This window comes from Mycobacterium sp. 852014-50255_SCH5639931, assembly GCF_001665605.1.
Classification (GTDB): Bacteria; Actinomycetota; Actinomycetes; order Mycobacteriales; family Mycobacteriaceae; genus Mycobacterium; species Mycobacterium paraffinicum.
Window position 1 is genome coordinate 1 of the sequence record NZ_LZSV01000023.1, and the last position, 57671, is coordinate 57671.

At 69.3% G+C, this 57671-nt stretch carries 54 protein-coding genes, 1 tRNA gene and 2 pseudogenes (1 of these 57 running past the window's edge); 39 read left to right on the forward strand and 18 right to left on the reverse strand.

Annotated elements, in window-relative coordinates:
• Together A5758_RS13775 and A5758_RS13780 are read left to right on the forward strand one after the other, a co-directional pair.
• On the forward strand, window positions 1-430 hold a 430-nt coding region (locus A5758_RS13775; RefSeq protein ID WP_231987315.1), incomplete at its 5' end, for an MmpS family transport accessory protein.
• The gene (locus A5758_RS13780; RefSeq protein ID WP_067740759.1) at window positions 430-1077 is read left to right on the forward strand and encodes a DUF2561 family protein; all 648 of its coding nucleotides are present in this window, start codon (window positions 430-432) and stop codon (window positions 1075-1077) included. The genes A5758_RS13775 and A5758_RS13780, both read left to right, overlap by 1 nt.
• A 3-nt stretch (window positions 1078-1080) precedes the next feature.
• Here A5758_RS13780 and A5758_RS13785 read toward each other — a convergent pair whose 3' ends face one another.
• Entirely contained in the window at window positions 1081-1314 is a 234-nt protein-coding gene (locus tag A5758_RS13785; RefSeq protein ID WP_067200893.1) for a hypothetical protein, read from the reverse strand.
• 367 nt (window positions 1315-1681) lie between these two features.
• Here A5758_RS13785 and A5758_RS13790 point away from each other — a divergent pair, with 367 nt between their 5' ends.
• Complete coding sequence (locus A5758_RS13790) at window positions 1682-2143, forward strand: DUF5994 family protein (RefSeq protein ID WP_067740761.1); 462 nt, start codon at window positions 1682-1684, stop codon at window positions 2141-2143.
• Here the strand turns inward: A5758_RS13790 and A5758_RS13795 are convergent.
• Genes A5758_RS13795 through A5758_RS13810 form a run of 4 tightly spaced genes read right to left on the reverse strand, consistent with a single transcriptional unit; the run spans window position 2140 to window position 6548 of the window.
• Window positions 2140-3837, reverse strand: a complete 1698-nt coding sequence (locus tag A5758_RS13795) for a cytochrome bc complex cytochrome b subunit (protein WP_067740763.1) — start codon at window positions 3835-3837, stop codon at window positions 2140-2142. The genes A5758_RS13790 and A5758_RS13795 overlap by 4 nt on opposite strands.
• Window positions 3834-5045, reverse strand: a complete 1212-nt coding sequence (locus A5758_RS13800) for a ubiquinol-cytochrome c reductase iron-sulfur subunit (RefSeq protein WP_067200884.1) — start codon at window positions 5043-5045, stop codon at window positions 3834-3836. Before A5758_RS13800 ends, A5758_RS13795 begins: the two co-directional genes overlap by 4 nt.
• Window positions 5042-5896, reverse strand: a complete 855-nt coding sequence (locus tag A5758_RS13805; protein WP_067740765.1) for a c-type cytochrome — start codon at window positions 5894-5896, stop codon at window positions 5042-5044. Before A5758_RS13805 ends, A5758_RS13800 begins: the two co-directional genes overlap by 4 nt.
• Before the next feature lie 40 nt (window positions 5897-5936).
• The gene (locus tag A5758_RS13810) at window positions 5937-6548 is read right to left on the reverse strand and encodes a heme-copper oxidase subunit III (RefSeq protein ID WP_055401014.1); all 612 of its coding nucleotides are present in this window, start codon (window positions 6546-6548) and stop codon (window positions 5937-5939) included.
• 138 nt (window positions 6549-6686) lie between these two features.
• Here A5758_RS13810 and trpD point away from each other — a divergent pair, with 138 nt between their 5' ends.
• A complete protein-coding gene (gene trpD / locus A5758_RS26270; RefSeq protein ID WP_067740767.1) occupies window positions 6687-7781 on the forward strand; it encodes an anthranilate phosphoribosyltransferase in 1095 nt (364 codons plus the stop codon).
• On the opposite strand, the pseudogene A5758_RS25245 reads toward trpD, so the two are convergent.
• Window positions 7719-9560, reverse strand: a pseudogene (locus A5758_RS25245) (DEDD exonuclease domain-containing protein); the annotation flags it as partial. The gene trpD and the pseudogene A5758_RS25245 overlap by 63 nt on opposite strands.
• A 167-nt stretch (window positions 9561-9727) precedes the next feature.
• Here A5758_RS25245 and A5758_RS26275 point away from each other — a divergent pair.
• From A5758_RS26275 to pimB, 4 genes are all read left to right on the forward strand, one after another.
• Window positions 9728-9982, forward strand: coding sequence for a hypothetical protein (locus A5758_RS26275; RefSeq protein WP_082939688.1), 255 nt, complete (start codon window positions 9728-9730; stop codon window positions 9980-9982).
• Window positions 9983-10165: 183 nt separating this feature from the next.
• Entirely contained in the window at window positions 10166-11317 is a 1152-nt protein-coding gene (ripC, locus tag A5758_RS13820; protein ID WP_067740769.1) for a peptidoglycan hydrolase RipC, read from the forward strand.
• A 34-nt stretch (window positions 11318-11351) separates the two neighbouring features.
• The gene (locus A5758_RS13825; RefSeq protein WP_067740856.1) at window positions 11352-12203 is read left to right on the forward strand and encodes a hypothetical protein; all 852 of its coding nucleotides are present in this window, start codon (window positions 11352-11354) and stop codon (window positions 12201-12203) included.
• A gap of 46 nt (window positions 12204-12249) precedes the next feature.
• The gene (gene pimB, locus A5758_RS13830; RefSeq protein WP_067740771.1) at window positions 12250-13401 is read left to right on the forward strand and encodes a GDP-mannose-dependent alpha-(1-6)-phosphatidylinositol monomannoside mannosyltransferase; all 1152 of its coding nucleotides are present in this window, start codon (window positions 12250-12252) and stop codon (window positions 13399-13401) included.
• Between the two features lie 9 nt (window positions 13402-13410).
• On the opposite strand, the gene A5758_RS13835 is transcribed toward pimB, so the two are convergent.
• Window positions 13411-15213 (reverse strand): long-chain fatty acid--CoA ligase, encoded by a 1803-nt coding sequence (locus A5758_RS13835; RefSeq protein ID WP_067740773.1) that lies wholly within the window; start codon window positions 15211-15213, stop codon window positions 13411-13413.
• A gap of 131 nt (window positions 15214-15344) precedes the next feature.
• Here A5758_RS13835 and A5758_RS13840 point away from each other — a divergent pair, with 131 nt between their 5' ends.
• The 5 genes from A5758_RS13840 to A5758_RS13860 all read left to right on the forward strand — a co-directional run bounded on the left by A5758_RS13840 (window position 15345) and on the right by A5758_RS13860 (window position 18740).
• Window positions 15345-15734, forward strand: coding sequence for a polyketide cyclase / dehydrase and lipid transport (locus tag A5758_RS13840; protein WP_067201051.1), 390 nt, complete (start codon window positions 15345-15347; stop codon window positions 15732-15734).
• Between the two features lie 116 nt (window positions 15735-15850).
• Window positions 15851-16285 carry an SRPBCC family protein gene (locus tag A5758_RS13845; protein ID WP_067740776.1) on the forward strand — a complete coding sequence of 145 codons (435 nt, stop codon included), beginning with the start codon at window positions 15851-15853 and terminating at the stop codon, window positions 16283-16285.
• Window positions 16282-17550: an ArsA family ATPase gene (locus A5758_RS13850; RefSeq protein WP_197503942.1), complete on the forward strand. Its 1269-nt coding sequence runs from the start codon at window positions 16282-16284 to the stop codon at window positions 17548-17550. The genes A5758_RS13845 and A5758_RS13850 overlap by 4 nt, the downstream gene beginning before the upstream one ends.
• Window positions 17547-17927 (forward strand): hypothetical protein, encoded by a 381-nt coding sequence (locus tag A5758_RS13855; RefSeq protein ID WP_067740780.1) that lies wholly within the window; start codon window positions 17547-17549, stop codon window positions 17925-17927. The genes A5758_RS13850 and A5758_RS13855 overlap by 4 nt, the downstream gene beginning before the upstream one ends.
• A gap of 84 nt (window positions 17928-18011) precedes the next feature.
• Window positions 18012-18740, forward strand: coding sequence for a 1-acyl-sn-glycerol-3-phosphate acyltransferase (locus A5758_RS13860; protein WP_067200860.1), 729 nt, complete (start codon window positions 18012-18014; stop codon window positions 18738-18740).
• A gap of 13 nt (window positions 18741-18753) precedes the next feature.
• Here the strand turns inward: A5758_RS13860 and A5758_RS13865 are convergent, their stop codons facing one another.
• Entirely contained in the window at window positions 18754-20049 is a 1296-nt protein-coding gene (locus A5758_RS13865) for a glycosyltransferase 87 family protein (RefSeq protein ID WP_067740782.1), read from the reverse strand.
• Window positions 20050-20158: 109 nt separating this feature from the next.
• Here A5758_RS13865 and A5758_RS13870 point away from each other — a divergent pair, with 109 nt between their 5' ends.
• From A5758_RS13870 to A5758_RS13880, 3 genes are read left to right on the forward strand one after another with little or no spacing between them, the layout of a single operon-like run.
• Window positions 20159-21025 (forward strand): hypothetical protein, encoded by an 867-nt coding sequence (locus A5758_RS13870; RefSeq protein ID WP_197503673.1) that lies wholly within the window; start codon window positions 20159-20161, stop codon window positions 21023-21025.
• Between the two features lie 10 nt (window positions 21026-21035).
• The gene (locus A5758_RS13875; RefSeq protein ID WP_067740784.1) at window positions 21036-21560 is read left to right on the forward strand and encodes a polyadenylate-specific 3'-exoribonuclease AS; all 525 of its coding nucleotides are present in this window, start codon (window positions 21036-21038) and stop codon (window positions 21558-21560) included.
• A gap of 60 nt (window positions 21561-21620) precedes the next feature.
• Window positions 21621-23009: a class II 3-deoxy-7-phosphoheptulonate synthase gene (locus tag A5758_RS13880; RefSeq protein WP_067740786.1), complete on the forward strand. Its 1389-nt coding sequence runs from the start codon at window positions 21621-21623 to the stop codon at window positions 23007-23009.
• On the opposite strand, the gene A5758_RS13885 is transcribed toward A5758_RS13880, so the two are convergent.
• The gene (locus A5758_RS13885; protein WP_197503936.1) at window positions 23006-24244 is read right to left on the reverse strand and encodes a protein kinase; all 1239 of its coding nucleotides are present in this window, start codon (window positions 24242-24244) and stop codon (window positions 23006-23008) included. The two genes, A5758_RS13880 and A5758_RS13885, sit on opposite strands and share 4 nt — an antisense overlap.
• An 80-nt stretch (window positions 24245-24324) precedes the next feature.
• Between A5758_RS13885 and A5758_RS13890 the strand changes: the two genes are divergently transcribed.
• Window positions 24325-24729: an Rv2175c family DNA-binding protein gene (locus A5758_RS13890; RefSeq protein ID WP_067200840.1), complete on the forward strand. Its 405-nt coding sequence runs from the start codon at window positions 24325-24327 to the stop codon at window positions 24727-24729.
• A gap of 4 nt (window positions 24730-24733) precedes the next feature.
• On the opposite strand, the gene A5758_RS13895 is transcribed toward A5758_RS13890, so the two are convergent.
• The gene (locus A5758_RS13895; RefSeq protein WP_067200837.1) at window positions 24734-26278 is read right to left on the reverse strand and encodes an alpha-(1->6)-mannopyranosyltransferase A; all 1545 of its coding nucleotides are present in this window, start codon (window positions 26276-26278) and stop codon (window positions 24734-24736) included.
• A gap of 4 nt (window positions 26279-26282) precedes the next feature.
• Window positions 26283-27332 carry a bifunctional (2E,6E)-farnesyl/geranyl diphosphate synthase gene (idsA2, locus tag A5758_RS13900; RefSeq protein WP_067740790.1) on the reverse strand — a complete coding sequence of 350 codons (1050 nt, stop codon included), beginning with the start codon at window positions 27330-27332 and terminating at the stop codon, window positions 26283-26285.
• Window positions 27333-27611: 279 nt separating this feature from the next.
• On the opposite strand from idsA2, the gene A5758_RS13905 reads away from it, so the two are divergent.
• A complete protein-coding gene (locus tag A5758_RS13905; RefSeq protein ID WP_067740792.1) occupies window positions 27612-28508 on the forward strand; it encodes a mycobacterial-type methylenetetrahydrofolate reductase in 897 nt (298 codons plus the stop codon).
• On the opposite strand, the gene A5758_RS13910 is transcribed toward A5758_RS13905, so the two are convergent.
• Both A5758_RS13910 and A5758_RS13915 read right to left on the reverse strand, forming a co-directional pair.
• Window positions 28505-29152, reverse strand: coding sequence for a DUF3153 domain-containing protein (locus A5758_RS13910; protein WP_067201046.1), 648 nt, complete (start codon window positions 29150-29152; stop codon window positions 28505-28507). The genes A5758_RS13905 and A5758_RS13910 overlap by 4 nt on opposite strands.
• A 140-nt stretch (window positions 29153-29292) precedes the next feature.
• Window positions 29293-29901 (reverse strand): N-acetyltransferase, encoded by a 609-nt coding sequence (locus A5758_RS13915; protein ID WP_067200828.1) that lies wholly within the window; start codon window positions 29899-29901, stop codon window positions 29293-29295.
• A gap of 329 nt (window positions 29902-30230) precedes the next feature.
• On the opposite strand from A5758_RS13915, the gene A5758_RS13920 reads away from it, so the two are divergent.
• The 20 genes from A5758_RS13920 to A5758_RS14015 all read left to right on the forward strand — a co-directional run bounded on the left by A5758_RS13920 (window position 30231) and on the right by A5758_RS14015 (window position 52524).
• On the forward strand, window positions 30231-30635 hold the full coding sequence (locus A5758_RS13920; protein ID WP_067740794.1) for a DUF3040 domain-containing protein: 405 nt from the start codon (window positions 30231-30233) through the stop codon (window positions 30633-30635).
• A gap of 430 nt (window positions 30636-31065) precedes the next feature.
• Entirely contained in the window at window positions 31066-31497 is a 432-nt protein-coding gene (gene mraZ, locus A5758_RS13925; protein ID WP_007170790.1) for a division/cell wall cluster transcriptional repressor MraZ, read from the forward strand.
• Window positions 31472-32629 (forward strand): 16S rRNA (cytosine(1402)-N(4))-methyltransferase RsmH, encoded by a 1158-nt coding sequence (gene rsmH, locus A5758_RS13930; protein WP_156622630.1) that lies wholly within the window; start codon window positions 31472-31474, stop codon window positions 32627-32629. The genes mraZ and rsmH overlap by 26 nt, the downstream gene beginning before the upstream one ends.
• Window positions 32626-33795, forward strand: coding sequence for a hypothetical protein (locus A5758_RS13935; protein ID WP_067740798.1), 1170 nt, complete (start codon window positions 32626-32628; stop codon window positions 33793-33795). The genes rsmH and A5758_RS13935 overlap by 4 nt, the downstream gene beginning before the upstream one ends.
• A complete protein-coding gene (locus tag A5758_RS13940) occupies window positions 33792-35852 on the forward strand; it encodes a penicillin-binding protein 2 (protein ID WP_067740800.1) in 2061 nt (686 codons plus the stop codon). The genes A5758_RS13935 and A5758_RS13940 overlap by 4 nt, the downstream gene beginning before the upstream one ends.
• 225 nt (window positions 35853-36077) lie before the next feature.
• Entirely contained in the window at window positions 36078-37607 is a 1530-nt protein-coding gene (locus A5758_RS13945) for a UDP-N-acetylmuramoyl-L-alanyl-D-glutamate--2,6-diaminopimelate ligase (RefSeq protein WP_067740861.1), read from the forward strand.
• A complete protein-coding gene (gene murF / locus A5758_RS13950) occupies window positions 37604-39142 on the forward strand; it encodes a UDP-N-acetylmuramoyl-tripeptide--D-alanyl-D-alanine ligase (protein WP_067740802.1) in 1539 nt (512 codons plus the stop codon). The genes A5758_RS13945 and murF overlap by 4 nt, the downstream gene beginning before the upstream one ends.
• The gene (gene mraY, locus A5758_RS13955; RefSeq protein ID WP_067200813.1) at window positions 39139-40218 is read left to right on the forward strand and encodes a phospho-N-acetylmuramoyl-pentapeptide-transferase; all 1080 of its coding nucleotides are present in this window, start codon (window positions 39139-39141) and stop codon (window positions 40216-40218) included. Before murF ends, mraY begins: the two co-directional genes overlap by 4 nt.
• A 1-nt stretch (window position 40219) precedes the next feature.
• Window positions 40220-41677, forward strand: a complete 1458-nt coding sequence (gene murD / locus A5758_RS13960; RefSeq protein ID WP_156622635.1) for a UDP-N-acetylmuramoyl-L-alanine--D-glutamate ligase — start codon at window positions 40220-40222, stop codon at window positions 41675-41677.
• A 6-nt stretch (window positions 41678-41683) separates the two neighbouring features.
• Window positions 41684-43318, forward strand: a complete 1635-nt coding sequence (gene ftsW, locus A5758_RS13965; protein WP_067740804.1) for a putative lipid II flippase FtsW — start codon at window positions 41684-41686, stop codon at window positions 43316-43318.
• Window positions 43315-44535: an undecaprenyldiphospho-muramoylpentapeptide beta-N-acetylglucosaminyltransferase gene (gene murG / locus A5758_RS13970; RefSeq protein ID WP_067740806.1), complete on the forward strand. Its 1221-nt coding sequence runs from the start codon at window positions 43315-43317 to the stop codon at window positions 44533-44535. Before ftsW ends, murG begins: the two co-directional genes overlap by 4 nt.
• Window positions 44532-45992 (forward strand): UDP-N-acetylmuramate--L-alanine ligase, encoded by a 1461-nt coding sequence (gene murC / locus A5758_RS13975; protein WP_067740812.1) that lies wholly within the window; start codon window positions 44532-44534, stop codon window positions 45990-45992. The genes murG and murC overlap by 4 nt, the downstream gene beginning before the upstream one ends.
• Window positions 45989-46930, forward strand: coding sequence for a cell division protein FtsQ/DivIB (locus A5758_RS13980; protein WP_067200802.1), 942 nt, complete (start codon window positions 45989-45991; stop codon window positions 46928-46930). The genes murC and A5758_RS13980 overlap by 4 nt, the downstream gene beginning before the upstream one ends.
• 223 nt (window positions 46931-47153) lie before the next feature.
• A complete protein-coding gene (ftsZ, locus tag A5758_RS13985) occupies window positions 47154-48305 on the forward strand; it encodes a cell division protein FtsZ (protein ID WP_066957092.1) in 1152 nt (383 codons plus the stop codon).
• Between the two features lie 101 nt (window positions 48306-48406).
• Complete coding sequence (pgeF, locus tag A5758_RS13990) at window positions 48407-49111, forward strand: peptidoglycan editing factor PgeF (protein WP_197503938.1); 705 nt, start codon at window positions 48407-48409, stop codon at window positions 49109-49111.
• 5 nt (window positions 49112-49116) lie between these two features.
• Entirely contained in the window at window positions 49117-49899 is a 783-nt protein-coding gene (locus A5758_RS13995; protein ID WP_067200798.1) for a YggS family pyridoxal phosphate-dependent enzyme, read from the forward strand.
• A gap of 62 nt (window positions 49900-49961) precedes the next feature.
• A complete protein-coding gene (locus A5758_RS14000; protein WP_067200795.1) occupies window positions 49962-50603 on the forward strand; it encodes a cell division protein SepF in 642 nt (213 codons plus the stop codon).
• Window positions 50604-50749: 146 nt separating this feature from the next.
• Entirely contained in the window at window positions 50750-51040 is a 291-nt protein-coding gene (locus tag A5758_RS14005) for a YggT family protein (protein ID WP_067740814.1), read from the forward strand.
• A 260-nt stretch (window positions 51041-51300) separates the two neighbouring features.
• Window positions 51301-52101, forward strand: a complete 801-nt coding sequence (locus tag A5758_RS14010; protein WP_067740815.1) for a DivIVA domain-containing protein — start codon at window positions 51301-51303, stop codon at window positions 52099-52101.
• A 96-nt stretch (window positions 52102-52197) separates the two neighbouring features.
• On the forward strand, window positions 52198-52524 hold the full coding sequence (locus A5758_RS14015) for a hypothetical protein (RefSeq protein WP_067740816.1): 327 nt from the start codon (window positions 52198-52200) through the stop codon (window positions 52522-52524).
• Between the two features lie 3 nt (window positions 52525-52527).
• Here A5758_RS14015 and A5758_RS14020 read toward each other — a convergent pair.
• From A5758_RS14020 to A5758_RS14035, 4 genes and pseudogenes are all read right to left on the reverse strand, one after another.
• Window positions 52528-53211, reverse strand: a pseudogene (locus tag A5758_RS14020) (phosphoribosyltransferase); the annotation flags it as partial.
• Window positions 53212-53243: 32 nt separating this feature from the next.
• A complete protein-coding gene (locus tag A5758_RS14025) occupies window positions 53244-53630 on the reverse strand; it encodes an STAS domain-containing protein (protein WP_067740817.1) in 387 nt (128 codons plus the stop codon).
• Window positions 53627-54730: a B12-binding domain-containing protein gene (locus A5758_RS14030; RefSeq protein ID WP_067740818.1), complete on the reverse strand. Its 1104-nt coding sequence runs from the start codon at window positions 54728-54730 to the stop codon at window positions 53627-53629. The genes A5758_RS14025 and A5758_RS14030 overlap by 4 nt, the downstream gene beginning before the upstream one ends.
• A complete protein-coding gene (locus tag A5758_RS14035; protein ID WP_067740820.1) occupies window positions 54727-56388 on the reverse strand; it encodes a PP2C family protein-serine/threonine phosphatase in 1662 nt (553 codons plus the stop codon). Before A5758_RS14035 ends, A5758_RS14030 begins: the two co-directional genes overlap by 4 nt.
• Before the next feature lie 376 nt (window positions 56389-56764).
• Here A5758_RS14035 and A5758_RS14040 point away from each other — a divergent pair, with 376 nt between their 5' ends.
• Window positions 56765-57346 carry a DUF3624 family protein gene (locus A5758_RS14040; RefSeq protein ID WP_197503939.1) on the forward strand — a complete coding sequence of 194 codons (582 nt, stop codon included), beginning with the start codon at window positions 56765-56767 and terminating at the stop codon, window positions 57344-57346.
• Window positions 57347-57590: 244 nt separating this feature from the next.
• Here the strand turns inward: A5758_RS14040 and A5758_RS14045 are convergent.
• Window positions 57591-57671: transfer RNA gene (locus A5758_RS14045), tRNA-Leu, on the reverse strand (it continues 5 nt past the right edge of the window).

Consider the following 57671-nt stretch of genomic DNA (forward strand, 5'->3'; position numbering starts at 1 on the left):
CAGGCCCACGACCGAACCGCCGCCCCCGCCACCAACGGAGACACAGACCGTGACGGTCACACCTGCACCGCCGCCGCCACCGCCGGCGCCCGCTCCGGCGCCGCCCCCGGCCACCTCCACGGCGGCGGCGCCACCCCCGCCGCCGACGACCCCGGCCGGGCCGCGACAGGTGACCTATTCGGTGACCGGCACCAAGGCGCCCGGCGACATCATCTCCGTGACCTACGTCGATGCGTCCGGTCGGCGGCGCACCCAGCACAACGTGTACATCCCGTGGTCGATGACCGTCACGCCGATCTCGCAGTCCGACGTGGGCTCCGTCGAGGCGTCCAGCCTCTTCCGCGTCAGCCGGCTGAACTGCTCGATCACGACAAGCGACGGAACGGTCCTTTCGTCGAACACCAACGACTCACCGCAGACGAGCTGCTGATGGTCAGCAGGTATTCGGCGTACCGGCGCGGGTTGGGGGACGACACCATCTCGCCCGACGTCATCGACCGCATCCTGATCGGGGCGTGCGCTGCCATCTGGCTGGTATTGCTGGGCGTGAGCGTGGCCGCGGCCGTCGCGCTGGCGGACCTGGGGCGGGGCTTTCACAAAGCGGCCAGCGGCACGCACGGCACCTCCTGGGTGTTGTATGCCGTGATCATTGTGTCCGCGCTGATCATCGCCGGGGCGATCCCGATGCTGTTGCGGGCCCGCCGGATGGCCCAGACCGAGCCGGCCGCCCGGGGGATGACAGCGCCCAACCGGCCCCCGGTGCGACTGATGTCCCAGGCGCCGCGCACCGCGGCCGAACGGGCGAGGCAACCGCGGGTGCAGGCGCCGGTTCAGGCTGCCGACTCCGAATGGTCGGGTGAGACGGTCGATCGGGTGTGGTTGCGCGGCACCGTGCTATTGGTCGCCGCGATCGGCGCGGCCCTGGTCGCGGTGGCCACGGCAACCTATTTGATGGCCGTGGGCCACGACGGCCCCTCCTGGGTCGCATACGTGGTCGCCGGCGTCGTCACCGCGGGGATGCCGGTTATCGAGTGGCTGCACGTTCGTCAGCTGCGCCGCGCCGTCGCCGCGCAGTAGGCCCTACGACGCCTTGGCGTACCTGCGAACCAGTTCGTCCTCACCGAACGTGCTCGTGTGCTGCGTGCCGTTGTCGTCGCGGCCGAAGAACGTCCAGCGCCGGGGAGTAGTCTGCGGCCCGCTGATCATCTTGACGGTGTAACGCAGCTTCGTCGGACTCAGCGTGCCGATGATGTCACCGACCCGGATCTTCGAAGGATGGATCTCCGGGGCGTCGCCCCAGTCCTGTATCGCCATTGCGCCCATCCTCATCGTGTAAGCCCACCGCTCACCCGGAAAGCGTCACGGTCAGGCCCTCGCCACTTTAGTGCACAGACGGGACCGGCCCATCCGCCCGGCCGCGGATGCGCCCGGCCAGATCGGTTGCTGCGCCATCGTGACGGCCGTCCGGCACCCTGGCCGCTCCCGAGGGTCACTGGGGGCGTAGCGTCAGCTGCGAGCCGTTTCGTTGTCAGCGGTGGTGCGCCGCGATCGGTGCGGCGCCACCTACGGGCAATGCGATTCCTCCGTCCGTCCCGCGCTCGCCGGGGCGAACGACGCCGACGTGAAGGGAACCGCCCGTGGATGCCGCAGAAGTTCCTGGCCGTGCCGGCCAGGTCTTTGGATGACCGAATTGATCGAACGCCGACGCCGGGCCAACCCCGTCCGGCTGTCGGTTTGTCGTGAACTCGGCCGCCCCATCGACGGCGCGTGGTGGCCACGCGCGGACCGCATCACCAACGAATTGCCCGAGCTGGTCGCCCTCCTGACTCCCTTGCTGGGCGGCATCAACGCCATCAACGTCAACTGGCCACCACTGCAGCGACCACCCGACTTGAACTGGTCGGGATGGGAACGAAAGCGCCAGCACGTGATGACCGTCGTCGGGGGCGACGCACGCGTCAACCTGCTCGTCATCCCCTACGCGACCTACAGCGCGCTCGCCCTCATGGTGCTGCGCTGCGCGGCCGGCCTACCCGTCGAAGAGCGCGACCAGACGAAGCCGGCGTTCCTGGCCGCCGGCTCCATCCTGCGGGCCGCCCAGCAGCAGTGCGCCACGGCCTGCACCGAACCAGCACGAAGCTAGTGGTGCTCGCCGTTCTTCCCGTTCGAACCGACGGTGCTTTCCTGGTGCTCGCGCAGGGCGGTGAGCGCACGTTGTTCGGAGCTGTGTGCCGCCTCGCGCAGCGCCGCATCCTCCGACGCGGGGTCGGCGAACAAGAAGCTGCCGCTACCCGGTGAACCGGCCGAGCCCAGCTTGTTCATCCGCTTGGGCAGCGCCGCACCCTGGTACTCGAGCGGGAGCGGGTGGCCGTGGTCGTCCACCGGTCCGAGCGGCTGATGCAGCTCGATGTAAGCGCCGTGCGGCAGCCGCTTGATGATGCCCGTCTCGATGCCGTGTGCGAGCACCTCCCGGTCGCTGCGCTGCAGCGCGATGCACCACCGGTAGGCGATGAAGTAGACCACCGGCGGGAGGACGACCATGCCGATGCGGCCGATCCACGTCGTCGCGTTCAGCGAGATCTGGAACTTCAACGCGATGATGTCGTTCATCGCGCTCAGCGTGAGCACCATGTAGAACGCGATCGCCATGGCACCGATGGCCGTGCGCACCGGGGCGTCACGTGGCCGCTGCAGCAGGTTGTGGTGGGCACGGTCGCCGCTGAACCGCTTCTCCAGGAACGGATAGACGATCAGCAGGATGAAGATCAATCCCATCAGCAGCGCCACCCAGACCGGCGCCGGGATGGTGTGGTGCCAGAAGTAGAACTCCCACGGCGGCCAGACACGGGCCAGGCCTTCGGTCCACATCATGTAGAAGTCGGGCTGCGAGCCGGCCGAGACGTGAGAAGGCTTGTACGGGCCCAGGTTCCAGATCGGGTTGATCTGGAGCAGCCCGCCCATCAGGCCGAGCACGCCGACGATCGCGGCGAAGAACGCGCCGGACTTGACCGCGAAGATCGGCATGACGCGCACGCCGACGACGTTCTGCTCGGTGCGACCCGGCCCGGGGAACTGGGTGTGCTTCTGGAACCACACCATGGCCAGGTGTAACCCGATCAGGGCCAGGATGATCCCCGGCAGCAGCAGAATGTGCAGGGCGTACATGCGCGGGATGATGTAGCCCGCGGTGGCGCATTCGTTACCCACACCGCCGCAGGGGAAGTCGCCGCCGAACAGCGCCCAGTGCAGCCACGTGCCGATCACCGGCATCCCCAGCGTGATCGATGACAGTGACGCCCGGATCCCGATGCCCGAGAGCAGGTCATCGGGAAGCGAGTAGCCGAAGAAACCCTCGAACATCGCCAGAATAAACAGCAGCGAGCCGATCACCCAGTTGGCCTCACGCGGCCGCCGGAACGCGCCGGTGAAGAAGATTCGCGCCAGGTGCACCATGATCGACGCCGCGAAAATCAGTGCGGCCCAGTGGTGTACCTGCCGGACGAACAGGCCGCCGCGCACCTCGAACGAGATGTCAAGAGTCGAGGCGAAAGCCTTGGACATGTCGACGCCACGCAGCGGCTGATAGGCGCCGTTGTAGGTGATCTCGGCCATGGACGGGTCGAAGAACAGCGTCAGGTACACGCCGGTGAGCAACAGCACGATGAAGCTGTACATCGCGATCTCGCCCAACAAGAACGACCAGTGCGTCGGGAAGACCTTGTTGAGCTGCCGGCGTACCGCCGCCGATGGGTGATAGCGCGTGTCGATGTCTTCACCCTGACGGGCCAAGACGTCGCCGATCTTGGGCGGTTTCGGGGGACTCAGTTTCGGACTCATGTTGTCGTCCTCTCCCAGAATGCCGGTCCGACGGGCTCGGCGAAGTCACCGTTGGCGACTAGATACCCGTTGGTGTCGATCGTGATGGGCAGTTGCGCCAGCGCGCGGGCCGCCGGGCCGAAGATCGGCTTGGCGAAATGCAAGGCGTCGAACTGCGACTGGTGGCATGGGCACAGGATTCGGTAGGACTGCTCCTCGTACAGCGACGCGGGGCAACCCAGGTGCGAGCAGACCTTGGTGTAGGCGAACAGCTCGCCATAGTTGAAGCTCTCCTGGCCCTGGCGCTTGACCACCCGGGGCATGTCCGACGGTCGAACCCGGATGAGCATCACGGGGTTGCGGACGCCCTGGTTGATGGCGCGGAGCTTTTCCTGTGATTCCGGCGTGGTGCCGTCGCCGTCGGATTCGCGCCACGGGAAGACGGTCTCCATGCCGCCGGCGTCGATGTCTTCGGGGCGCATCTTGACGAACGGTGATGCACCGGCAGAGCCGGTTGCCCGCGCGAGGAAGATGGTCTCGCCCGCATAGCGCGGTGTCCAGCCGGACGTCCACAGCACGGCTTTCTTCCCATTGGCGCTGGGCACCAACGGTTTCCACGGGTTCTTGATCAGACCGCCGGCAAACGCCACCAGCGTCGACAGGCCGAACGCGCCCAGGCCCAGTCCCAGGGAAAGCCCGATCACCTTGCGCCGCCGGACGGTTGAGCCATCAAGGGCGTCGGTCAGGTTCGCCACCACCGTCTTGCGGTCGATGTCCCGGGAGGCCCCGTCATGCCGCTCCTGGATCGAGATCTCTTCCGGGATAAACCTTTTCTGGTACAGGATGGTGCCGATGGCGATCGACAGGATCGACATCCCGAAGGTCAGCCCGTACAGCGGGGTGGCCAGGTCGTACAGCAGGCTGCCGGGGGCATCCTTCGGCTTGTACTCCCACGGCCAGAACAGGAAGACCAGCAGCAGCGCCAGCCCGAAACCACCGCCGAGCAAGAGCCACAGGGCGACTCCACGCTCGGCGCGTTTCTCGGCTTTGGTGCCTTCGACGGGCCAGCGGGGTTCCTTGACGATCGTCTCGACGCCGTCCAGCTTGCCGCCGAGCGCCACCAGCTCCTGCTGCGACATCGCTGCCAGCGCCGCGTCGTCGGGCTCCCTCTCGCCGACACCCTGGGCGGTCCCGCCGGTGTCGGAGCCGCGAACGTCCTCTTCGCTCATGATGCTCGTGCCCCAATCCACAGTGCCAACGTGATGGCGGCGACCATCCCGATGATCCACGCGGCCATGCCCTCGGGTGCGGGCCCGAATCCACCGAGGCCGTAGCCGCCGGGCTGGCGCTCTTCACTGACCGACTTGATGTAGCCGATGATGTCCTTCTTGGCTTCGAAGGACAGCTGACGGTCGGAGAACTTCGGCATGTTCTGCGGGCCGGTCCGCATGGCCGCCAGGATCTGCTGCTCGTTGGGCGCCTCGAGGGCCGGCGCGTACTTGCCCGACGACAGCGCCCCGCCCTTGCCGGTGAAGTTGTGGCAGGAGGAGCAATTCAGCCGGAACAGGTCGCCGCCGCGGCCCAGGTCGTCACCGCGCAGCGACTTCATCGCCAGGCTGCCGTCCGGGTTGCGCACCGTCGTCGGACCGCCGCCGTTGGCCTGCACGTACGCGCCCAGCGCGTCGACCTGCGCCTCGTCGAAGATCGGCTCCTTGCGCGGCGCCTGCGCCTCGCCGGTCATCGCGGGCATCCGGCCGGTGGAGACCTGGAAGTAGACGGCCTCCTCACCGACGCCGATCAGGCTGGGCCCGCGGTCGGGCACACCCTGCAGGTTGGCGCCGTGACAGGACACGCACGACGTGTCGAACAGCTGCTTGCCGGTCCGCAGCAGCGCCGAGGACGACTCGTCGGCGACGGCCACCTGTGGGCGTGGCGTCAGTACGGCGGCCAGGCCGCCGGCGATGGTCAGCGCGATCAGCAGCAACAGCCCGCCCGACAAGCGGCGGCGCAGCCGCCGCCTCGAGCGGTCGCGCTGCCCTTGACGCGGCTTCCGGTTTCGCATGGACCCCAGCTTCTTCAACCGAGAACTCCTGTTCATTCCTGTATTCGGAGCCGCCGGCTCATCGGATGAAATAGATCACGGTGAACAGCGCGATCCACACGATGTCGACGAAATGCCAGTAGTAGGAGACGACGATGCTCGCGGTGGCCTGCGCCGGAGTGAACTTGCTCATCGCGGTGCGGGCCAGCAAGAAGATGAAGGCGATCAGACCGCCGGTGACGTGCAGGCCGTGGAAGCCGGTCGCCAGGTAGAACACGCTGCCGTAGGCGCTGCCGGGAATCGTGGTGCCGTGCGTGGCCAGGTGGAAGTACTCGTAGCCCTGCCCGCAAACGAAGAACAGGCCCATCAGGAAGGTGATCACGTACCAGCGGCGCAACCCGAAGACGTCGCCGCGTTCGGCCGCGAACACACCCATCTGGCAGGTGAACGACGACGCGATCAGCACGAGCGTCACCGGGACGGCCTGATAGAGGTTCAGTTCGGTCGGCGGTGGCGGCCACTTGCCGCCGGACTGTGCACGCGCGGTGAAGTACATCGCGAACAGGCCAGCAAAGAACATCAGCTCGCTGGAGAGCCAAACGATGGTGCCGACACTGACCATGTTGGGTCGATTCAACGAATGAACGCGCGACGTGATTGCAGTACCTGAGGTCCCTACAGCGCTGGTCACATCCGCAAGTATGACGCTTTGTAGTTGATTAACTCCACCCGGGGCGGCATTTGATGTTTTCGCGTCGCGACGCCGTCGGGAGCGGGCGGCTTTCCGCGCCGGTTGGGGCAGGTCGGGTCCGCGTGGGACCATCGGCGCGTGGCTGTGTCATCTGAGGCTTCCACCGGCGGGTCCGCCGCGCGACCGGCCGGGGCGGCACCCTCGTGGCCAGGTGTTCTGGCCCGGTTGATGGGCGGTCAGGATCTGGCGCGCGGCCAGGCCGCCTGGGCCATGGATCAGATCATGGCCGGCGACGCGAGCCCGGCGCAGGTCGCATCGTTTGCGGTGGCGATGCAGATGAAGGTCCCGACCTCGGCCGAGGTCAGCGAGCTGGCCGACGTCATGCTGGGCCACGCGCGCCCGATGCCCGCCATCCGCGACGACAGCGTGGACATCGTCGGGACCGGTGGTGACGGCGTCAACACCGTCAACCTCTCCACCATGGCGGCGATCGTGGTCGCGGCCGCCGGCGTGCCGGTGGTCAAACACGGCAACCGCGCGGCGTCGTCGTTGTCCGGCGGTGCCGACACGCTGGAGGCGCTCGGGGTGCGTATCGACCTCGAACCCGAGCGGGTGGCGCAGAGCCTGACCGAGGTGGGCATCGGGTTCTGCTTCGCGCCGCTGTTCCACCCCTCGTACCGGCACGCATCGGTGGTGCGCCGCGAGATCGGCGTGCCGACGGTGTTCAATCTCCTTGGACCCCTTACCAATCCGGCTAGGCCGCGGGCCGGCCTGATCGGCTGCGCGTTCGCCGACCTGGCCGAGGTGATGGCGGGGGTCTTCGCCGCGCGCCGGTCCAGCGTGCTGGTGGTGCATGGCGACGACGGGCTTGACGAGTTGACGACGACCACCACCAGCACGATTTGGCGGGTGCAGGCCGGGACGGTGGACAAGCTGACATTCGACCCGGCCGGATTCGGTTTTGCCCGAGCCGATCTCGGAGATCTGTTGGGCGGCGACGCGCAAGCCAACGCGGCGGAGGTGCGCGCGGTGCTGGCCGGTGACAAAGGCCCGGTCCGGGACGCCGTCGTGCTCAACGCCGCCGGGGCGATCGTCGCCCACGCCGGCCTATCCAGCCGCGCTGAATGGTTGCCGGCGTGGGAGGACGGGCTGCAGCGCGCCGCCGCGGCGATCGATTCCGGCGCGGCCGAACAGCTGCTCGCGCGATGGGTGCGGTTCAGCCAGCAGGTCTGAATCGTGTTGGGCCGCTTGTTCGTAGGCCAGCCGCGCCGAGCGCGCCGAGGCCGCCCAGGACGCCCACGCGCCGGCCGAGCGCAGTGGTGAAGCCCAGCCGGCGGCGTCGGGGGAGTCGTCGACCCGAACGATGCGCACCCCAGGACCGGCCAGCCAGCGCGCGATGAGCGCGGATTCCTCCACCAGCGCACCGCCCAGCGGGGCCGCGACGGGCAAAATCGCCTGTGCCCCAGCCACAATGGCGTCGACCACCGGCATCGGGGGCACCCCGCGCCTGGCGGTACCGGCCGCGGCGAGCTGGCCGTGCCGGACGACGGCAAGGTGGTAACCACCGTGCCCGTCGGGCGCGGCGGCGATCAGCTCGGGCAGCGTGGCCAGGGCGCGCAACCGCTGGCCGCGCCACAGGATCTCGACGGCCGTGGCGGTGCGGTCGCGCAGGCGCGCGGCGCTTTCGAAATTGCGGCGCTCGGCCAGCGCCGTGACCTGATCGACGGCTGCCGATACGGCGGCGTTCTCCATCCCGTCGATCAACGCGGCGACGCGCGCCACGGCCGCCGCGTATTGCGTGGCCGTGATGCCGCGCGCCGCGGGACACGGTGAGACCTCGGCCTCGGGGCAGGCCGGCCCGTGCAGGACCGAGCGGCCCAGCCGGGCCGTGCAGGTCCGAAGATCGGTGAAGCGCGCCAGCAGCGCGGCCGTGTCGGCGGCGTCGGCGCGCGACCGGAACGGGCCGACGGCGCGGTCGTGGCGCGGTGCCCGGACCACCGCGAGCCGCGGGTACGCCTCGTCGGTGAGCGCCACCCACCACCACCGGTGCGGGAACCGGGAACGGCGGTTGTAGGGCGGCGCGTGCGCGGCCAGCAGCCGCAGCTCGCGGACGCCGGCCTCCAGCGCGTGCGCGCACTCGACGTGGTCGACCGCGGTGGCCAGATTGACCATCTCCTTCATCCGGCCGCGCGGGTCGGCGCCGGTGAAGTACTGCCCGACCCGGCGGCGCAGGTCGACGGCGGTGCCGACGTAGAGCACCTCGCCCGACGGCCCGCGAAACAGGTAGACCCCCGGGCGGTGGGGCAGGCCCTGGGCGAGGACCCGCTTGCGCCGCTGGGCCGGCGTCACGTCCGGTAGGTAGGAGCGCAGGTCGGCGTAGGTGTGCACCCCCTGGTTGCCCACCCGCTCGATGAGCGCGTGCAGCACGTCGACGGTGGCGCGGGCGTCGTCCAGCGCGCGGTGCGTGGGCTCGGTGGCGACGGCAAACAGCCGCGCCAGCGCGGCCAGCCGCACCGTGGGGGCTTCCTCGCGGCTGAGCACCCGGCGGGCCAGCCGCACCGTGCACAGCACCTGCGGCCGGGGCCAGGGGATATCGCACCGCGCCGCGGCGGCCCGCAGAAATCCGACGTCGAACCCGGCGTTGTGGGCCACCAGCACTGTCCCGTGGTCCAAACCCGCGAATTCGAGGAACATCGGCAACACCGCGTCGATTGTCGGAGCGTCGGACACCATCGCGGTGGTGATGCCGGTCAGCCGCACGATCTGGGGCGGGATGCTGCGCTCCGGGTCGACGAGCGTGGCGAACTCGCCGAGCACGGTGCCGCCGCGCACCTTGACCGCCCCGATCTCGGTGATGGCGTCGGGCGCGTTTCCGTCGGTGCTTTTCGTGCGTCCGCCCGTGGTCTCCAGGTCCACCACCACGAAGGTCGTGTCGCGCAACGTGACGTCGGCGGTGGCGAAGGAGGACCCCAAGTCGGTGAAACTGAGCTGAGTCGCACCACCGGCACCCATGGCCGCGACGTTAAGCGGGTCCACCGACACCCGCGCGGTTCCCACGCCGAGCGAGCCGAACGCGTCCGCCAGCCGAAACGCGGCGCCGGGGGTTGTCGGTGGGTGTGGTTACCGTTCGAAGAGTCCGACCTGACGTTCGCCAAGCCTGACCGAGAGGACCGATCCCGATGGCACGAAGCAATGGGCCCGACAGCGACGGCGCGACGGTGCCGGACTCGGGGGCGCCGGTGGTGATCGACTGCGACGAATGCGCGGTGCGCGGACCGGGATGCCGCGATTGCGTAGTCAGCGTGTTACTCGGGGTCCCGGGAACTTTGTTGGAGGACGAATGCGCTGCATTGGCGGTGCTTGCCGATGTTGGCCTGGCACCGCGATTACGGTTGGTGCCTATCCGCCGCGAACGCGATTCGGGCGTAGCCTAAGATGCTTTGTGTGCCAAAGGTTTACGAGGGAGTCAGCGTCGTCCACATGATAATGACAGAAATCTATCCAATTTCTTAACCCCCCGCTTTGGACAAACGTCGATATCGTTTCGTAACCTGTTTGAGACCTAAACCAGCTCGACGGCGCCTGGTCGTCGATGGCCCGTTTAAGGAAGCAAAATCTTGAGGCTTGACGCTAGATACCCGTTTGCGCGTGTCATCACACGATTTGTCATCGGGACGCTAGCGGGCTTGACAGTCTTAGCGGGTGCCCTCGCCGCGAACGTCTCGGCCGACCCGGCCGAAGATGCGCTGGCCAAACTCAACGAGTTGTCCCGCCAGGCCGAGCAGACCACCGAGGCGATGCACAGCGCGCAGCTCGACCTGAACAACAAGTTGGTGGCCCAGCGTGCGGCGGACAAGAAGCACGACGACGCTCAGGCCGCCGTCGATGCGGCCAAGGCTCGCCTGGCGTCGTTCCAGGGTGCCGTGAACAAGCTCGCCGCCGCGACCTACATGGGCGGCCGCGTCGACGGCATGACGGCGATGCTGACCGCGGGATCGCCGCAAGGGCTGATCGACAAGCTGGCCATGCAGCGGCTGATGGCGACGCAGATGGCCGACCAGATGACGAGTTTCCGGGCCGCCGGCGAGCAGGCCGCCAAGGCCGAGCAGGAGGCCGCCAAGTCCGCCGCCGACGCGAAGAGCGCGGCCGAGCAGGCTGCCGCGGTGCGAGCGAGCCTGCAGTCCAAGCAAAGTCAGCTGCAGGTGCAGATCGCGGTCGTCAAGTCGCAATACGTTTCCTTGTCGCCCGAGCAGCGCACCGCGCTCGCCGATCCCGGCCCCGTCCCGGCGGGTCTCCCGGCGCCCGGCGCCCCCGCGCCGGAGGCCGCACCGCCAGGCGCGCCGCAGGCACCAGGGCAGGCCCCCGGTGAGGCTCCGCCTCCCGGCGGAATGCCCGGACCGTTCGGCGGCGGCGTCGGCGGCGGTGACCGCGGGACCGTCGTACAGGCGGCCTTGACGCAGGTCGGTTCGCCGTACGTCTGGGGCGGTGCCGCGCCCGGCGGGTTCGACTGCTCCGGCCTGGTGATGTGGGCGTTCCAGCAGGCCGGCATCTCGCTCCCGCACTCCAGCCAGGCGCAGGCCCAAGGCGGCCAGCCGGTGTCCCTGTCGGACCTGCAGCCCGGCGACGTGGTCACCTTCTACAACGACGCGTCACACAGCGGCCTCTACGTCGGTGACGGCATGGTGATCCATTCCTCCACTTACGGCCAACCGGTGCGCGTGGTGCCGATGAATGCGGCAGGCCCGATCCACGACGCCCGCCGCTACTAGAGGCCCCAGCCCGCGGCGCCGGCGGCTGACGCTGCTGCTGGCCTGGGTTTTCCTTGTCGAGCTCATCGTCGCCGCGGCCGTACCGCTGGACGCGGGACGCGGCGGCGGCACACGACCCCCGCAACTGATCACGCCCGCACGCAGCCAGGTCAGCGCCGCAACGAAGTCACTGCTCGTCGGTGACCGCAACGTTCGACTGCTCGGCCTCGGCGGTCCGGCCGGCGACCGGCTGCTGTCCCGGGTGGCGTCCGGCATCGGTGCCGCGATCAACGCGGTCGAGGCGTTCTGGGGCGTCGACTGGTCGCGCGACATATCGGTGGTCGCCGCCCACACCGACGAGGAGTTCCGCGCCGCCGCCGGCGGCGGTCCGGCGGCGCAGTGGGCGGACATCGCGGCGGTGACGGTCGCCGAACGTGTCGATCCCGCTCACCGGGTGGTTATCGGTCAGCGGATCGTATTCGCGCCCGGCGCGGCCGACATGACCGAGGGTACGCTGCGAATCGTGTTGACCCACGAGCTTTTTCACTACGCCGCCCGTGCGGACACCGCCGCGGATGCGCCCCGGTGGCTGACCGAGGGCGTGGCCGATTTCGTCGGCCGGCCCCGGACTCCGGTGCCCCTCGACGCGCTGCCGGCCCCGCTGACGCTGCCCTCGGACGCCGACCTGGACGCGCCGGGGCCGCAGCGTTCGCTGGCGTACGACCGTGCGTGGTGGTTCACGCGTTTCGTCGCGGACACCTTCGGGACGGCCAAGCTGCACGACCTGTATCTGGCCGTCTGCGGTGCCGGGCACACCGACGTGGCCTCCGCCGTCCACGAGGTGCTGGCCACCGACTCGCCCGGCCTGCTCGCGCGCTGGCACGAGTGGCTGACCCACGCCGGCTGACCGATGCCCCGCACGGACCGTGCGCGCGTCAGGCTAGCCTGACGCAGTGAGTCGGGTCCTGCTGGTAACCAACGACTTTCCGCCCCGGCCGGGCGGCATCCAGTCCTACCTGAGCGACTTCGTCGGGCACCTGGTCGACGCCGGGTTGCATTCGATCACGGTGTACGCGCCGCAATGGAAGGGCGCCGACGTCTTCGACGCTGCGGCCGAAGCGGCGGGTTACCGGGTGGTCCGTCATCCCGGGACGTTGATGCTGCCCGGCCCGGCGGTGGACGCCCGGATGCGCCGGCTGGTCGCCGACAACGGCATCGACACCGTCTGGTTCGGCGCGGCCGCGCCGCTGGCGCTGCTGGCGCAGCGCGCCCGGCAGGCGGGGGCGACCCGGGTGGTGGCCAGCACGCACGGTCACGAAGTGGGCTGGTCGATGCTCCCCGTCGCGCGGTCGGTGCTGCGGCGCATCGGCGACACCACCGACGTCGTCACGTTCGTCAGCCGCTACACACGCGCCCGGTTTGCCCCGGCCTTCGGGCCCAACGCCTCGCTGGAATACCTGCCGCCCGGCGTCAACACCGACCGGTTCCGGCCCGACCCGGCGGCCGGCGCCGCGCTGCGCGACCGGTATCGGCTGGGGGAGCGGCCCACGGTCGTGTGCGTGTCCCGGCTGGTCCCGCGCAAGGGTCAGGACATGCTGATCAAGGCGCTGCCGTCGATCCGGCAGCGCGTCGAGGGCGCCGCCCTGGTCATCGTCGGCGGCGGTCCCTACCTGGAATCGCTGCGCAAGCTCGCCCGCGACTGCGGGGTGGGCGAGCATGTGACGTTCACCGGCGGCGTACCGGCCGCCGAGCTGCCCGCCCACCACGCGCTGGCCGACGTCTTCGCGATGCCGTGCCGCACCCGCGGCGCCGGCATGGACGTCGAGGGCTTGGGCATCGTCTTTCTCGAGGCCTCGGCGACCGGCAAGCCGGTGATCGCCGGCGACTCCGGTGGGGCTCCAGAAGCCGTGCAGTACAACAAGACCGGATTAGTTGTCGATGGGCGCTCGCTGAACGCCGTCGCCGACGCCGTCACCGAGTTGCTCGGCGACCGTGACCGGGCCGCCGCCATGGGCGCGGCCGGGCGGGAGTGGGTGACGGCCCACTGGCGCTGGGACACCCTCGCTGCGCGGCTGGCCGAAATCCTCCGCGCTGACGGCGCCTGACGGCGGCCGCTAGTCCTTCTCGTAGATCCAGTCGATGTCGGAGGCGAACTTCTCGGCGACCACGTTGCGCTTGACCTTCATCGTCGGTGTCAGCTCGCCGGTGTCCTCGGTGAAGTCGACCGGCAGGATGCGGAACTTGCGGATGGACTCGGCGTGCGACACCGCCAGGTTGGCGTGCTTGACGGCGGCGTCCACCTCGGCGACCAGGTCCGGGTCGCTCGCCAAATCGGCCACCGACGCGGCGGCCGCCTTGTGGTTGCGCTCCTTCCACGCGTCGAACGCCTCGGGGTCGATGGTGATCAGCGCGCCGATGAACGGCTTGGCGTCGCCCACCACCATGGCCTGGCTGATCAGCGCATGCGCCCGCAGCTGGTCCTCGAGCACGGCCGGGGCGACGTTCTTACCACCGGCGGTGACGATGATCTCCTTCTTGCGGCCGGTGATCTTCAGGAAGCCGTCCTCGTCGAGCGCGCCGAGATCCCCGGTCTTGAACCAGCCGTCGGTGAACGCGTCGTTGGTGGCCTGCTCGTTGCGCCAGTAGCCGCTGAACACCACGCCGCCCCGGACCAGAAGCTCGCCGTCTTCGGCGATGCGCATGCTGTTGCCCGGCAACAACGTCCCGACCGTCCCGATCCTGACGTTGCCGACCTGGTTGACCGTGATGGCCGAGCTGGTCTCCGTCAGGCCGTAGCCCTCGTGGATGGTCAGGCCCACCCCCCGGTAGAAGTGGCCCAGCCGCGCACCCAGCGGCGCGCCACCCGAGACGGACGCGTGGCATTCACCGCCCAGCGCGGCACGCAGCTTGTGATAGACCAGCCGGTCGAACAACGCATGCTTGGCGCGCAGCACCGGCCCCGGCCGCCCGCTGTCCTGCGCCTGGCTCCAGTCGACCGCGGTTTGCACCGCGGCCGCGAAGATCCGGCCCTTGCCGTCGTTGACTGCGTTCTGCTCGGCGGTGTTGTAGACCTTCTCGAACACTCGGGGCACCGATACCACCACCGTCGGCTTGAACACGGCGAACATCGGCAGCAGGTTCTTGATGTCGCTGGTGAACCCGACCGTCACCTTGTTGGCGAATGCCGAGAGCGCCAGCGAGCGCGCCAGCACGTGGGCCAGCGGCAGGAAGATCAGCAGCCGCTGCCCCTCGTCCAGCAGTGTCGGCAGGCACTCCTTGGCGCCACGGGTCTCGTACAGCAGGTTGGAATGGGTGAGCTGGCAGCCCTTGGGCCGTCCGGTGGTGCCCGAGGTGTAGATGAGCGTCGCCGGGTCGTCGGCGCGCAGCGCCTCCTGGCGGGCGGTGAGCTCGGCGGGCTCGACCGATGCGCTGGCCTCCGCGAGCTGATCGAGCGCCTTGGGTCCGGAGCCGTCGATGTGCAGCACGCGGCGCAGGGCGGGCAGGTCGGCGGTGAGTTCGGTGACCATCGCGGCGTGCGCGTCGGTTTCGGCGAAGGCGACCACCGCCTCGGAGTCCTGCAGCACCCAGCGCACCTGCTCGGCCGACGACGTCTCGTAGATCGGCACGGTGACCGCGCCGACGGACAGGATCGCCAGGTCGATGATCGCCCACTCGTAGCGGGTGGCCGAGAAGATGGAGACCCGGTCGCCGGCCTGGACCCCGAGCGCGATCAGACCCAGCGCCGCGGAGCGAACCTGTTTGGCCACCTCCGCGCAGGTGACGTCGGTCCATTCGCCGTCGACCTGACGCCGGAAGATGACGAAGCCGGGGTCTGATCGCTCGTGCTCGAAGACCATGGCCGCGATGTTGTCGTGCTCGCCGACGGAGAAGCGGGCGGGGACACTGTACTCACGCACTCTTACTGACCTCGTTTTGGCTGGGGTGACGTTCCGGGGGCCGGCTTGTTGCCGTCCAGCCTAATCCGCGCGTTCGCGCAGGAACCGTGGCCATCTGCCGCCATCGGCGATCGGTGTGTGAAGCTGGGGTGGTGAACAGCATCCAGATCGCCGACGAGACGTTCGTCGCCGCCGACGGTGCGCGGGTCGGCGCCGCGGTCGCCGACCCGTCCAGCTGGCGCCGGTGGTGGCCGGACCTGCGGCTGCAGGTGGTCGAGGAGCGCGGCGACAAGGGGATCCGCTGGGCGGTCACCGGCGCGCTGACTGGAACCATGGAGATCTGGCTGGAGCCGTCGCTGGACGGCGTGGTGCTGCATTACTTCCTGCACGCCGAACCCACCGGGGTGGCGGCCTGGCAGTTGGCCAAGCTGAATCTGGCGAAAATGACGCACCGCCGTCGGGTGGCGGGAAAGAAAATGGCCTTCGAGGTCAAGACGACACTGGAACGGTCGCGTCCGGTCGGGGTTTCTCCGGTAGTTTAGCCGGGTCAGGTTTGCGGGCAGAGTACCGTTTCGGACCGGAGGCCCGGGGGTTAAACCCGCACGGTAGTTTCCCCGCCGGCGGCGTCGACCGCTCGCGGGAGAGAGGGCAGCACCAGGTGGCGGAGAAGACGTCGCAGACCATTTACATCGACGCCGACCCGGGCACGGTGATGGGCGTCATCGCGGATATCGATTCCTATCCGCAGTGGATCTCGGAATACCGGGAAGCCGAGGTCCAGGAGACGGACGCCGACGGCTATCCCAAAGTCGCGCGGGTGCTGCTGGACGCCGCCGTGCTCAAGGACACGATGGTCATTTCCTACCAGTGGCCCAAGGACCGGCAGTCGGTTAGTTGGACCGTGGTCTCCAGCTCGCTGCTGCGTTCGCTGGAGGGCACATATCGATTGGCGCCCAAGGGATCTGGCACCGAGGTCACCTACGAGCTCTCTGTTGACCTCGCCGTTCCCATGATCGGTCTGCTCAAGCGCAAGGCCGAGCGGCGGTTGACCGACACCGCGTTGAAGGATCTGAAGAAACGAGTCGAGGGCTGAGTGAGTCCAGCGAATCGCGGGCGCCCACCCCGGCCCGAATCAGCCTCTTCGTTGGCAAGGGCGGGGTAGGAAAGTCCACGCTGGCCTGTGCGACGGCGGTCGGTGCCGCAAGCGCGGGGCAGCGGGTGCTGGTGGTGTCGACCGATCAGGCGCACTCACTCGGCGACGTGCTCGGTGTCCCCGTCCCACCCAGCCAGGGCGAACTGGTTCGGGTCCTTGCCGATGACGAGCAGGCCGGCGGTGGCTTTCTCGACGCGCTCGCGTTGGACACCCTGGCCCTGCTCGAGGTTCGCTGGCGCGACGTGGTCGACACGCTGGATCGGCGGTTCGCCGATACTGAGCTGAGTACCATTGCCCCCGAAGAACTTTCGGCGCTGCCGGGTGTTCAGGAAGTGCTCGGGCTGCACGCCGTCGGCGAGCTGGCCGTCTCCGGGCGCTGGGATCGCGTCGTCGTCGACTGCGCCTCGACCGCCGACGCGCTGCGGATGTTGACCTTGCCCGCCACCTTCGGGCTCTACGTCGAGCGCGCCTGGCCGCGGCATCGGCGGCTGTCCGTCGGCGCCGACGACTCCCGCTCGGCGGCCATGGTGGAGCTGCTGGAGCGCATCAGCGCCAGCGTCGAGGCGCTCAGTACCCTGCTGACCGACGGCGAATTGGTCGGCGCGCACTTGGTATTGACGCCGGAGCGGGTGGTCGCTGCGGAGGCGGCCCGGACGCTGGGTTCGCTGGCATTGATGGGGGTGCGCGTCGAGGAACTGATCGTCAACCAGGTTCTGACCGAAGACGCATCTTACGAATACCGCAACCTGCCGGAGCACCCCGCGTTTTACTGGTACGCCGAACGCATTTCCGAACAACGTGGTGTTCTCGACGAGCTCGACGCCACCATTGGTGAGGTGGCCCTGGTGTTGACTCCGCACCTGTCCGGGGAGCCGATCGGCCCCAAGGCCCTGGGCGAGTTGCTCGACTCCGCGCGCCGTCGCGGCGGGGCGCCGCCGCCGGGTCCATTGCGGCCGTCGGTGGACCTGGAATCGGGAACGGGACTTGGTTCCATTTATCGAATGCGGCTAGCGTTGCCGCAACTCGATCCATCGACGCTGACGCTGGGGCGTGTTGACGACGACCTGATCATCAGCGCCGGCGGATTGCGGCGCAGGGTTAGGTTGGCGTCCGTGCTCCGGCGCTGCACGGTGCTAGACGCACAATTGCGGGGTAGCGAGCTGACGGTGCGATTTCGACCAGATCCGGAGGTGTGGCCTAAGTGAGTGGGGCTCATTCGGATATCGGTCCGGAGCTGCGCAGGCTCGCCCAGACAATCCTGGACGGGATCGACCCGGCGGTGCGGACGGCCGCCGCGTTGACGGCGGGACGGGGAGCCGGGACCGGCAAGTGCCAACAGGTGTGGTGCCCGGTCTGCGCGCTGGCCGCGCTGGCGACCGGTGAGCAGCACCCGCTGATCACCGTGATCGCCGACCACAGCATCGCCCTGCTCGAGGTGATCCGGGCCATGCTCGACGACATCAACGGCGCGGCGAAACCACCGCCCGACGGGCCGCCCGGCGACGGCGCCACCGAGGCGGAGCCTCCAGACTCCGCGACCAGGACCCGGTATCAGCCCATCCCCGTCACCGTCGAGGAGTGACCACGCTGCGTCGAAGGTGGTCCCTTCCGGATGCGGTGGGTACAGTTGGCGCAGAACACCGGCGGGCGGGCGAGAGGGAGGGCCATGTGGTACTGGCTATTCAAGTACGTACTGCTCGGCCCGTTGCTGGCCTTGCTCGGTCGGCCAAAAGTTGAAGGGCTGGAACATATTCCGAGTTCCGGCCCGGCGATCCTGGCCAGTAATCACCTGGCCGTTATGGACAGCTTCTACCTGCCGCTGGTGGTGCGCCGCCGGATCACCTTCCTGGCGAAGGCCGAATACTTCACGGGGACCGGCTTGAAGGGCTGGTTCCAGCGCTGGTTTTTCACCGCCGTGGGCCAGGTGCCGATCGACCGGACCGACGCCGACAGCGCGCAGGCCGCACTGACCACCGCCGAGCGGCTGCTCTCGACCGGCAAGCTGCTGGGGATGTACCCCGAAGGCACCCGATCGCCGGACGGCCGGCTGTACAAGGGCAAGACCGGTCTGGCGCGGCTGGCCCTGCACACCGGCGTCCCGGTGATCCCGGTGGCGATGATCGGCACCAACGTCGTCAACCCGCCGGGGACGAACATGCTGCGCTTCGGGCGGGTCACCGTTCGCTTCGGTAAGCCGATGGACTTCTCCCGATTCGAGGGGTTGGCCGGCAACCGCTTCATCGAGCGCGCCGTCATCGACGAGGTGATCTACGAGCTGATGGGGCTCTCTGGCCAGGAGTACGTCGACATCTACGCCGCCAGCGTCAAGGAAAGCCGCAACGGCGAGGGATCGACCAGCGAGGCCGCCCGGATCCCGGAAACCGCCGTCGGTTGATCCGCGGGCTCGACTAGCCGGCTGCTGTCACCGGCGTCAATTCTTGCGGCGCCGAATCCGGCGACGGCTTGCGAGTGGTCACCGTCAGCCCGGCCGCGACGATGACGGCCAGCGCCCACCACACGTAGGACATCCCGGCGAGCTGACGCCACCAGACCGCCGACACCTCGTGATGCTTGGGCAGCAGGTCGATCGGCGACCATCTCATCAACGCCACCCCCGCGGCACCGACCACGGCCAGCGTCACGTTGCGGCGCCGCCAGGCCAGGACGGCGAGCACGACGACCGTCGGCAACCCCCACACCCAGTGGTGTGACCACGAGACCGGGGAGACCATCAACCCGAACAACGCGACGCAGATGACCGCCAGCACGGGCTCGTCGGCCCGCAGCACCCTGCGCATCGCCCACACCGTCAGCGCGAGCACGAGCAGCGAGGCCACCACCCACAGCAGGAAGCGCTGTTGCTCGCCCAGCCCGAGCCGGGCCAGTGCCCCGGCGATGTTTTGATCGGTGTTCAGCGCCGCCTCGCCGATCCGATCGGTGTGCGGCAGGGTGTGCGTCCAGTACTCCCACGAATCACGCCATGCCAGAACGAAACCCACCGCCGTCGTCACCACGAAGGACGCCACGGCCGTGAGTGCCGCCCGGTTGTCGCGACGCAGCAAGAAGTAGAGCAGAAATACCGCCGGCGTGAGTTTGAGCGCTATGCCCAGTCCCAGCAGCAGCCCGCGCGGCCACGGTGTGCGGCGCGGCAGGCAGTCGGCGATCACCAGGGTCATCAACACGACGTTGATCTGGCCGAAGGCGAAGTTCGAGGTGATGGGTTCCAGCCAGGGCGTCGCCGCCAGCGTGATGACGACGGCCAGCCACCAGCGGCGCAGCCAGGCCGGGCCCGGCAGCGCCGTCGATGCGGCCCAGACGTCGAGGCGGGTCAGCACGATCACGGTGGACACCACCAGCAGCACCAACGTCAACGCCGTGATCGCGACGCTGGCGGCCGGCATGTGCAGCCAGGCGAACGGGCAGAACATGATCGCCGCCAGCGGGGGATAGGTGAACGGCAGGTTGAGCCCGATCGGTGTGTGGAACAGCACATCACCGTGGTACAGCGAATGTCCCTGCATCCACGCCTGCGCGCCCATCTGATACACGTCGATATCGATGCGATAGGGAATGTGGCCGAACAGTTGCCAGGCCACGTAGCCCAGCCCCGCCGCCGTCAGCAGCCAAAGACCGCACCACAACAGGACCTGCCCGGGGCCACGTTTGCTTGGGTGGCCCGCGTCGGGCGCCCGCCATCTACTCATGTCGCACAACAGCGTAATCGGTGCGCGGACGTGGTACGTCCCTCCGCGCGGCTTCCGGCGGTGTCGACGACCACAGGCGTACGTTTCAAGAGTGCTCCACTGGTTCGTGCTGCGGGTGACGCGCTGGTTCGCGCACGACATCCTCGAGGGCGGCCGGTTGCCCCTGCTGTGCTGCCTGGTGGCGTTCATCCTGACGTTTTTCGTCACGCGGACGTTCGTGCGGTTCATCCGCCACCGCTCCGAGACCGGCCGCCCGGCCAGCTGGTGGCACCCGCGCAATGTCCATGTCAGCGGGGTCCACATCCACCACGTGACGTTCGGCGTCGTCCTGGTGCTGCTCTCCGGCCTGACCTTGGTCACCCTGGCCATCGACGGACACGAGCCCGAATTCACCTTGTCCGCAATATTTTTCGGCATCGGGGCGGCCCTGGTGCTCGACGAGTACGCGTTGATCCTGCACCTGTCCGACGTCTACTGGTCGGAGGACGGGCGCACTTCGGTGGACGCCGTGTTCGCCGCGGTGGGAGTAGCCGGGCTGTTGATCATGGGCCTGCATCCGCTGATGTTTTTCCTGCCGATCTGGGAAGGAACCGATTCCTGGCCGCTGCGCGCCGCGGTGGCCGGCGGACTGGTGCTGACGCTGCCGCTGGCCGTGATCGTCGTGCTCAAGGGCAAGGTATGGACCGGGCTGCTCGGCATGTTCATCGTCGTGCTGCTGGTCATCGGCGCGGTCCGGCTGTCCCGCCCGCATGCGCCCTGGGCTCGCTGGCGATACACCAACCAACCCGAGAAGATGCGCCGCGCGCTGCAACGCGAACGGACGCTGCGCCGCCCGGTGGTGCGGGCCAAGCTGTATCTGCAGTGCGCAATCGCGGGCACGCCCCGCCTGCCCGACGAACGCGCGGTCGACGCCCAGCTCGACCACGACGTACATGCGGCACCGCCGCCGACGGGTCCCATCCTGATCAGCAGATAGGCTTTCACCGGTGCGGTACTTCTACGACACCGAATTCATCGAGGACGGCCGCACCATCGAGTTGATCTCCATCGGGGTGGTCGCCGAGGACGGCCGCGAGTACTACGCCGTGTCGACGGAGTTCGATCCCGAGCGCGCCGGCGGCTGGGTGCGTGCCAACGTGCTGCCCAAGCTGCCACCGCCTTCGTCGCAGCTGTGGCGCTCGCGCAGGCAGATCCGCTCGGACCTCGAGGATTTCTTTGGCGTCCAGGGCACCGACCCAATCGAACTGTGGGCGTGGATCGGCGCCTACGACCACGTCGCCCTGTGCCAGCTGTGGGGCACGATGCCCGAACTGCCACGGGCGCTGCCCCGTTTCACCCGGGACTTGCGGCAACTGTGGGAGGACCGGGGTTGCCCGCCCATGCCGCCGCGGTCGCGCGATGCCCACGACGCGCTGGTCGACGCCCGCGACCAGATGCGGCGATTCCGGCTGATCGCATCGGCGGAGGCGGACGGCCGCGGGAGCGATCCGAACGACGCTGCATCGGCCTGAGCCCGCCGGGACGACGTTCGCGCTGATCAGTCACCCTGGCGCCCCGGTTACCATGGACCGATGAACTGGACCGTCGACATCCCGATCGACCAGCTGCCGTCGCTGCCCCCGCTGCCGAACGACCTGCGGGCGCGGCTGGACGCCGCACTGGCCAAGCCGGCCGCCCAGCAACCCAGCTGGCCGGCCGAACAGGCGGCGGCGATGCGCACGGTCCTCGAGAGCGTGCCGCCGGTGACGGTGCCCTCGGAGATCCTCCGGCTGCAGGAGCAGCTGGCCCAGGTCGCCAAGGGCGAGGCGTTCCTGCTGCAGGGCGGGGACTGCGCGGAGACGTTCACCGACAACACCGAGCCTCACATCCGGGGCAACATCCGCGCCCTGCTGCAGATGGCCGTGGTGCTGACCTACGGCGCCAGCATGCCGGTGGTCAAGGTGGCCCGCATCGCCGGCCAGTACGCCAAGCCGCGCTCGGCCGACATCGACGCCCTGGGGTTGCGGTCCTACCGCGGGGACATGATCAACGGCTTCGCCCCGGATGCCGCCGCGCGCGAGCACGACCCGTCGCGGCTGGTGCGCGCGTACGCCAACGCCAGCGCGGCGATGAACCTGGTGCGGGCGCTGACGTCGTCGGGCCTGGCGTCGCTGCACCTGGTCCACGACTGGAACCGGGAGTTCGTCCGGACGTCGCCGTCCGGCGCCCGCTACGAGGCGCTGGCCACCGAAATCGACCGGGGTCTGCGGTTCATGAGCGCCTGCGGCGTGGCTGACCGCAACCTGCAGACCGCCGAAATCTACGCCAGCCATGAGGCTTTGGTGCTCGACTACGAGCGGGCCATGCTGCGGTTGTCGGAGAGCGAGGACGGGGAGCCGCAGCTGTTCGACCTGTCGGCGCACACCGTCTGGATCGGCGAGCGGACGCGCCAGCTCGACGGCGCGCACATCGCGTTCGCGGAGGTGATCGCCAACCCGATCGGCGTGAAGATCGGTCCGACGATGACCCCGGAACTGGCGGTCGAATACGTGGAACGGCTTGACCCGCACAACAAGCCGGGCCGGTTGACGTTGGTCAGCCGGATGGGTAACAACAAGGTGCGCGATCTGCTGCCGCCCATCGTCGAGAAGGTCCAGGCGACCGGTCACCAGGTGATCTGGCAGTGCGACCCCATGCACGGCAACACCCACGAGTCGTCCAACGGATACAAGACCCGGCATTTCGACCGCGTCGTGGACGAGGTGCAGGGCTTCTTCGAGGTGCACCGCGCGCTGGGCACGCACCCGGGTGGCATCCACGTCGAGATCACCGGCGAGGACGTCACGGAATGCCTCGGTGGGGCGCAAGACATTTCGGACCTGGACTTGGCGGGGCGCTACGAGACGGCATGCGACCCGCGGCTGAACACCCAGCAGTCGCTGGAGTTGGCGTTCCTGGTCGCCGAGATGCTGCGCGACTAGCCCGCTATCAGCCCGTCCAGGTTGGTCCCGATCGTCCACGCCGCGGTGGCGACCAGCCCGGTCAGCGCCAGCACCAGCGCCACCCAGATCAGCACCATGCGCCGGCCGTGCTGCCGGGCGTACGCGAATTCGCTGATCGGAATGCCGGCGAATTCCCCTGTGACGGGCTGGTATTCGTAGTCGTCGGGCTCGTCGTCGGAGTGCGGCGGGTGCTGCGGCTCGGACCAGTCCTCGGGGCCGCGCGTCAATTGGCGGGTGGGGTGGCGGACCGCTGCGGCCGCGGGCGGCGCGGCGGTGTCCGGGCGCTGGCTCATTCGGCTGTGTTGCAGGGCCGCCGACCGGTGCTGCGCGGAGTTGCGCGGCGCCGGGACCCGAAAGTCCGGCAGCGCAAGTTCTTCGGCGATCGCGTCGAGCTCGGCGCCCATCTCGATCGCGTCGGCATACCGGTCGCCGGGGTCGCGCGCGGTCGCGCGCCGCACGAACTCGTCGAACTGCCGGGGCACACCGTCGATCGCGGCACTGGGCGGCGGCACATCGGTGTCCAGCCGTTGGTAGGCGATCGACAACGCGGAGTCGCCGGTGAACGGGGTGCGCCCGGTCAGCAGCTCGTAGGTGAGAATCCCGGCCGAGTACACGTCGCTGCGGGGACCGGCGTCGCCGTGGCGCACCTGCTCGGGCGACAGGTAGGCCGCGGTTCCCAAAATCACGCTCGTCGAGGTGATTCCAGCGGCCGCGACGGCACGGACCAGACCGAAATCGGCGATCTTCACGTCGCCGTCGTCGGAGATCAGCACGTTCTCGGGCTTGACGTCGCGATGGACCAGACCGGCCCGGTGCGCGGCGGCGAGGCCGCCCAACACCGGTCGCAGCACCGCGGCCACGGCATAGGGCGGCATCGGCCCGCGCTCGGCCAGCAGCTCGCGCAGCGTGCCGCCCTCGATGAGCTCCATCACCAAGAAGGGGTGCCGGGCGTCCAAGCCCTGGTCGTAGACCGCGACCAGGCCGGGGTCCTTCAGCCGTGCGACGGTGCGGGCCTCGCGCTGAAACCGGGTCAGGAACTGGTCGTCGCCGGCGTATCGGGAATCCATCACCTTCACCGCGACGGGGCGGTCGAGCCGCGTGTCGAGGCCGCGGTACACCGTTGACGTGCCGCCGCTGGCGATCTTGGACTGCACCAGGTAGCGGCCATCCAGCAATGCGCTGTCCAAGGGGTCTCGCGTCCCGGGTCCGGCCACGGGGCCATCGTAGGGGTGACGGTGTGATTGGGCGTCAGAACACGGGTTCAATCAGGGTGCCAAGGCCTACACTTGCGCGGGTGAGCAGTGTTCCTGCCGGTGACGATGTTCTGGATCCCGACGAGCCCACCTACGACCTGCCGCGGGTCGCCGAATTGCTCCGGATTTCGGTCAGCAAGGTTCAGCAGCAATTGCGGGAAGGTCACCTGGTCGCGGTGAAGCGCGAGGGTGGCCTGGTGGTGCCGCAGGTGTTCTTCACCAAGTCCGGTGAGGTGGTCAAGAGCCTGCCGGGACTGTTGACGATCCTGCACGACGGCGGCTACCACGACACCGAGATCGTGCGGTGGTTGTTCACCCGCGATCCGTCGCTGACGATCACCCACGACGGCAGCCGGGATGCCGTCAGCAACGCCCGCCCCGTCGACGCGCTGCACGCGCACCAGGCTCGGGAAGTCGTGCGTCGGGCACAGGCGATGGCTTGCTGAGGGCTTACTGAGCGGCAGCTTCCTCGGTTATGCCGGCCCGCTCGTCGGGGGCACGGTAGAGGCTGTACCAGGCGATCAGCGCGCAGGCGGTGGCCAGCGAGAAATGCAGCCACGAGTACATCCCGTGCGAGCCATCGGGTTTGAAGATCACCATCACCCACGTCGACAGGCCGGCGATGATCGCGACCGCCCGCCGGGACTGCGCCAGCGGGGCCACCACCGCCAGCGGCCAGGAGTAGTACCACGGCAGAGCCGCGGGGACGAAGAGCACCACCACCAGCATCGAGTACGCGATGCCGGTCAGGGCGGCCCGGTCGTCACGCCGGAACCGCCACCACAGCAGGGGCAGCGACACCGCGATGATCGCGATCCCGATGAAGCGGGTGATGCGCAGCAAGGGGTAGAAGTGCACCGCGAAGAAGCCGCTGAACACGGCGTGGATGATGTTTGCGGCCGCGGTCGGAACGGTCAGCCAGTTGATGATCTTCACGGACCCGGCCAGTGCCGTCAGCCACCCCAGGCCCACGCCTGCCACCGCCGACAGGATGCCGAACACGACGGCGAAGACCAGCAGTGATACCGCGGTGGCCGCCACGAACGCCCAGGCCGGCCGGTACCCGCGGCGGTCGCGCAGATGCCGCGTCCACACCCACACCATGAACGGCAGGGCGATCCCGGCGGTGGCCTTGACCGCGATCGCCACGGTGATCAGCGAAGTGCCGAGGACGTGGCGGCCGGCGAAGCTCAGCGCGATGCCGGCGGCCATCAGTCCCACCATCAGCATCTCGTTGTGCACCCCACCCATCAGATGGATGAGCACGAGCGGGTTGAGAACACAGATCCACAAGGCCGTCGAGCCGTTGGTGCCCAGGTGGCGGGCCAATCGCGGGGTGGCCCAGATCAGCAGGGCCAGCCCCGGCAGCATGCACAGCCGCAGCAGCGCCGTTCCGGCCACCACGTTGTTGCCGACGAGCATCGTGACGAGTTTGGCCACCAGAATGAACGCCGGGCCATAGGGGGCGGTGGTGATCGTCCAGATGGGACTTACGTTGTCCAGCAGGTTGTTCGGATTGGCGACCGGTCCGACGGCGTAGGGATCCAGTCCATCGCGCAGCAGGGCGCCCTGGGCCAGATACGAATAGGTGTCCCGGCTGAAGACGGGCACCGACAGCAGCAGCGGCGCCAGCCAGAAGCCCGTGGTGACCTTCATCATGAACTCGGTCATTTCGCCGGCTAGCACGCGTCGGCCCAGCCCCAGCCATGCGATCAGCATGAGGCCCACGCCCATCCACAACACCACCGACGACAACACCAGGCCGTGGCCAAAACGCAGCCACGACATATGGATTGACTCCAGCAGCGGGTCGTGTTGACGGGTGCTGCCCGCACCCAGGCCGCCCACGCCGATCAGGACCGAACCGAGCATTCCCAGTTTCGCCGGCCGGGACTGCGTGGTGGTGGTGAATGCGTGCAGCCGCGAAAACCACCCACCGCCAGGCGGTTCCGTTGCCGGCGTGTCGGACGGCGGGGTGTGCGTCGGCGTGGTCATCGGCTCAGGCGGACCGGTCGGTGGCCATTCTGGCCAGCTCGGACAATCCGGCCTTGGCCGCCGCGTTGATGGGCGCGGCCGCCACCGCGGCCAGTGCCCGTTGCGTCAGCTCGGCGATGCGTCGCTCGGCCGCGGCCAGGGCGCCCACCGACTCGATCACCTCACGCAGCCGATCGACCTCGGCGTCCGTCAGCTGCGCCCCGATCGAGTCGCGTAACAATTTGGCCGCCAACGGATCCGACCTGTCCGCCAACTCCAATGCCTCGGCCAGCAGCACGGTGCGCTTGCCCGACCGCAAGTCGTCACCGGACGGCTTGCCGGTCACCGCCGGGTCCCCGAACACGCCCAGCACGTCGTCCCGGAGTTGGAACGCCACGCCGAGGTCCGTCCCGAATCGGCCGAAGGCGTCCTGCACGTCGGGCCGGTCGGCGGCGGCGGCCGCCCCCAGCTGCAGCGGTCGCGACACGGTGTAACAGGCCGTCTTGTACGTGTCGACGTTCATCGCCGACGCGATCGATTCGGCGGCGCTGGCCTCGGCGACGATGTCCAGGTACTGACCCCCCAGCACCTCGGTGCGGATTTCGGCCCACACCCGCTGGACGCGCCGCGCGGCCTCGGGTGACAGGCCCACGCGAAAAACGATGTCGTCGGCCCAGGACAGCGCGAGGTCCCCGAGCAGGATGGCGGCCGACATGCCGAACCGGTCCGAGGAGCCGCGCCACTGCCGATCGCGATGCAACTCCGCGAACTGGACATGGGCGGTCGGCCGGCCGCGGCGGGTGGAGGAGTCGTCGATCACATCGTCATGGACCAGCGCGCAGGCGTGCAGCAGCTCCAGCGCGGAAAACAGCAGCAGCGCTTCGGAATCGGGTTCCCCGGTCGCTACGGCGCGCCAGCCCCAGTAGGCGAAGGCTGGCCGCAGCCGCTTGCCCCCGTTGAGCACGAAGGCTTCGAGCGCGGCGACGAGGTCTTCGTAGTCGCCGCCGATGTAGGCGGTGTCGGCGCGCCGGTCGTGCAAATACTGCCGCAGTCGATCGGTGATGGCGCCGGTCAACTCGACGGTTGCCGCTGCTTCTGAAGCTTTCAGGCTCAGCGCGGCGCCCCTTTCTCCCTCGACGTGTCTGCGTGTGGCAGGCCCGACCAGTGTATTCGGCGCGGCATCGGAGATCCTTCCAACCTGGCGTGGATGGGGGACCGCGGTTGCTTCGACTGGCTCACTATTCCCCCGAAAGCGGGTGGGCACCCCACGCCTATGCTGGCTGGGGTGTCGGGGCCGCCCGCTGGTGTGCGGCCGGGTGATGCCCCAAGCATTCGTCGGATGGAGAGAAGCCGCGTGACACTCAACACCATTGCGCTCGAGCTGGTGCCGCCCAACGCCGATGAAGGCCGGGAGCGGGCACTCGAAGACGCGCGAAAGGTGGTGCAGTACTCGGCCGAATCCGGTCTGGACGGCCGGCTCCGGCACGTGATGATCCCGGGAATCATCGCCGAGGACGACGACCGTCCCATCACGATGAAACCGAAGCTGGACGTGCTGGACTTCTGGTCGATCGTCAAGCCCGAGCTGCCGGGAATCCACGGCCTGTGCACCCAAGTCACCGCCTTCTCCGACGAGCCGACGCTGCGCCGGCGGCTGACCGATCTGCGCGCGGCCGGGATGGAGGGCGTGGTCTTCGTAGGCGTCCCGCGCACCATGAACGACGGGGAAGGCTCCGGCGTCGCGCCCACCGACGCCTTGTCGATCTATCGCGAGCTGGTGCCCAACCGCGGCGTAATCCTGATTCCCACCCGCGAAGGGGAGCACGGCCGGTTCAACTTCAAGTGTGACCAGGGCGCGACCTACGGCATGACCCAGCTGTTGTACTCCGACGCGATCGTGGGATTTCTGCGCGAATTCGCCAAGAACACCGATCACCGGCCGGAAATCCTGCTGTCGTTCGGCTTCGTCCCGAAGATGGAGAGCCGGGTCGGCCTGATCAACTGGCTGATTCAGGACCCGGGTAACCAGGTGGTCGCCGACGAGCAGGAGTTCGTCAAGCGGTTGGCCGGCAGCGAACCGCCCCAGAAGCGCCAGCTCATGGTCGACCTGTACAAGCGCGTGATCGACGGGGTAGCTGAGCTGGGCTTCCCGCTGAGCATCCACCTCGAGGCGACCTACGGGGTGTCGGGGCCCGCCTTCCAGACGTTCGCAGAGATGCTGGCGTACTGGTCACCGGCCCGGCGGCTCTAGCTCGGCGGCTGGTCGCGCGGCGCGGTCAACCGCGGCGAACGGTCGCGGTTCATCCAGGCCAGCAGCGCGACCACGCCGGCCGCCGCGAAGGACGCGATGCCCAGCCACACGCCCGCCCCGGTCAGGGACCGCGTGTTCGGGTCGGTGTAACGGGCCTGGGCGGTCATGGTGCTCACCACGCCCGGTTTGAGCTTCCAGGAGACCACCGTGGATTCGACCCGGTCGCCGTTGGTGGAGGTCACCACGCCCGGAAAGGCGACGGTCAGTTCGACATCGGCTTCGGGATCGGTCAGGGAGGTCAGGTCCGCTCGGCCTTCGAGGATCACCAGGTTGCCGTTCCGGCGCAGGGTGAGGTTCACGCCCTGCGCGTCGGAGTTCATGTTGGCCAGCTGCGGCAACTCGGCGAAGGTCAGGTCGGAGAACACCGCTTGCGAACCCACGTAACCGTCGCTGTCGTAGTTCGACACCGCCACCTTCTGGCTGAACGGCAGGTTGTTGCTGTCGAGCTGGGGGCCGGTGTCCTTGGGCGTCTTGGGTTTCGCGGCGGCGACGATCTCGCCGGACACCAGGTCATCGGGTGAGATGGTGAGCGACGCCCTGACCCGCAGGCACCCGGTGGCCAGCGGCACCAGCATGAGCAGCATCCCGATGGCCACGAAGCGGCGCCGCCGAGCGGTGAATCCACGGGTTCGGGGCGGGGCATGGCTGGCGCGCACCAGGTCATCGTGCCAGATCGGGCGTGCCGCTTTCGCGCGTTCGCCCGGGCGCGCCCTCGAGCCGGCGGTCACAGCGGCAGCTTGCGGCCCAGGATCGCGAATGCCCGTGGATCCCCTGCGAAGTGATAGCCGCGGATGACGTCGGTGAAGCCCAGCCGCCGGTACAACCGCCAGGCCCGGTTCGGCTCACCGTTGGTCTCCGGCGTGGACAGCAGGACATTCTCTTCGGCCCGGCCGGCCAGGAGCCGCCGGGCCAGCGCCTCGCCGAGCCCGCGACCCTGCGCGCGGGGATGGATGTGCAGCTCGGTCAACTCGAAGTAGCTGCTCATCAGGCCGGCGATCTGCTGGGGCGGCAGGCCGCCGCGTTGCAGGCCGAGGACGACCTGCTGCTGCCACCACTGCCCGGGCGCCCCCGGGTAGCCGTACGCCACGCCGAGCAACGGTGCATTGCTCAGTTCGGCCGCCTGCGGGATCGGGGCGTCCGCGTCGTCGCCCACCTCGGCATCCACGACGCCCACCCCTTGCCACCCGCGCCGGCGGATGTGCTCGAGCCACATGGCCGCGCGCTGGTTTTCGGTGCCCCGCGGGTACCGCATCGCGTCGACGTACACCTTCAGGGCGTCACCGAGGCGGCGCTCCATATCGGTGGGCGGCAGATCGATGAGGAATATCGCCAAGTTGCGGTTTCCTCCTCATCGTGTGCTCCGGCGCTTCGGCTTCGTGTGGCCGCTCGGCCCGGGCCGTCATCGCCATTATCGGACCCGGGGGAGGTTGTTCGGCGAGCGGCCGCGGCAACGAACCCACGGGCGACCGCGGGTGGGGAAGCCGGTTGTAGCGCACGGCCGTTCCGGTTCCCGCGGGTGCCGAGCACCGGCCAGGATAGAATCGCCACCGAACCAGTGGTAAGGCGCAGATTGACCTCGTATCATTTCAATTAGTTGCCCCCACAACGGGCATCCGCGTGCTATCGATAGTTACGCGTCAGACTGTCGGCAAGGAGGGACGAATGCCACTCTCCGATCATGAGCAGCGGATGCTCGATCAGATCGAGAGCGCTCTCTACGCCGAAGACCCCAAATTCGCGTCGAGCGTCCGCGGCGGAGGGTTCCGTGCACCCACCGCGCGCCGGCGCCTGCAGGGCGCGGCGTTGTTCGTCATCGGTCTGGCGATGCTGGTTTCGGGGGTGGCGTTCAAGGCCACCATGATCGGAAACTTCCCGATTCTCAGTGTTTTCGGGTTCATCGTGATGTTCGGCGGAGTGGTATTCGCCATCACCGGCCCGCGGTTGTCCGGCCGGGCCGACCACCCCGGATCGGCGCCCGGGTCGCTCCGCCAGCGCCGTAACAAGGGCGGTGGTGGCTCGTTCACCAGTCGGATGGAAGACCGGTTCCGCCGTCGCTTCGACGACTAGCGGCATCGCCGACGCATAAGGGGTAGCCATCGGCTGCCCCTTTCTTTTGCATTTCTGCTGCCGCACCGGCCGCGCCGCCATGGTCACAGACGCACCCGGGCTGACCGGTGATCGGCGGGCCGCCGATGCCGTTTTGACGCCGGATCGAGCCCTAACCGAGCTTCGGCCCAGGTTGTGGGCCCCACCGGCCCCCACGCAGTCCCCCCACTAGGCCCCACCCGTGCCTTCACGCCGCTCTGACGTGCCGTTTTGTACCACCCGCCGCGGAGCCGGGCGTGACTCCCTAGGCCACCAGATGACGGCATGCGCAGCTGGGAGTGGCGGATAGCCTGGAAAAGTCCGCCACGACACTTCAACAATGGGGCGAAGTGGGGGATTGTGGGGTATGGTGGCTGCAGTGTTTGGGTGACCCCGAGGGGGAGGTGAGCTGGTGTTTCTCGGCACCTACACGCCCAAACTCGACGACAAGGGGCGGCTGACGTTGCCCGCCAAATTCCGTGACGCGCTGGCAGGGGGGTTGATGGTCACCAAGAGCCAAGACCACAGCCTCGCCGTCTACCCGCGGGGCGAATTCGAGCAGCTCGCACGCCGGGCGAGCAAGGCCTCGCGGAGCAACCCCGACGCCCGGGCCTTCCTGCGCAACCTCGCCGCCGGCACCGACGAGCAGCATCCCGACGCGCAGGGGCGCATCACGCTGTCGGCCGACCACCGTCGCTACGCGAACCTCTCCAAGGATTGCGTGGTGATCGGAGCGGTCGATTACCTCGAGATCTGGGACGCGCAAGCCTGGCAGGACTACCAGCAGACCCACGAAGAGAACTTCTCCGCGGCCAGCGATGAAGCACTCGGCGACATCATCTGAGGCGCATGCCCGTGCAACGTGGCCTCTGCCCGAACCGACCCTGGCGTACTTCCCCAACGCCAGGTTCGTGCCTTCGGACAGGGACCTCGATGCAGGGGCATCTCGCCCGACCCGGGGAGGTGTTGCGGTGGTTGAAGATTCACCGGACTTCGGGCATGTGCCCGTCCTGCTGCATCGCTGCGTCGAGCTGCTCACTCCCGCGCTGACCCGTCACGACGCCGACGGTTCGGGCGCAGTCCTTCTCGACGCCACCCTCGGCGCGGGCGGACATGCCGAACGGTTCCTCACCGACCTGCCGGGGCTGCGGCTGATCGGACTCGACCGCGATCCCAGCGCGCTGGACATCGCCCGGGCCCGGCTGGCGCGATTCGCCGACCGGGTCACGCTGGTGCACACCCGCTACGACGGCCTCGCCGCGGCACTGACCGAATCCGGTTACGCCACAGCCGGATCGGTCGACGGGATGCTATTCGACCTGGGCGTGTCATCCATGCAGCTCGACCGAACCGAGCGCGGCTTCGCCTACGCCCAGGACGCGCCGCTGGACATGCGGATGGATCCGGAGTCGCCGTTGACGGCGGCCGACATCGTCAACACTTACGACGAAGCCGCCCTGGCGGACATCCTGCACCGCTACGGCGAGGAGCGATTCGCGCGCCGGATCGCGGCACAGATCGTGCGCCGCCGCGCCCGCGCCCCCTTCACCTCGACCGCGGAATTGGTAGCCCTGCTCTATCAAGCGATCCCGGCCCCGGCCCGGCGCACCGGTGGGCATCCCGCCAAACGGACCTTCCAGGCCCTGCGGATCGCCGTCAACGACGAACTGAACTCGTTGCGCAGCGCGATTCCGGCCGGGTTGGACGCGCTCACCGTCGGCGGGCGCATGGTGGTGCTGGCCTACCAATCGCTGGAAGACCGGATCGTCAAACGGTTGTTCGCCGACGCGGTGGCCTCCCGCACGCCGGTGGATCTGCCGGTCGAGCTTCCCGGCCACGAGCCGCGATTCCGGTCGCTGACGCATGGCGCCGAACGTGCGGACGCCGACGAGGTCGAACGCAATCCGCGCAGCGCCGCCGTGCGGCTGCGAGCCGTGCAACGAGTCAAGCAGTCAACCGGAAAGGGCGACGCATGAAAGCAAAGCGCGAGACGCCGAATCGCCGCGGCGGACGCGACGGTTCCGCCCGGCGGAGCCGGCGTTCGGCGGCCGATCCCGGTCCGACGCGCCGCCCCCGGCCTGGACGCACCTCCGCGCCCACCCGTGAGAGCCGCGCGCCCAAGTCCGGACCGCATACCAGCCCGATCGCCCGGCCGGTCGAGCGGCCGGCGCGGCCCAAGAGCACGAGCCAGGCCAAGGCCCGAGCCAAGGCGCGGAAAGCCAAATCGCCCAGGGTCGTTCGTCCTCGGCTGAGCGAACGTTTGGCGGCCCGGCTGGCCGCGATCGACCTGCGGCCCCGAACCCTGGCAAGCAAGGTTCCGTTCGTCGTCTTGGTCATCGGTGCGCTCGGCCTGGGGCTGGGCCTCACGCTGTGGTTGTCCACGGACTCCGCCGAGCGCTCCTACAAGTTGAGTCACGCCCGGGAGAAGACCCGGCTGCTGCAACAGCAGAAGGAGGCGCTGGAACGCGATGTGCGCGAGGCGGAATCCGCCCCGGCACTGGCGGAGGCGGCCCGCAAACAGGGCATGATCCCGACGCGAGACACCGCGCATCTGGTCCAGGACCCGTCCGGCAACTGGGTGGTGGTCGGGACGCCCAAGCCGGCTGACGGGGTGCCGCCGCCGCCGTTGAACAGCAAGCTCCCCGACCAGGGCCCGCCGCTGCCCCCGGCGCCGCCGGCGCCCGCCGCGGAGGTCCCGGTCCGGCTGCAGCCCGACCCCGCGGCGCCGCCCGCACCGGCGGGGTCCGGGCCCGAGGCGCTGCTACGCGCACCGGACGGGGCGTCGACACTGGGCGGCCAGCACCTGGCACAGGCCGGGCCTCAACTGCCGGCTGCGCCGGGTGCGCCGGTTGCGCCGGTCACCGGGCAGGCCCCGGTGCTGCCGGCGCCGGGTGTGCCGGTGCCGGGGCTGCCCGCGCCGGCGGGACCCGCGCTCGCTCCGGCGCCCGCCGAGGTGGCGATCCCGTTGGGCGGCTTGCCCATTCCACCGCCCGGGCAGCTGCCCGCGCCGCTACCCGCGGAGGTGCCGGTTCCGGTGCAGCGCGGGCCGGCCCCCGCGGCTCCCGTGGTCCCCCTCGCTCCGGTGCTCGGGCCGCAGCCCGTGGCGCCGGGCCCCGTCGCGACGCCAGGTGCGCCCCGGTGAGCCGCGGCGACTCCTCGCGCAACCGTCGGTCGCAGCCGACGCGCGGTCCCCGTAAGGCGCAGGAAGCCAAGGGGGTTCGCCAGCCCAAGCGGCGTGCGAAGCAGCAAGCCGAGGACGTCCGGGAGCCGAAGCGGTTCCGGAAGGCCAAGGAAGCCAAGGACGCCAAGAAGGCGCGCCCGGCCGACCGGCCGGACGCCGCCGCCACCGGGCACTCGGCGCGGGAGCGGCGCACCCGGCTGGTGCAGGCGGGCACCCGCGGCGCGTCGTTCGTCTTCCGGCATCGGGCCGGGAACGCCGCCATCGGGGCCTTGATCGTGGTGGCCGCGGTCCAGTTGTTCGTCCTGCAGGTGACCAACGCGCCGGCGCTGCGCGCCCAGGCCGCGGGCCAGCTCAAGGTCACCGACGTCGAAAAGGCGGTGCGCGGCAGCATCGTCGACCGCAACAAGGATCAGCTGGCGTTCACCACCGAATCGCGCGCGTTGACGTTCCAGCCCAAGAGGATTCGCAAGCAACTGGAAGAGGCCAAGAACAAGAACTCGGTGGCCCCCGATCCTCAGCAGCGCCTGCGGGATATCGCCAAGGAGGTCTCCACCCGGCTGGGCAACAAGCCGGACTCCGCGACCGTGCTGAAGAAGCTGCAAAGCGACGAGAACTTCGTCTACCTGGCGCGCGCCGTCGATCCGGCCGTCGCCAGCGCGATCTCCGACAAGTACCCCGAAGTCGGTTCGGAGCGACAGGATCTGCGCCAGTATCCGGGCGGGTCGTTGGCGGCCAACATCGTCGGCGGCATCGACTGGGACGGGCACGGGCTGCTCGGTCTGGAGGAGTCCCTGGACTCGGTGCTGTCCGGAACCGACGGCTCGGTCACCTATGACCGGGGATCCGACGGCGTCGTCATCCCCGGCAGTTACCGCAACCGGCACCGGGCGGTAAACGGTTCGATGGTGCAGCTGACCCTCGACGACGACGTCCAGTTCTACGTCCAGCAGCAGGTCCAGCAGGCGAAGAATCTCTCTGGCGCGCACAATGTCTCGGCGGTCGTGCTGGACTCGAAGACCGGCGAAGTGCTTGCCATGGCCAACGACAACACTTTTGACCCGTCGCAGGACATCGGGCGCCAGGGTGACAAGCAGCTGGGCAACCTGGCGGTGTCCTCGCCGTTCGAGCCGGGCTCGGTGAACAAGGTCATCACCGCGTCGTCGGTGATCGAGTACGGCCTGTCCAATCCCGATGAGGTGCTGCAGGTGCCCGGGTCGATCCAGATGGGCGGGGTGCCCATCCACGACGCGTGGGACCACGGCGTGATGCCCTACACAACCACCGGCGTGTTCGGAAAGTCCTCCAACGTCGGCACTTTGATGCTCGCGCAGCGCGTCGGACCGGAACGCTTTTACGACATGGTCCGCAAATTCGGTCTCGGGCAACGCACCAACGTGGGCCTGCCCGGTGAGAGCGCCGGGCTGGTGCCGCCCATCGACCAGTGGTCGGGCAGCACCTTCTCGAACCTGCCTATCGGGCAGGGCCTTTCGATGACGCTGTTGCAGATGGCCGGCATGTATCAGACCATCGCCAATGACGGGGTGCGGATACCGCCGCGGATCGTCAAGGCCACCATCGCGCCCGACGGCACCCGGACGGAAGAACCGCGTCCCGACGGCGTGCGGGTGGTCTCGGCGCAGACGGCCCAGACCGTCCGCAACATGCTGCGCGCCGTCGTGCAACGCGACCCGATGGGTTACCAGCAGGGCACCGGGTCGGCCGCCGCGGTGACGGGCTACCAGATGGCCGGCAAGACGGGTACCGCGCAGCAGATCAACCCGGCCTGCGGCTGCTACTTCGACAACGTCTACTGGATCACCTTCGCCGGCATGGCCACCGTCGACAACCCGCGTTACGTCATCGGCATCATGATGGACAACCCGGATCGCAACGCGGACGGTACGCCGGGCCACTCGGCGGCCCCGCTGTTCCACAACATCGCCGGCTGGCTCATGCAGCGCGAGAACGTGCCGCTGTCGCCCGACCCCGGTCCGCCGCTGACACTGCAGGCCACCTAGCGGCGATCGCGAGCGCGGCGTATGCCGGGCGCTGCGGGTCGCCGCCAGGCAACCTAGCGGCGATCGCGAGCGCGGCGTATGCCGGGCGCTGCGGGTCGCCGCCAGGCACCCACGTCACCTCCCCGCACGGCGGGAACGCCTCATGGCCGATGCGCCTAGGTAGGGTGTCATGGCCGATCATGGGGATCACGCGGGTCTGCAGGGAGGTGTGAACAGGTGGTGCCGATGCCCACGGGGCTGCGGCCCAGCGCCGGTGCTGGCACGCGCCTGCCCGCACTGGCGGCACAGGTCGGGGCGGTGCTCGCCGACCACGGCGCGGTGGTGCCCGACGTCGCGGTCACCGGCGTCACGCTGCGTGCCCAGGACGTGCGGCCCGGTGACCTGTTCGCCGCGCTGACCGGCGCGTCGACGCACGGGGCCCGCTACGCGGCCGAGGCGATCGAGCACGGCGCCGTCGCGGTCCTCACCGACGCCGCCGGGGTGGCGGAGATGGGTGCGTCGGCATCGGCCGTCCCGACGCTGGTGCACCCGGCGCCCCGCAACGTGCTCGGCGCTCTGGCCGCCACGGTGTACGGGCACCCGTCGGAGCGGACGACGGTGGTCGGGATCACCGGAACCTCCGGCAAGACCACCACGACGTATCTGGTCGAATCCGGGCTGCGCGCCGCCGGCCGGACGGCCGGGCTGATCGGCACGGTCGGCATCCGCATCGCCGGCGCGGACGTTCCGAGCGCGCTGACCACCCCGGAGGCCCCCGCGCTGCAGGCCATGTTCGCGGCGATGGCCGAGCGCGGGGTGGACACCGTCGTCATGGAGGTGTCCAGCCACGCGCTGGCGCTGGGCCGCGTGGACGGCACCGGGTTCGCGGTGGGCGCCTTCACCAACCTGTCCCGCGACCACCTCGACTTTCACCCCACCATGGCGGACTACTTCGAGGCCAAGGCGAAGCTGTTCGATCCGGCCTCGCCGCTGCGGGCCCGCCGGGTTGTGGTCTGCATCGACGACGACGCCGGGCGCGCCATGGCCGCCCGGGCCGGCGACGCGATCACCGTCAGCACCGGCGACCAGCCCGCGCATTGGCGCGCCATGGACGTGACCCCGCTGGGCGGCGGGGGACAGCAGTTCACCGCAATCGACCCCGCCGGCGTGCGCCATCGGGTCGGCATCCGGCTACCGGGGCATTACAACATCGCCAATTGCCTTGTCGCGCTGGCGATTTTGGATGCGGTGGGCGTGTCTCCGGAGCAGGCGGCGCCGGGGCTGCTCGAGACCCGGGTGCCCGGCCGGATGCAAGACATCGACTGCGGCCAGGATTTCCTCGCGCTGGTCGACTACGCACACAAGCCGGGCGCGTTGCGGGCGGTGCTGACCACCCTGGCGCGTCCGGGGCGCCGGCTGGCGGTGGTGTTCGGCGCCGGCGGCGAGCGCGACCCGGGCAAGCGGGCGCCGATGGGCGCGACGGCGGCCGAGCTGGCCGACCTGGTCGTCGTCACCGACGACAACCCGCGCGGCGAGGACCCCGCCGCCATCCGCCGCGAGATCCTGGCCGGGGCGGCCGCCAGCGGCGGTGCGGCCGAGGTGGTCGAGATCGGCGACCGGCGGGCGGCGATCGAACACGCGGTGGCCTGGGCCGGGCCGGGCGACGTGGTCCTGGTGGCGGGCAAAGGCCACGAAACGGGCCAGCGCGCGGCGGGGGAGGTCCGCCCCTTCGACGACCGGGTGGAGCTGGAACGAGCGCTGAAGGCGCGGCGATGATCGACCTGACCGTCGCGCAGATCGCCGACATCGTCGGCGGCACGCTGGCCGACATCTCGCCGCAGGCCGCCGCCGGGCTCCGCGTCACCGGCACCGTCGAATTCGACTCGCGCGCAGTCGGTCCCGGCGGCCTGTTCCTCGCGCTGCCGGGGGCCCATGCCGACGGGCATGACTACGCGGGCGCGGCGGCGGCGGCCGGCGCGGTCGCCGTCCTGGCGGCCCGGCCGGTGGGGGTGCCCGCCATCGTCGTGCCTCCGGCACCGACGGCCCGCCGCGCCGACGGCGGCCTGGCCGGGGTGCTCGAACACGACACCGACGGCTCGGGCGCGGCGGTGCTGGCCGCGCTGGCCAAGCTGGCCAGGGCCGTGGCCGCGGAGCTGGTGGCGGGCGGGCTGACCATCGTCGGAATCACCGGCTCGTCGGGTAAGACGTCGACCAAAGACCTGGTGGCCGCCGTGCTAGAGCCGCTGGGCGAGGTGGTCGCGCCGCCCGGGTCGTTCAACAACGAGCTGGGACACCCCTGGACGGTGTTGCGCGCGACGCGCAGCACCGACTACCTGGTGCTCGAGATGTCGGCCCGCCATCCCGGCAATATCGCCGCGCTGGCCGAGATCGCCCCGCCGACGATCGGGGTGGTCCTCAACGTCGGGACCGCCCACCTCGGCGAGTTCGGCTCCCGGGAAGCCATCGCGCGTACCAAATCCGAACTGCCCCAATCTGTTCCGTCATCCGGAGTGGTCATCCTCAACGCCGACGACCCGATTGTGGCGGCGATGGCCGACGTCACCGAGGCGCGGGTGGTGCGGGTCAGCCGGTCCAGCCGCACCGATTCCGGTCCCAGCGACGTCTGGGCCGACGGAGTGTCGCTGGACGAACTGGCCAGGCCCCGCTTTACCCTGCACGCGATGGACAGCGCGGTCGAGGTGCGGCTGGGCGTGTACGGCGACCATCAGGTCGCCAACGCGCTGTGCGCCGCCGCCGTCGCGCTGCAATGCGGCGCCACCGTCGAGCAGGTCGCCGCCGCGCTGGCGCACGCCGGGCCGGTGTCGCGGCACCGGATGCACGTGACCACCCGCGCGGACGGGGTCACGGTGATCGACGACGCCTACAACGCCAACCCAGACTCGATGCGCGCCGGACTGCAGGCGCTGGCCTGGATCGCCCACGGCGCCGACGAAAAGCGCAGGAGCTGGGCGGTGCTGGGCGAAATGGCCGAGCTCGGCGAGGATGCGGTGGCCGAACACGATCGCATCGGCCGGATGGCCGTGCGCTTAGATGTGTCTCGACTTGTCGTCGTGGGAAGTGGGAGGTCGATGAGCGCCATGCACCACGGAGCGGTCATGGAGGGCTCGTGGGGAGCTTCCGGTGATCGGGGGGCCGTCAACGTGGCCGATGCCGACGCCGCCCTCGCGTTGCTGCGGGCCGAAGTCCGGCCCGGCGACGTGATCCTGGTCAAGGCCTCCAACGCGGCCGGGCTGGGCGCACTGGCCGACGCGCTGGCCGCAGAAGACACCGAGAGCGGGACGGGCGCGTGAGGCAGATCCTGATCGCGGTGGCCGTCGCGCTCGCCGTGTCAATCCTGTTGACGCCGGCGCTGATTCGGTTGTTCACCCGGCAGGGCTTCGGCCATCACACCCGTGAGGACGGCCCGCCCAGCCATCACGCCAAGCGCGGCACGCCGTCGATGGGAGGGGTGGCGATCCTGGCCGGCATCTGGGCGGGATACCTCGGGACGCACCTGGCCGGGCTGGCCTTCGACGGCGAGGGCGTTACCGCGTCGGGTCTCCTGGTGCTGGGCCTGGCGACCGTGCTCGGTGGCGTCGGCTTCCTCGACGACCTGATCAAGGTTCGCCGGTCGCGCAATCTCGGGCTGAACAAGACGGCCAAGATCGTCGGGCAGGTAGCCGCCGCGGTGCTGTTCGGGGTGCTGGTGTTGCGGTTCCGCAATGGCAGCGGGTTGACACCGGCCAGCTCGGACCTGTCCTACGTGCGCGAGATCGCCACGGTCACTTTGGCTCCGGGGCTGTTCGTGTTGTTCTGCGTGGTGGTCGTCAGCGCCTGGTCCAACGCGGTCAACTTCACCGACGGCCTCGACGGGCTGGCCGCGGGGTGCATGGCGATGGTTACCGCCGCCTACGTGTTGATCACCTTCTGGCAGTACCGCAACGCCTGCGTCACCGCGCCGGGCCTGGGCTGCTACAACGTGCGTGACCCGCTGGACCTGGCGCTCGTCGCGGCCGCCACCGCGGGCGCCTGCATCGGCTTTTTGTGGTGGAATGCCGCTCCGGCAAAGATTTTCATGGGGGATACCGGATCACTGGCGCTGGGCGGCATCATCGCGGGCCTGTCGGTGACCAGCCGCACCGAGATCCTCGCCGTCGTGCTGGGGTCGCTGTTCGTCGCCGAGGTCACTTCGGTGGTGCTGCAGATCCTGGCCTTCCGCACCACCGGGCGCCGGGTGTTCCGGATGGCGCCCTTCCACCACCACTTCGAGTTGGCCGGCTGGGCCGAAACCACGGTGATCATCCGCTTCTGGCTGCTCACGGCGATCACCTGCGGTCTGGGCGTGGCCCTTTTCTACGGTGAGTGGCTGGGCGCGATCGGTGCCTGACGTGCCCGGGCTCGAGCCCTTGGTGCCGGGCGCACCCGTGCTGGTGGCCGGCGGCGGCGTCACCGGCAAGGCGGTGCTGGCGGCCCTGGCCCGGTTCGGCGCGGCGCCGACCCTGTGCGACGACGACCCCGCCACGCTGCGGCGCTACGCCGAAGCCGGCGTGGCGACCGTGACCACGCCGGCGGCCACGCAGCGCGTTGCGAAGTACGCGCTGGTGGTCACCAGCCCGGGATTTCGGCCGGACACACCGCTGCTGGTCGCCGCCGCGGCGGCGGGCGTGCCGGTCTGGGGCGACGTGGAATTGGCCTGGCGGCTCGACGCGGCGGGCCAGTACGGGCCCCCGCGGCGCTGGCTCGTGGTGACCGGCACGAACGGCAAGACCACCACGACGTCGATGTTGCACGCGATGTTGAGCGCCGCGGGCCGGAGCAGCCTGTTGTGCGGCAATATCGGCGATCCGGTCCTCGATGTCCTCGACGCGCCCGCCGACCTGCTGGCCGTCGAGCTGTCCAGCTTCCAGCTGCACTGGGCGCCCTCGGTGCGGCCCGAGGCGGGCGTCGTCCTCAACATCGCCGAAGACCACCTGGATTGGCACTCCACCATGGCTGAGTACGCGGCGGCCAAGGCGCGGGTGCTCGACGGCCGGGTGGCGGTCGTGGGACTCGACGACGCCCGGGCGGCCGCGTTGCTCGACACCGCCGCGGCCCCGGTGCGCGTCGGCTTCCGGCTCGGCGAGCCGGCGACGGGCGAACTGGGCGTGCGCGACGGCCAACTCATCGACCGCGCCTTCGCCGACGACCTCGCGCTGCTGCCCGTCGAAACGATCCCGGTGCCGGGGCCCGTCGGCATCCTGGACGCGCTCGCCGCGGCGGCGCTGGCGCGCAGCGTCGGTGTGCCGGCCGGGGCGATCGCCGACGCGATCGCGTCCTTCCGGGTGGGCCGGCACCGGGCCGAGGTGGTCGCGGTCGCCGACGGGATCACCTACGTCGACGACTCGAAGGCCACCAACCCGCACGCCGCCGAGGCGTCCGTGCTGGCCTACCCCCGCGTGGTGTGGGTGGCCGGCGGTTTGCTCAAGGGCGCTTCGGTGGACGCCGAGGTCGCCAAAATGGCCCCCCGGCTGGTCGGCGCGGTGCTCATCGGCCGAGATCGCGAAGAGGTTGCAGAGGCGTTATCGCGACACGCGCCGGATGTGCCCGTCGTCCAGGTTGTGACAGGCGAGGATGCTGATATGAATGCGACGGCTGTGGTTGTTGGTGCAGATGTGACAGAAGTGAAACATTCGGGCGGGGATCTCGGCACTTCCGTCATGACCGCGGCGGTGGCCGCGGCCCGCGACCTGGCCCGGCCCGGCGACACGGTGTTGCTGGCGCCGGCCGGCGCGTCGTTCGACCAGTTCAGCGGGTATGCCGACCGTGGCGACGCCTTCGCTGCCGCCGTCCGCGCGGCCACCCGGTAGGCGGGCGTGGGTAATCCGCTGGCCCGGCTGAGAGGCCGGGGCAAAGCAACCGAAGCGACCGCCGACACCGCCGCGGCCGAGCCGGGCGAGGCCGACGCCGACGAGGCGACCGGCCCCGTGAGCACCGCCGGCACGTCGGAGGCCAAGCCGGCCGCGAAAACGCAGGTCAAAAACGAAGAGCGCGGCCGGTTCGGCGCCTGGCTGAGCCGGCCCATGACCTCCTTCCACCTGATCATCGCGGTGGCCGGGCTGCTGACCACGCTCGGCCTGATCATGGTGCTGTCGGCGTCGGGGGTGCGGTCCTACGACGCCGACGGGTCGGCCTGGGTGATCTTCGGCAAGCAGGTGCTGTGGACGGTGATCGGCCTGATCGCCTGCTACGCCTCGCTGCGCATGTCGGTGCGGTTCATCCGCCGCGTCGCCTTCACCGGGTACGTCGTCACCGTCATCCTGCTGGTGCTCGTACTGGTGCCGGGCATCGGAAACCTGGCCAACGGGTCGCGGAAGTGGTTCGTCATCGCCGGCTTCTCCATGCAGCCGTCCGAGCTGGCCAAGATCGCCTTCGCCATCTGGGGTGCGCATCTGCTGGCGGCCCGCCGGCTGGAGCGGGCCTCGCTGCGCGAGATGCTGATCCCGCTGGTCCCGGCCGCAGTCATCGCGCTGGCGCTGATCGTGGCCCAGCCCGACCTCGGGCAGACGGTGTCGCTGGGCATCATCCTGCTCGCGCTGCTGTGGTACGCCGGGCTGCCGCTGCGCGTCTTCGCCACCTCGCTGCTGGCGGTCGTCATGGCCGGCGCGATCCTGGCCATGTCCGCGGGTTACCGCTCGGACCGGGTGAAGTCCTGGATGAACCCCGAGAACGACCCCATGGACACCGGCTACCAGGCCCGCCAGGCGAAGTACGCCCTGGCCCACGGCGGCATCTTCGGCGACGGCCTGGGGCAGGGCGTGGCCAAGTGGAACTACCTGCCCAACGCCCACAACGACTTCATCTTCGCGATCATCGGCGAGGAACTGGGCTTCGTCGGCGCGTTCGGCCTGCTCGTTCTGTTCGGGTTGTTCGCCTACACCGGGATGCGCATCGCCCGGCGCTCGGCCGACCCGTTCCTGCGGCTGTTGACCGCCACCACGACGATGTGGGTGCTGGGCCAGGCGTTCATCAACATCGGTTACGTGATCGGGATCCTGCCGGTGACCGGCATTCAGCTGCCGCTCATCTCTGCGGGCGGAACCTCCACGGCGGCAACGCTTTTCATGATCGGGATCATGGCCAACGCGGCCCGTCACGAACCAGAGGCGGTGGCCGCGCTGCGCGCCGGCCGGGACGACAAGGTGAACCGGTTCCTGCGGCTGCCCCTGCCCCAGCCGTACGTCCCGACCCGGCTGGAGTCGTTCCGCGACCGCAAGCGCGGCGGCAAGCAACCGGCCAAGGGTGCCCCTTCGCGCAACGGCACCCGGAAGGCCGCCCAGGCGCCCGCCCGCAAGCGTTCCCGCAAGGCTGAGGAACCGCTGCGGCCGGCCTTCTCCAGCACAGCCGCCCGGCCGACCCGCAGGGCGGTGCATCATGGATCTGGCCAGCGGTACGCCGGCCAGCGCCAGGCACGGCGCGCTCGCGCATTGGAAGGTCAGCGTTACGGGTGAACGACACGGTCAGCAAGCCGGCCGGGGGGGGGGGGGCAACCCCCCCGCCCGCCGGTGCCGCGTTGTCGGCTCTTAAGCCCCTCAAGCCGCTGTCGGTGGTGCTGGCCGGCGGGGGCACCGCCGGTCACGTGGAGCCCGCGATGGCGGTGGCAGACGCGCTGAGCGCGCTCGATCCGCAGGTTCGCATCACCGCGCTGGGCACCCACCGCGGGCTGGAGACCCGGCTGGTGCCCGAGCGCGGTTACCACCTCGAGCTGATCACGCCGGTGCCGCTACCGCGCAAGCCCAGCGGCGACCTGGCCCGGTTGCCCCCGCGGGTATGGCGCGCGGTCCGGGAGGTGCGGGCCGTGCTCGAGGCGGTCGACGCCGACGTCATCATCGGCTTCGGCGGATACGTGGCGCTACCGGCGTACCTCGCCGCCCGCGGGATTCCCCGCGGTCTCGGCCGCAGGCGCCGCGTCCCGGTGCTGATCCACGAAGCCAACGCCAGCGCCGGGCTGGCTAACCGGGTCGGCGCCCGCCGTGCCGACCGGGTGCTCTCCGCGGTGCCCGATTGCGGGCTGCCGCGCGCCGAGGTGGTCGGGATACCGGTGCGGGAGGCCATCACCTCGCTCGACCGCGCCGCCCTGCGCGCCGAGGCGCGCAGGCACTTCGGCTTCGCCGACGACGCGCGGGTGTTGCTGGTGTTCGGCGGCTCGCAGGGCGCCGTGTCGCTGAACCGGGCCGTGTCCGGGGCCGCCGCCGACCTGGCCGCCGCGGGCGTGTCGGTACTGCACGCGCACGGACCGAAAAACACCCTCGAGCTGCGACAGAGCCAACCCGGTGACCCGCCGTACGTGGCGGTGCCCTATCTCGACCGGATGGATCTGGCCTACGCCGCCGCCGACCTGGCGATCTGCCGGTCGGGGGCCATGACCGTCGCCGAGGTCTCGGCGGTCGGCCTGCCGGCCATCTATGTGCCGCTGCCGATCGGCAACGGCGAGCAGCGGCTCAACGCGCTGCCGGTGGTCAACGCCGGGGGCGGAATGGTGGTCGCTGACGCCGCCTTGACGCCGGAGCTGGTCGCCCGCGAGGTGGCCGGGCTGCTCAACGACCCGCCGCGGTTGGCGGCGATGACGACGGCCGCCGCGCGCGTGGGGCACCCCGACGCGGCGCGCCAGGTGGCACAGGCGGCGCTGGACATCGCCAGGAAGGCAGCGGCGGGAGGGCGACGGTGAACGCCGAACAGCTGCCGCCCGAGCTGCAGCGGGTGCACATGGTGGGCATCGGCGGCGCCGGCATGTCGGGCATCGCCCGCATCCTGCTGGACCGCGGCGCGCTGGTATCCGGGTCGGACGCCAAGGAGTCGCGCGGCGTGCACGCGTTGCGGGCCCGGGGCGCGTCGATCCGCATCGGCCACGACGCGTCGTCGCTCGACCTGTTGCCAGGCGGCCCGACCGCGGTCATCACCACCCACGCCGCCATCCCGAAGACCAACCCCGAGCTCGTCGAAGCCCGGCGGCGCGGCATCCCGGTGATCCTGCGGCCGGCGGTGCTGGCCCGGCTGATGGACGGGCGCACGACGCTGATGGTCACCGGCACGCATGGCAAGACCACGACGACGTCCATGTTGATCGTGGCGCTGCAGCACTGCGGACGTGATCCGTCGTTCGCGGTCGGCGGCGAGATGGGGGAGGCCGGAACCAACGCCCATCACGGCAGCGGCGACTGCTTCGTGGCCGAGGCCGACGAAAGCGACGGCTCGCTGCTCGAGTACACGCCCAACGTCGCGGTGGTCACCAACATCGAGGCCGATCACCTGGACTTCTACGGCAGCCCCGACGCCTACGTCGGGGTGTTCGACGCCTTCGTGGAGCGGCTCGCCCCGGGGGGAGCGCTGGTGGTGTGCGTCGACGACCCGGGCGCTGCCGCGCTGGCGGGGCGCAGCGCCGAGCTGGGAATCCGGGTGCTGCGCTACGGATCCGCGCCGGAAAAGGACCACGCCGCCACCCTGTTGTCCTGGGAGCAGCAGGGCACCGAGGCGGTCGCGCACGTCCAGTTGGCGGGCGAAAAGTATCCCCGGGTGATGCGGCTTTCGGTGCCCGGACGGCACATGGCGCTCAACGCGCTCGGCGCGCTGCTGGCGGCGATCGAGATCGGCGCCCCGGTCGACGCGGTGCTCGACGGGCTGGCCGGATTCGAGGGGGTGCGCCGCCGGTTCGAACTCGTGGGCAACGCCGGGTCGGTGCGCGTCTTCGACGACTACGCCCACCATCCCACCGAGATCAGCGCCACGCTGGCGGCGGTCCGCACGGTCCTCGAGCAGAGCGGCGGCGGTCGCAGCCTGGTGGTGTTTCAGCCCCATTTGTATTCGCGCACAAAGGAATTCGCTGCGGAGTTCGGTCACGCACTCGATGCGGCCGACGAGGTGTTCGTCCTCGACGTCTACGGCGCGCGCGAGCAACCGCTCACCGGTGTCAGCGGCGCCAGCGTCGCCGAGCACGTCAGCGCGCCGGTGCGCTACCTGCCCAACTTCTCCGCCGTCGCCGAGCAGGTGGCCGCGGAGGCCGGCCCCGGCGACGTCATCGTCACCATGGGCGCGGGCGATGTGACCTTGCTCGGGCCGGAGATCGTGACCGCGCTGCGGGACAGGGACAACCGCAGCGCGCCCGGCCGGCCGGGGGTGTTGCGATGACCCAGCCGAACGACGCCGAGGACACGGGCAATCTGCACGTGGGCGAGCCCGCCGGCGACGAGGTCACCGAGCCGCTGTTCGTCGGGGGACCCGGAGCCGAAACCCCGGTCACCCCGGACGAATTCGAGGGACCACGCCGGCGGGCCCGCCGCGAACGAGCCGAACGCCGCGCCGCGCAGGAGCGCGCCACCGCCATCGAGGAGGCCCGCCGCGAGGCCAAGCGCCGGGTTAGTGGACGCACGGTCGACGAGCCCAAACCCGTCGCGCGGGGCGTGGTCCGTGGCCTGAAGATGCTGTTGGTGACGGTGTTGCTGGTCGTCCTGGGGATCGGGCTCGCGCTGATCCTCTACTTCACGCCCGCGATGTCGGCCCGCAACATCGTCGTGGTCGGCACCGGGGTGGTGACCCGGGAAGAGGTGCTGGACGCGGCGCGGGTGCGGCCGGGGACGCCGCTACTGCAGATCAACACCAACCAGGTCGCCGACCGGGTGGCGGCGATCCGGCGGGTGGCCAGCGCGCGGGTGCAGCGGCAGTATCCGTCGGCGCTGCGTATCACCATCGTCGAGCGAGTTCCGGTGGCGGTGAAGGACTTTCCGGACGGTCCGCACCTCTTCGACCGTGACGGCGTCGATTTCGCGACCGGGCCGCCGCCGCCGGCGCTGCCGTATCTCGACGTCGCCGACCCCGGCCCGAACGACCCGGCGACCAAGGCCGCGTTGCAGGTGCTGACCGCGCTGCGGCCCGAAGTCGCGGGTCAGGTGGGCCGGGTCGCGGCCCCCTCGGTGGCCTCGATCACGCTCACGCTGGGCGACGGTCGCGTCGTCATCTGGGGGACGACCGATCGCACCGACGAGAAGGCCGAGAAGCTGGCCGCGCTGCTGACCCAGCCCGGACGGACCTACGACGTCTCGAGCCCCGACCTCCCCACGGTGAAGTAGCGGCGCCCCGTGTGACCGCCGTAACAGAAAAAATTTGCGGGCGGCGCGTCGGCGCGCCTGCGGGGTTAGGGCGCGCCATACCCATACCGTTCTGGTTGCGCGGAACTACTTGACATAACTCTAACTCTATGGTTGAGGTTGAGGGTTTGCCAGGGAGGATCGCGGACGCTCGGGAAGGAAACCCGTCGCGCAGAACTGAGCCCACCAGGGAGGAAAACGAATGATGACCCCCCCGCATAACTACCTGGCCGTCATCAAGGTCGTGGGTATCGGTGGCGGCGGCGTCAACGCCGTGAACCGAATGATCGAACAAGGTCTTAAGGGCGTGGAGTTCATCGCGATCAACACCGACGCGCAGGCGCTGTTGATGAGCGATGCCGACGTCAAGCTCGACGTCGGCCGCGACTCCACCCGCGGGCTGGGCGCCGGCGCGGACCCGGAGGTCGGCCGCAAGGCCGCCGAGGACGCCAAGGACGAGATCGAGGAGCTGCTGCGCGGAGCGGACATGGTGTTCGTCACCGCCGGCGAGGGCGGCGGGACGGGCACGGGCGGCGCGCCGGTCGTGGCCAGTATCGCGCGAAAGCTGGGCGCGTTGACCGTCGGCGTGGTCACCCGGCCGTTCTCGTTCGAGGGCAAGCGGCGGGGCAACCAGGCCGAGAGTGGCATCTCGTCGTTGCGTGAGAGCTGCGACACCCTCATCGTGATCCCCAACGACCGGCTGCTGCAGATGGGCGACGCCGCCGTGTCCCTGATGGATGCGTTCCGCAGCGCCGACGAGGTGCTGCTCAATGGCGTCCAGGGCATCACCGACCTGATCACCACGCCCGGCCTGATCAACGTCGACTTCGCCGACGTCAAGGGCATCATGTCCGGCGCGGGCACCGCCCTGATGGGCATTGGCTCCGCGCGCGGCGAAGGACGCTCGCTCAAGGCGGCCGAGATCGCGATTAACTCACCGCTGCTGGAAGCGTCGATGGAGGGCGCCCACGGCGTACTGATGTCGATCGCCGGCGGCAGTGACCTCGGCCTGTTCGAGATCAACGAGGCGGCCTCGCTGGTGCAGGACGCCGCCCACCAGGACGCCAACATCATCTTCGGCACGGTCATCGACGATTCGCTGGGTGACGAGGTGCGCGTCACCGTCATCGCAGCGGGTTTCGACGCCGCCGGCGCCGGCCGCAAGCCCGTGGTGGGTGGCACGGCCGCGGAGAAGGGCGGGGCGCATCGGATCGAGTCGGCGAAGGCCGGCAAGCTCACCTCGACCCTGTTCGAACCCGTCGACGCCGTCAGCGTGCCGGTCCACACCAACGGCGCCACGCTGAATATCGGCGGTGACGACGACGACGTCGACGTGCCGCCGTTCATGCGTCGCTGAGGGTCTCGATTTGCTTGCCAGTGCGCGACAAACCGGCCACGAAAATCAGGGGCTGGATGGCGCTGCCCGCCGGCAGGCAGTGCACTCCGGATACTGAAAAGGTGAGCGTGCGCATCCGGCGGGTGACCACCAGCCGCGCGGGCGGTGTCTCGGGGCCACCGTTCGACACCTTCAACCTGGGCGACCACGTCGGCGACGATCCGGCGGCGGTGACTGCCAACCGAGATCGGCTGGCGGCAGCCATCGGCCTGGGTTCCCACCGCGTGGTGTGGATGAATCAGGTCCACGGTGATCGGGTCGAGGTGGTCGACGGGCCCCGGAGCGCCGTCGACGGCACCGACGCGTTGGTGACCAGCACCCCGCGACTGGCGCTGGCCGTGGTGACCGCCGACTGTGTGCCGGTGCTGTTGGGCGACGCGCGCGCCGGCGTGGCCGCAGCGGTGCATGCGGGCCGCGTCGGCGCCCAGCTCGGGGTGGTGGCCCGCACCGTGGAGGCGATGTTGGGGCTGGGTGCGCACGTCGAAGACATCTCGGTCCTGCTGGGACCGGCGGTCAGTGGGCGCAACTACGAGGTGCCCGCCGCCATGGCCGACGAGGTGGAGGCCGCGCTGCCCGGCAGCCGCACCACGACCGCGGTGGGCACCCCCGGACTCGACCTTCGGGCCGGAATCGCTTGCCAGCTAAAGCAGTTGGGTGTCACGGCCATCGACATCGATCCGCGGTGCACCGTGGCCGACCCGACGTTGTTCAGTCACCGCCGGGACGCCTCAACCGGGCGGCTGGCCTCGCTGGTGTGGATGGAGTGACTGCGATGGCGGGTGGGGCCCCGGAGAGTCACAGCGACCGCGAAACGGAATTGACCCACGCATTAGCGGCCGTGCGTTCGCGCCTTGCGGCGGCCGCGGAAGCGGCGGGTCGCAATGTCGGTGAAATCGAACTTCTGCCGATTACCAAATTCTTTCCAGCAACCGATGTCGTGACTTTGTCGCGATTGGGTTGCCGGGCCGTCGGCGAATCGCGGGATCAGGAAGCGTCGGCAAAAGTGAGCGAAGTCACCAAACTCTTAGCGGCCTCGTCGCGGGCGGACGTACCGGCCCTGCGCTGGCACATGGTGGGCCACATTCAGCGAAACAAAGCCCGGTCGGTTGCCCGCTGGGCGCACACCGCCCACTCGGTGGACAGCTCCCACCTCGTCAGCGCGCTCGACCGGGGCGTGTCGGCGGCCCTGGCCGAGGGCCGCCGCTCCGATCCGATGCGGGTCTACATCCAGGTCAGCCTCGACGGCGACGAGACGCGGGGCGGCGTCGACATCTCGGCGCCGGGAGCGGTCGACCAATTGTGCGCTCAGACCGAGGACGCGAAGTGCCTGGAACTGGCCGGTCTGATGGCCATTCCGCCGCTGGGATCGAGTCCCGACGCGGCCTTCGAACGCCTGCGAACCGAGCACCTGCGCATCCTGGAATCCCATCCGAACGCCGTCGGCCTGTCCGCCGGCATGTCCGACGATTTCGAAATTGCCGTCAAACACGGATCGACGTGTGTGCGTGTCGGTACCGCGCTATTGGGTCCCCGGCCGCTACCGTCACCGTATTAAGTCACTGTAGTCACATCTTCATCACTGACACCAAGCATCAGGGGCTAGAAGGGGTCAACGCAATGAGCACACTGCACAAAGTCAAGGCCTATTTCGGTATGGCCCCGATGGACGACTACGACGACGAGTATTACGACGACCACGCGCCCTCCCGCGGTTTTCCGCGGCCGCGTTTCGACGACGGGTACGGCCGCTACGAGGGGCGTGACTACGACGACCCGCGCGAGCCCGCCGACTACCCGCCGCCGAGCGGCTACCGCGGCGGCTACGGGGAGGAGCCGCGCTACGGCGCCGTCCACCCCCGCGAGTTCGAGCGGCCCGAGATGGGCAGGCCGCGCTTCGGATCCTGGTTGCGCAATTCCACCCGCGGCGCGCTGGCGATGGACCCGCGCCGGATGGCGATGATGTTCGAAGAGGGCCACCCGCTCTCGAAGATCACCACGCTGCGGCCCAAGGACTACAGCGAGGCCCGCACCATCGGCGAGCGGTTCCGCGACGGCACCCCGGTCATCATGGACCTGGTGTCCATGGACAACGCCGACGCGAAGCGGCTGGTCGACTTCGCGGCAGGCTTGGCCTTCGCGTTGCGTGGCTCCTTCGACAAGGTGGCGACCAAGGTGTTCTTGCTCTCGCCCGCGGACGTCGATGTGTCCCCCGAGGAGCGTCGCCGGATCGCCGAAACCGGTTTCTACGCTTACCAATAACCCGCGGTTGAGCGGCGCCGGGTTCGGCGCCGCTTCGGTGGCCGGACCGGCTGAGATGTGGCCCGAGGCCCGGAGTCGGTACGCTGGCAGGCGCCGCGAAAGCCCGCGGCGCTTGACTTCTCATCGGTAAGGTCGGGGCTCTTCAGTTGGTGCTGTTCTTTCAGATCCTTGGGTTTGCGCTGTTCATCTTCTGGCTGCTGCTCATCGCCCGGGTTGTCGTCGAGTTCATTCGCTCGTTCAGCCGTGAGTGGCATCCCACCGGTTTCACGGTGGTGATCCTCGAGATCATCATGTCGATCACGGATCCGCCGGTGAAGTTGTTGCGGCGGCTGATCCCACAGCTCACCATCGGGGCGGTCCGTTTCGACCTGTCGATCATGGTGTTGCTGCTGGTCGCGTTCATCGGCATGCAGCTGGCCTTCGGCGCCGCGGCGTAAGCCGATCCGGCCGTCGGCGGGAGCCGCCTTCCAGCCTGGAGACGGTTCGGCCACGTTTTAGCCTCGGTTTGGTGCCTGCGATTTAAAAATTCTAAGGTTTCGGATTTTATTGCCCTGAGTGTTTGAAATTGGTTCTTATTTATTGGCCTAAACAGCAACCGTCGCGCCTGGTGTGACAGGATGGACGGCAGTTGCGCGACGGCTACCACTGCGTTCTACACTTTCCAGAACGTTAGACAGGAACTTGAGGGGACGAAACAATGCCGCTTACACCAGCCGACGTCCACAATGTGGCGTTCAGTAAGCCACCGATCGGCAAGCGGGGCTACAACGAAGACGAGGTCGACGCCTTCCTCGATCTGGTGGAGGCCGAGCTGACGCGGCTCATCGAAGAGAACAGCGATCTGCGTCAGCGGATCGAGGAACTGGACCAGGAGCTTGCTGCCGGCGGTGGCGCCAGCGCCGCTCCCGCGGCCGCGCCCACCCAGGCGATCCCCGTTCCCGAGCCGGAGCCGGCGCCCAAGGCGGCACCGGTCGCCGCACCCGCCGCTCCCGCGGCGAGCAACGAGGAACAGGCCATGAAGGCCGCTCGGGTGTTGAGCCTGGCCCAGGACACCGCCGACCGGCTGACCAGCACCGCCAAGGCCGAGTCGGACAAGATGCTGGCCGACGCCCGCGCCAACGCGGACCAGATCCTCACCGAGGCCCGCCAGACCGCCGAGACCACGGTCACCGAGGCCCGGCAGCGCGCCGACGCGATGCTCTCGGATGCGCAAACCCGCTCCGAGACCCAGCTGCGTCAGGCCCAGGAGAAGGCCGACGCCCTGCAGGCCGACGCCGAACGCAAGCACTCCGAGATCATGGGCACGATCAACCAGCAGCGCACCGTCCTGGAAGGCCGCCTCGAGCAGCTGCGCACCTTTGAACGCGAGTACCGGACCCGGCTCAAGACCTACCTGGAATCGCAGCTGGAAGAGCTCGGCCAGCGCGGATCCGCGGCGCCCGTCGACTCCAGCGCCGAGGCAGGCGGATTCGACCAATTCAATCGGGGTAACAACTAGCCTCACAGGCGTGCCGGACACTCGCCGAACTGCGCGGTTGGCACACTAGACCTGCACACGAACTGGCTGTCCCGCTCGCCGCTTGGAGGATGACCGATGCTGATCATTGCGCTGGTACTGGCCCTGGTCGGGCTCGTCGCGTTGGTGTTCGCCGTGGTCACGAGCAACGAGTTGGTGGCCTGGGTATGCATCGGCGCCAGCGTGCTCGGGGTGGTGCTGTTGATCATCGACGCGCTACAGGAGCGGCAGCGGCGCGACGCGGGTGGAGCGGCCCAGCACGAGGACGAGGTTCAGGCCGAGGCCGGCGACGAGGCGGTCGACTATCCCGAGGACGCCCCGCACGAACCGGGGGAAGCTGACTCAGAGGCCACCGAAGAGTCGGCGGTGCCGGCCGAGGGCCGCGGTGACGAGGCCGCCAAGTAGTACTCAGCCGGTGGGCGTGGCGAGCGCCGCGCGCACCTCGTCGTCGCTGACCTGGTGAAAATCGCCGTATACCTGGCCGACGGCTTCGAACCCGGGCGGCATCGTCACGCACACCACCTCGTCGGCCTCGAGCTCGAGCTCACGGCAGGTCGACGGCGGTCCCACGGGGACCGCGACGATTATCGATCGGGGTCCGGCGGCTCGCACCGCTCGGACGGCGGCCAGCATGCTGGCGCCGGTGGCGATCCCGTCGTCGACCAAGATCACCACCTTGTCGCGCGGGTCGGCCGCCGGGCGCCCGCCCCGGTACGCGTCCTCGCGGCGGGCGAGTTCGGCTGTCTCGCTCTCGATCACCTCGCGCACCTGTTCGTCGGATATGCGCAGGCTGGACACCACGTCGTCGTTCATCACGACGCCGCCTCCGCTGGCCACCGCGCCCATCGCGAGCTCCGACCAGCGCGGCACCCCGAGCTTGCGTACCAGGAACACATCCAGGGGTGCGTGCAGCGCCGCGGCGACCTCCCAGGCCACCGGGACGCCGCCGCGGGCCAGCCCGAAGACCAGCACGTCATCCCTGTCGCGATAGGACATCAGCTGTTCGGCCAGCGCGTGACCGGCCTCGCGACGGTCGCCGAACGTGCGCGTCGCAGTGCGCCGGAGGAATCCATTGGGTGTCATCGGTCGCATTCCACCCTACGGGCTTTCGTGGCGGCCGCCGGTCAGCGAACCCGGGATTCTCCTGGGGTGTTCTGATCGCGCCGGTCCGGGCTCGCCGTCCCCACATCGGAGTGGGACGCGGTGACGAGATGCTCGAACGTACCGGTCACGTCCAGGATGCGATCGAGGAATCCCGGTCGGTGGTCCAGGTGCAGACGCACGCCCTCCCGACAGCTGCGGCGATGGACCAGGAGCAGGGCGGACAGACCCGCGGAATCGCAGAATGCGAGTCCGGAGAGGTCGAGATGCAGGTCAGCCAGGGCGGCCTGCCGGGCGAGTAGTTGACCGGCGGCGTCCACCATGGCGTCGACGGTTTCGTAGACCAGGTCGCCGGAGACCTGCACGCAGGCCGATCGCCCTGTCGCGGCGACACTCAGGAACAGGTTCATCGGGACGCTCCCGGGCCGGCGATGGCGCCGAGGGCATCGTTTGCTGTGCGCAGCAGGCGCTGACTGCGGGGGAACTCCTTGAGTTGTGCATCCAGCAAATCCAACGCGGGATGAAGCGACGCCGCCGGAACGCCCCGCGCGGCGAGGATGTCGGCCGTCCAGGTGATGAAGTCGGCGAACAGCGCGTCGTCGTCGGTGTACAGGCTCACGGCGAGGAAGTCGACGATGTGGGCGACGTCCTCGACGGTGTGCCGGCGCTGCGGCGTGGAGTAGGCGCGCATGGCGGGAAAGCGGTCCTCCAAATCGGCGACGGTGGACTTGACCAGCTGACCCGCGCTCCGGCTCACCATGGTGTACTCCTGGTCGGCCAGATGCGGCAGGTCATTGACCGGCTGGCGGCTGAAAGTGCGTCGAACGGCGGGGAATCCGCGGCGCAGGCGTTCGTCGGCGGTCCGCGCGTCGGGTGCCCACGCGTCTGCGTTCAGCTGCCGGGCGAAACGGCCGTCGCGGCCGAACGCGGCCCCGCCGGCCAGGACGGGGAAACCGGCGGACTGGCACGCGATGATCGCGGCGTGCGCGTTGGGCAGCCGGGTGGGGATCGAGCAGGAGAGCGCCACGACATCGGGTCCGTGCTGGTGCAGGTGGGCGATCAGGTGCGGCGTCGGGACCTGCGCCCCGAGGAAGTCGACCTGCCAGCCACGCAGCCGTAGGACCTCCGCCAGCAGCCGGGCGGGCAAAGCGTGCCACTCACCGTCCACGCAGGCCAGAGTGACTCGACCACCCTGGGCCGGGACTTTGCTGGTGGGGTGGTGGGCCAGCGCGGCGATGACGCGGTCGTTGATGGCCGTGGCCGCATGCTCCTGCGTGACGCTGACGCGGTTGGCGGCCCATTCCGCGCCCACCTTGCGCTGGACGGGGGCGATCACCTCCAGCAGCACGTCCTCGGGCGTCATGCCCGCATCCATTGCGGCGAACACGGTGGCTGCCGCCGCGTACTCGTCCCGGTCCGCGAGGGCCCCCCAGAGCCGCTCGCGGATCGCGAGTTCGTCGGCGGCACCGGTAGCGCGTGGGGCGGTCATATCGGTGTCGTAGGACCTCATGCCACGTACCTGCCCCGGGTGTGGCCGTCGACGGCGCTGAGGTGGGTGCGCTGCGGGGCGGTGATCGCCACGACCGCGATGTCGTCGTGCACGCGTTGCCCCACCCATTGCGTGGCCAGCATCAGGACGCGCTCGACGACCGCTTCGGCCGGCATTCCGGCACATCCGGTCAGTGCGGCCGCCAGGCGCTGCTCACCGAAGAAGTCATCGCCCAGCGGACCGCCGCGGGCCTCGGTGATGCCATCGGTGTACAGCACGCACGTCTCGCCCGGCGCCAGGGAAGTCTCAAACGATTGCACGGTGATGCGCTCCAGCGCGCCGACCAGCGTGCCCTTGGTGTTGGCCTCTTCCACCTGCCCGTCGTCGCGCACGATAAACGGCGGCGGATGCCCGGCGCAGGTCAACCGCAGCACTACCTGGCCGTCCCGGTAGGCGACCGAGGCCAGGACCAACGTGGCGAACCGGGTGTGGTCCGACGACAACATGGCGCGGTTGAGCAGCGTGAGCACACCCTCGTGGTCCTGCGCCAGCGGCGTCAGGGCCTGCAGTGTGTTGCGGATCTTGCCGGTCATCACGGCGGCCTCGAGCCCCTTACCGCACACGTCGCCCAGCACCACCAGCGTCTCGTCCTCGGGGCGCGCGGCGGGATGGAAGTCATAGAAGTCGCCGCCGACGACCTCGTAATCCTTCGAAGCCCGGTAGCCGCCGGCGAATTCGATGCCGTGCAGCCCGTGCAGCGGGGGAGGCAACAGGTCACGCATCAGGGTGCGGGTGATGGCGGCCTGTTCGGCGTAGAGGCGTGCGGCGGACAACGCCGCCCCGGCACGCGCGGCGAACAGGCCGGCGAAGAGTTCTTCGTCCGCGCTGTACACCGGCCGGTCGGTGCGCCGCAGCAACACCAGAGCCCCCGCCGAAACCCCGTGCCCGGGCAGCGTCAGGATCATCACGGACCCCACCGGGCCCGAGAAATCTTGCGGTACAAGCCAATCGGGTACCGTCACGGGATCGATCCAGCCCGAGGAAACGGGTGGGAACCCGTGCAGAGCCTCGCTCAAACCCGCCACCACCGCTGGGTCGGCGTCGACGCTGCATTGCTCAACGGCCCCGGCCGCGCTGCTGTAGAAGACCGGCAGCCGCCGGCCGCGGCCCGCGGGGGCCACCAGCACCGCCGCGTCCGACAGGTGTCGGGCGGCCATCTGCACCGTCGCTTCCCGGCAGCGGTCGACGTTCAGCGACGCGTTCAACACCGAAGACGCCTCGAGCAGGATCGCCGTGCGTTCCTGCTCGCGCGCCAGCGCTTCTTGCGCCTCCCGCAACAACTGGCCGGTGTCCTCGACCAGCGACCACGCCACCTCACCGCTGGGCAGCACCGCTGCGTGCGCGTCGAATTTCCGACTCCCCACGGTTCCCGAGACGACGGACGCGTCCCGATCCACGGCGGCGGGCTCAAGCTGGACGAGACGGTGATGTGCGCGCGCCAGCCAGTCAACGGACTCGTCGATCCGGCCGCCCTGCGTCGCTCCCGGCAGCAGGGACTGGGCCGACCCGCTCAGCGCCCGCACGATTCCCTCGCGATCGATGACCAGCGTGGGGCAGGGCACGGCCGCCCACAAAGCGTCGAGGTCGATCTCGACGCCTACGTGGGCACCATCATGCATGCGGTTGACCTGTCAACGCGGGGAATGAGAATTGCCTATCGGTACGCCCGGCTCTAGACGTACTGCATTGGGGGAGAGCGTTGTTCGTGTCGGCTGTGCGCCGAACGTGCAGCGGAGGAGCCACTTCTCGACCCCTATAGCAACCCTACCTGCAAGCTGGCCACAGCCAATTGCGACCTCGGCTCAGACGGCGGGGACAGATCAGGCGGACTCATTCGAGTCGGCATACAGGCATACAAGGCCGAAAGACCCTTGTGGGGGCGCCGAGGGTAGGAAAGTCTGATCGTTGACACGTACGACAATAGTGATGAGGGGGATTTCTATGTTGCGTAATTCGCACGGCGGGCTTGCGACGCGGAGCCGACGGGGGTTGCGAATGGAAAAATCAATCATGACGCGATTCGTAGAATTGGTCGCTGCCAAGCTCGGCCGTTGTGGCGCGTGCATGCGTCAATCGTTCCTCGCCGCGCTTGGGACATGGATCTTTGCCGCAATTGCAGTCTCCTTGACCGGCTCAAGCTGGATCGCTCTTGCGACGGGAACTTTCGCGGCTGCACCCACGGCGCTCTGGTTCGCCCACCTCACCGCATTCTCTGTCCGCACCGCGCGGGGCTGGATAAAGACTCCGACGATCACTGCAGATGGCGGCATGATCACGCACAGTCAGCGCGATTTCTTCCCGCTCTTCGCCAAAGCCTTTGCCGCCGCGACGACGGCGACCATCCTTCAAACCGCGACGACGAAGGCCCTTCCTATGGCGGCGTCGGGCTGTCCCGATGGGTGGTACGCTTGTGGTTCTAGCAAATGCTGCTCAGGGCCTGGAATGCACTGGGCGTGCATTGGATATACCGGCAATAAGCCGTCGTGGAAGAAAAAGGTCGACTTCTGCACCAGTGCAAACTCGGACGACGACATAGAAGATCTCTCGCACAATTGCAGGGAGCTATACGAGTGCTGACCGCATGACAAAGCGGGTGGTGCAGCCGGGCGTGACGCACCATTGGCCGAATGGACACACAAGCGGGGCGTAGGCTCCGGCGATCGATGGTGGCGCTCACCTACGGTTACTTCGGGCGCGCCATCGACGACCACATCACCGCCCCGTGCGACGATGTGCTGTCGTCGATGATCGCGCGTCTTGATTACGATCCCCATCTGCGACAAGTCAAGGCGACAGCCGACTTGAGTCGTGTCGCCGGATGTGTCCGAGGGGGGACTTGAACCCCCACGCCCATTAGTAGGGCACTAGCACCTCAAGCTAGCGCGTCTGCCATTCCGCCACT

Excerpts from the sequence above, each read along its gene's own strand:
- A5758_RS14035 (WP_067740820.1), bottom strand. The coding sequence starts at position 56,388 with ATGCATGATGGTGCCCACGTAGGCGTCGAGATCGACCTCGACGCTTTG.
- A5758_RS13980 (WP_067200802.1), top strand. The coding sequence starts at position 45,989 with ATGACCCAGCCGAACGACGCCGAGGACACGGGCAATCTGCACGTGGGC.
- murF (WP_067740802.1), top strand. The coding sequence starts at position 37,604 with ATGATCGACCTGACCGTCGCGCAGATCGCCGACATCGTCGGCGGCACG.
- A5758_RS13935 (WP_067740798.1), top strand. The coding sequence starts at position 32,626 with ATGAAAGCAAAGCGCGAGACGCCGAATCGCCGCGGCGGACGCGACGGT.
- A5758_RS14030 (WP_067740818.1), bottom strand. The coding sequence starts at position 54,730 with ATGAGGTCCTACGACACCGATATGACCGCCCCACGCGCTACCGGTGCC.
- A5758_RS14000 (WP_067200795.1), top strand. The coding sequence starts at position 49,962 with ATGAGCACACTGCACAAAGTCAAGGCCTATTTCGGTATGGCCCCGATG.
- A5758_RS13800 (WP_067200884.1), bottom strand. The coding sequence starts at position 5,045 with ATGAGCGAAGAGGACGTTCGCGGCTCCGACACCGGCGGGACCGCCCAG.
- A5758_RS14025 (WP_067740817.1), bottom strand. The coding sequence starts at position 53,630 with ATGAACCTGTTCCTGAGTGTCGCCGCGACAGGGCGATCGGCCTGCGTG.
- A5758_RS13780 (WP_067740759.1), top strand. The coding sequence starts at position 430 with ATGGTCAGCAGGTATTCGGCGTACCGGCGCGGGTTGGGGGACGACACC.
- A5758_RS13880 (WP_067740786.1), top strand. The coding sequence starts at position 21,621 with ATGAACTGGACCGTCGACATCCCGATCGACCAGCTGCCGTCGCTGCCC.
- A5758_RS13860 (WP_067200860.1), top strand. The coding sequence starts at position 18,012 with ATGTGGTACTGGCTATTCAAGTACGTACTGCTCGGCCCGTTGCTGGCC.
- A5758_RS13945 (WP_067740861.1), top strand. The coding sequence starts at position 36,078 with ATGCCCACGGGGCTGCGGCCCAGCGCCGGTGCTGGCACGCGCCTGCCC.
- A5758_RS13995 (WP_067200798.1), top strand. The coding sequence starts at position 49,117 with ATGGCGGGTGGGGCCCCGGAGAGTCACAGCGACCGCGAAACGGAATTG.
- A5758_RS13785 (WP_067200893.1), bottom strand. The coding sequence starts at position 1,314 with ATGGCGATACAGGACTGGGGCGACGCCCCGGAGATCCATCCTTCGAAG.
- A5758_RS13920 (WP_067740794.1), top strand. The coding sequence starts at position 30,231 with ATGCCACTCTCCGATCATGAGCAGCGGATGCTCGATCAGATCGAGAGC.
- A5758_RS13795 (WP_067740763.1), bottom strand. The coding sequence starts at position 3,837 with ATGAGTCCGAAACTGAGTCCCCCGAAACCGCCCAAGATCGGCGACGTC.
- A5758_RS14010 (WP_067740815.1), top strand. The coding sequence starts at position 51,301 with ATGCCGCTTACACCAGCCGACGTCCACAATGTGGCGTTCAGTAAGCCA.
- A5758_RS14040 (WP_197503939.1), top strand. The coding sequence starts at position 56,765 with ATGGAAAAATCAATCATGACGCGATTCGTAGAATTGGTCGCTGCCAAG.
- A5758_RS13895 (WP_067200837.1), bottom strand. The coding sequence starts at position 26,278 with ATGACCACGCCGACGCACACCCCGCCGTCCGACACGCCGGCAACGGAA.
- A5758_RS14015 (WP_067740816.1), top strand. The coding sequence starts at position 52,198 with ATGCTGATCATTGCGCTGGTACTGGCCCTGGTCGGGCTCGTCGCGTTG.
- rsmH (WP_156622630.1), top strand. The coding sequence starts at position 31,472 with ATGAAGCACTCGGCGACATCATCTGAGGCGCATGCCCGTGCAACGTGG.
- A5758_RS13865 (WP_067740782.1), bottom strand. The coding sequence starts at position 20,049 with ATGAGTAGATGGCGGGCGCCCGACGCGGGCCACCCAAGCAAACGTGGC.
- A5758_RS13790 (WP_067740761.1), top strand. The coding sequence starts at position 1,682 with ATGACCGAATTGATCGAACGCCGACGCCGGGCCAACCCCGTCCGGCTG.
- ftsZ (WP_066957092.1), top strand. The coding sequence starts at position 47,154 with ATGACCCCCCCGCATAACTACCTGGCCGTCATCAAGGTCGTGGGTATC.
- A5758_RS13910 (WP_067201046.1), bottom strand. The coding sequence starts at position 29,152 with ATGCTGCTCATGCTGGTGCCGCTGGCCACCGGGTGCCTGCGGGTCAGG.
- A5758_RS26275 (WP_082939688.1), top strand. The coding sequence starts at position 9,728 with ATGGCACGAAGCAATGGGCCCGACAGCGACGGCGCGACGGTGCCGGAC.